Below are 57,671 nucleotides of genomic sequence, written 5' to 3'. Positions count from 1 at the left end.
AGGGCATCTCCACCTCGCGGATGTTCCTCGACCCGGCCCGTCCGGGCGTCGAGGACCTGATCGACTCGATCATCGCGGGTGTGCGTTCCTCGTGCACCTACGCCGGTGCGGGCTCCCTCGCCGAGTTCGAGGAGAAGGCCGTGGTCGGCGTCCAGTCGGCGGCGGGCTACGCCGAGGGCAAGCCGCTGCACGCCAGCTGGAGCTAGGTCCCCTTTTTGCCGGTGGCCCCGGGCCCGTCCCCACGGACGGGCCCGGGGCCACCGGCGTTCGCGGGGACGGGGCCCCTGGCAGCCGGGGACCGTTCGGCGTGCCGTTCGACCGGTCGGCGCAGGTGGCGGGCGGATACGCCAAGCGGCGGATAACTCCGGGCGCCGGGTCCGTCACGCTCAGGTCATCCGACCTGGAAGGGGCACCCCGTGGCCAGTACCCTCCGCCGCCGCACCGACGCGCACGCCCTCGCGCGACTGCACAGCGAACACGGCAAAGCCCTCTACGGGTTCCTCCTCGGCCTCACCTTCGGCGACCGGCACCGCGCCGAGGACCTCCTCCAGGAGACCCTGTTCCGTGCCTGGAAACACCCCGAGGCGCTGGAGAGCGACCACGCGTCCATGCGGCCCTGGCTCTACACCGTCGGCCGGCGCCTCGCCATCGACGCCCGGCGGGCCCGCCAGGTCCGGCCCGCCGAGGTCGGTCCGGACGCCCTGGACGCCCACATGCCCGTCGCCGACGACCGCACCGAGCAGGCCGTCGCCGTCCTCGACGTCCGCGACGCGCTGAGATTACTCAGCCCCGAGCACCGCGCCGTGCTCGTGCAGATCTACTTCCGCGGGGCGTCGGTGTGCGAGGCCGCCGAGGCGCTCGGGGTTCCCGCCGGGACCGTCAAGTCGCGTACCTACTACGCCCTGCGCGCCCTCAGGGAGGCCATGCCCGGCTACGGCCCGGGCCCCCGTACCGGCTCCGCTCCCGGCCCCCGTACCGGCTCCGGGGCCGACCGCCGCGCCGCCGCCTGAGCGGCCACCGCCGCCCGCGAGCGGACCTGCAGCTTCGCCAGGATGTGCGACACGTGCGTCTGCACCGTCCGCGTGGACAGGAAGAGGGCGCCCGCGATCTCCGGGTTCGACCGGCCCTGCGCGACGAGCTGGGCCACCTTCAGCTCCGCGGGTGTCAGCGCCTCCCACCCGCTGGCCGGCCGCCGCCGCGCCGAGCGGCTGCCGCGCCGGACGCCCAGGCTCCGCAGCCGGGCGTCGGCCCGGGCGGTGTCCCACCGGGCGCCCAGGTCCTCGTACGCGGCCACCGCGCGCGTCAGCGCCGCCCGCGCCGCCGCCAGGTCGCCGTGCCAGGCCCGGGCCACCGCGAGGTCCTCCCACGCATGGCCCAGCACCAGCGGCCAGCCGCCGCGCTCCGCCCGCTCAAGCGCCTGCGCCAGCAGCTGCGGGTCCTGCGCGAACAGCCCCCGGCAGCGCAGCAGCGCCAGCGCCGGGCCGGGATACTCGGGCAGGGCCGCCGCCGCCCGCCCGCAGGCCGCCGCCGCCGCCCGGGCCGTGGCCGTGTCCCCGCTGTCCAGGGCCACGCGGACGATCTCCGACAGCACCCAGGGGCGCTCGTACGCCCCCGCCTCGTCCGGGCTGTCCGCCAGCGCCGGCAGCAGCTCGCGCACCGCGTCGGCCGGGCGGCCCGCGCGCTCCGCCAGCAGGGCGCGGGCCAGGAGCACGTGCCCGCTGTAGCGGCGGGCCGCCGGGACCGCGAACGCATCCGGCGGGAGCAGCGCGAGCTCGGCCTGCGCCGCCTCGCGCTCGTCCCGGTGGCCGAGTACGAGGGCCCGCAGCCCGTGCACCACCACCGGAAGCCAGCCGTCCGAGACCGGCAGCCCCTGCGCGCGGGCGACCCCGGTGAGCGCCGCGTCCCAGTCGCCGAGCCGGTAGTGGAACTCGGCGAGCCGGGCCTCGGTGACCACGAGGCGCCCCGTCGAGCGGGTGGAGAGCGCCAGCTCCCGTGCCTCCTGCAGCGCCGCCGCGACGGTCTCCGGCTCGTCGAACCGCAGGTGGGCCTCGGCCTGGTTGGCGAGGAGCAGCAGCCGCATGTCGTTGGCCTCGGGGCTGCGCCGGGCGCAGGCGATCCCCTCGGCGACGTGCCGCAGCGACTCCCGGCCGCGGCCCAGGTGGAACAGCGCGAAGGCCATCGCATGGTGGGCCTCCGCCCCGCACAGCGGATCGCCCAGCCGGGCCGCCTCCGCCACCACCGGCACGGCCAGCGTGCGGGCCTGCGCCGGACAGTGCAGATCGGCCAGGGCCAGTACCCGGCAGGCCTCCAGCCGCAGCCGGAGCGTGGACGAGGGGACCTGCTCCGCCAGCGCGTCCTCGGTGACGGCCAGCGAACGGGCCATGTCCCCCTGGACCATCAGCGCCGACACCAGCTTGAAGGCCAGCGCCGCCCGGTGCCCGGGATCCGTGGCCCGCCCGTGCAGCGCGGTCAGGAGCTCCACCGACTCAGGCCGGCGCAGCATCAGGGCGGCGTCCGCGAGGCTGCCTTCCAGGGCGTCCCGGTCCCCGCAGTCGGCCTGCACGACGGCCCGCTCCAGCAGTTCGGCGGCCGCTCCGGGCGCCGCCGCGATCAAGGACTGCGCCGAGTCGGCCAGCCAGTGCACCGCCCAGCGGTCCAACGCCCCGCCGGCCAGCAGCTGTTCGGCGGTCCGCTCCGGATCGTGCCCGGCCTCGGCCAGGGCCCGGGCCGCGTCCTGGTGCAGGGCGGCCCGGGCGGCCCGGGGGAGCTCGGCGTACAGGGCCCGGCGCAGCGCCGGCTGCCGGAAGCGCAGCCGCTCGCCGGTGTCCTCCAGCAGCCCGGCGAGGAGCGGCTCCTCCAGCTCGGCCAGCACCTCCCGGGCGGGTCTGGCCTGTACGAGGGCCAGCTCGCGCGGGGTGAAGGCCGGGCCGAGCAGCGCTGCATGCCGCAGGGTGGTGTACGCGGGGCGGGAGAGATAGCCGATCCCCCGCGGGAGGGAGGCGGGCGGCTCCGGCAACTCCTGCTCGGGCAGGGTCAGTTCGGCGACCGCGGCGGCCTCCGCGGCGTCGCTGCCGCCGTCGTCCCCGGCCACGCCGGTGATCTCGATGAACCGGGACCACTGCGTGGTCAGGTCCCGCAGCAGCCGGGGATTGCCGCCCGCCTGCCCGGCGGCCTCCCGCAGCCGCGGCCCGGGCGCCGCCCCCAGCATTCCGCGGAGCAGCTCGGCCGACTCCGCCCCGGTCAGCGGCTCCAGTCGCAGGGTGCGCCCGCGCGGGGCCGCGCCCAGCTCGGCGCAGAGCTGCTCCACCTCGGGCCGCCGGGGCAGCGGTCTTCGGGTCGCCGCCAGCAGCAGAGGCAGCCGGTCCACCGCCCGGGCCAGGCGCTGCCACAGCAGCAGGCTGGCCGGGTCCGCCCAGTGCAGGTCGTCCAGCACCAGCAGCAGCGGGCGCCGGGGCGCGCACCACTCCTCGACCCCGCGCACCAGCAGGTCCATGGCCGCCAGCAGCGCCCCGCCGGGCTGCGCCGCCTCCCGGGCCTCCCGGAGCAGCGCGACCACGGCCGCCCGGCCGGGCCCCTCGGGGTGCAGGCAGTCCAGCGCGGCCCGCAGCGGCAGTTCTGCCGTGAAGGCGTCGGCGGCCCCGTAGCGCACCCGGCTGCCCAGGGCGGCCGCCTCGGCCAGCGCCTCGCGCACCAGGGCGGTCCGGCCCGAGCCGGGCTCGCCCTCCACGATCAGGTGGCCCCCGCTGCCCCGGGCACCGCCGCGCACCCAGTCCCGTAACTCTTCACGCTGTCGTTCACGCCCGACCCGCACGTCGGCGATCCTCCCCGGACGTCTCCCGGCTGCCGCCGGGGTACCCCCGCCGGCCGGTCCGCGCCTCTGCCAGGATGGCATGCCGACGGGGCGATCAGTAGCGGGGGAGCTGCTCACCCGGCGCTGAACTGTGCACGCCTGCACGGTACTTGGGGATCCGCAGGGTGATCTTCATGCCTGCGCCGACCCCCGTCTCGATCACCGGGCCGTACGCGTCCCCGTACACCTGCCGGATCCGCTCGTCCACGTTCGTCAGCCCGATGCCCGACGAGGAACCGCTCCGCTCCCCGGCCAGGATCCGGCGCAGCAGGGCCGGATCCATCCCGACCCCGTTGTCCTCGATGACGATCACGGCCTCCGCGCCCGCGTCCCGGGCGGCGATCGTGATCAGGCACTCCTCGGTGGAGTCCTCCAGCCCGTGCTTGACGGCGTTCTCCACCAGCGGCTGCAAGCACAGGAACGGCAGCGCCACCGGCAGCACCTCGGGCGCCACCTGGAGGGTCACCTTCAGCCGGTCCCCGAACCGGGCCCCGGCCAGGGCCAGGTACTGCTCGATGGAGCGCAGCTCCTCGGCGAGGGTGGTGAACTCGCCGTGCCGCCGGAAGGAGTAGCGCGTGAAGTCGGCGAACTCCAGCAGCAGGTCCCGGGCGCGCTCCGGATCGGTGCGCACGAACGAGGCGATCGCGGCGAGGGAGTTGAAGATGAAGTGCGGGGAGATCTGCGCCCGCAGCGCCTTGATCTCCGCCTCCATCAGCCGGGTCCGCGAGCGGTCCAGCTCCGAGAGCTCCAGCTGGACGGAGACCCAGCGCGCGACCTCCGTCGCGGCCCGCACCAGCACCGCCGACTCGCGCGAACCGTAGGCGACGAGCGCGCCGAGCATCCCGTCCTCGCCGGTGAGCGGGGCCACCACCGCCCACTTCAGCGGGCAGTCGGGGCGGGTGCACTCGGTCCGCACGCTCTGGCTGCGCCCCGAGTTCAGCATCACGGTGACCCGGGCCATCGCCCGCCGCTGGTGGTGGTCGGCGCCCGGGCCGTCCCAGGCCAGTACCGAATCCCGGTCGGTCAGGCACAGGGCTTCGGTGCCCAGCAGGGAGCGCAGCCGTTTGGCGGCCTTGCGGGCGGCGTCCTCGGTGAGCCCGGCGCGCAGCGGGGGAGCGGCGAGCGAGGCGGTGTGCAGGGTGTGGAAGGTGGCCCGCTCCACCGGGGTCCCGAGGTCCAGGCCGGTCGCCCGTTCGCCGCGCCGGGCGTGCCACCGGCCGGCGGCCCACCCCAGGCCCGGCAGCAGGGCCGCGCCCGCCGCGGCCATGACCGTGAGCACCGCTCCGGTCATGGAGCACCGCCCGCTCGGGCGCCGTTCGCGGATCCCGCCCCGGCCCCGGTCACGCTCTCCGGCAGGTGCAGCCGGGCCAGGATCGCCGCCGTCCCCGCCGGGACGCGCGACCGGGTGGCCAGCGACACGAGCACCATCGTCAGGAACCCCAGCGGTACCGACCACGCCGCCGGCCACGCCAGCAGCGTGTGCACCCAGCCTGCCGGGGGCAGCCCCGCCCGCGTCGCCAGCACCGCGCCCAGTGCCGCCCCGCCGCCGGTGACCAGCCCCGCCACCGCACCCGGCGGGGTCAGCCCGCGCCACCAGATGCCCAGCACCAGCAGCGGGCAGAACGACGAGGCCGACACCGCGAAGGCCAGCCCCACCGCGTCCGCCACCGGCACGTCGGTGAGCGCCACGCTCCCGGCCAGCGGCACCAGCATCGCCACCAGCACCGCGATCCGGAACGTCCGCACCCCGCGCGTCGGCAGCACGTCCTGGTGCAGCACCCCGGCCACCGCCATGGTCAGCCCCGAAGCCGTCGACAGGAACGCGGCGAACGCGCCCCCGGCCAGCAGCGCCCCCAGCAGGTCGCCGAGCACCCCGCCCAGCATCCGCTCCGGCAGCACCAGCACCGCCGCGTCCGCGTCCCCGGTGAGGGCGAGCTCCGGCGCGTACGTGCGGCCGAGCACCCCGTACACCGGCGGCAGCAGGTAGAAGCAGCCGAGCAGCCCGAGCACCACCAGCGTGGTGCGCCGCGCGTCGCGGCCGTTGGGGCTCGTGTAGAAGCGCACGGCGACGTGGGGCAGGCCCATGGTGCCGAGGAAGGTGGCCAGTACCAGCCCGTACGTCGCGTACAGGCCGAGCGCCGGCCGGTCCCCGTCCAGCGGCTCGGACCAGCGGGAGGCGTCCGGCCCGGACGTCGCCCGGGTCTGCGGGACCCGGGTGTCCGGGGCGAACTCCAGCCGCGCGCGGGCCCGTACGGAATGCTCCCCGGGCTCCAGTGTCAGCGGGGCCGCAGCGTACGTCCGCCCGTCCACCTGCCCGGTGACCTTCAGCGCCAGCGGCGCGTCCAGGGACAGCCGGACGTCCTCGGCGAGCGTGACGGCGGTGTGCTCGCGGAAGACCGCCGGGGCGTCGAACGAGGCCCGGGGCGCGCCGTCCCCGGCCCAGGCGGCGAGCAGGAAGAAGGCGGGCACCAGCAGCGCGGTGAGCTTGAGCCAGTACTGGAAGGCCTGCACGAAGGTGATGCTCCGCATCCCGCCGGCCGCGACGGCCGCGGTCACCACGAACGCGACGACCACCCCGCCCACCCAGTGCGGGGCCCCGGTCAGGATCTCCAGGGTCAGCCCGGCGCCCTGCAGCTGCGGCAGCAGGTACAGCCAGCCCACCCCGACCACGAACAGCACCGCGACGCGGCGCACCGCCTGCGACTCCAGCCGGGCCTCGGCGAAGTCGGGCAGCGTGTACGCCCCCGAGCGCCGCAGCGGGGCCGCCACCAGCGCGAGCAACACCAGGTATCCGGCGGTGTAGCCGACCGGGTACCAGAGCATCTCGGGCCCCTGGAGCAGCACCAGCCCGGCCACCCCGAGGAAGGAGGCCGCGGAGAGGTACTCCCCGCTGATCGCGGCCGCGTTGAGCCGGGGCCCCACCGTCCGCGAGGCGACGTAGAAGTCGGAGGTGGTCCGCGATATCCGCAGGCCCAGCGCGCCGACCAGCACCGTGACCAGGACGACGACGGTGACCGCGGTCAGCGCGTACGTCTGGTTCACCGGTCGGTCCTTCGGCACGGGGAGCAGGGGGGTACCGGAGTCTACGCACGCCCGCGGACCGGGCAACAGGCGTGATCCCGGCCGATCGGGACCGTTCCCACCGGCCGAAAAGGGGCGTCAGCGTGCGGGGTCGCGATGCTCCGCGCAGTCGCGCAGGGCGATCTCCAGCTCCACGTACGAGTCCTCGGCGCGCCGGAAGGCGAGGGTCAGGGCCGCCTCCGCGCGGGGCGGCAGCTGCTGCCGGACCCCCTCGTTGGCCTCGTACAGTACGTCGGCCCAGCGCGCGGCGGCGCTGCGCAGCCGGGCGAGCAGCACCTCGGCCTCGGCGGGGCCGGCGGGCGGGGTCCGGGGCAGTACGGCCAGCGCGTCGAGCAGCGCCTGGATCTCGGCCATCCGCACCCCCTGCTCGTTCCGGCCTGTTCCTTCCGGACCGGCCGCTCCACGATAGGTGCGGGCCGGGTCGGCTGCGGGCGCCGGAGCCCGCCCTGCGACCGACGGCAGCAGCGGGGCGCCGTACGCCCCTTGCGGTGCGACGAACGGCGCCCCGGCACGCCGGACGGTCGGCGCGCCGGGCGGTCGGCCGAGTGGCTGTGCGGACGGTGCGGCTATCCGGTCGCCTGGCGCATCAGCAGGTCCCGCAGCTGCCGGGCGTGGCGGCGGCTGACCTGGAGCTCGGCCGATCCGACGCGGACGCTGGTGGTGCCGGCGTCGAGGCGGAGCTCGTCGATCCGGCCGAGCGCCACCAGGTGGCGGCGGTGGATGCGGACGAACCCGCGGGCCGCCCAGCGCTCCTCCAGTGTGGAGAGCGGGATGCGGACCAGGTGGCTGCCCTCGTCGGTGTGCAGCCGGGCGTAGTCGCCCTGGGCTTCGACGTACGCGATGTCGGCGATCGCCACGAACCGGGTGACGCCGCCCAGTTCGACGGCGATCTGGTCCGCGGTGCGGTCGGCGACGGTGACCTCGGGGGCGGGGCGGCGCTGCACCGGGACGACCGGACCGGCCGGTTCCGCGGGCTCGGGCGGCTGCGCGGCGGCCCGGCCGAGCTGGGCGCAGGCCCGCCGGACGGCCTCGGCGAGCCGCTCCGGGCGGACGGGCTTGAGCACGTAGTCCACGGCCTTGAGGTCGAAGGCCTGTACGGCGAACCCCTCGTGGGCGGTGACGAACACGATCAGCGGCGGCTGTGCGAACCCGGCCAGCAGCCGGGCGATGTCGAGGCCGGTCAGCCCCGCCATGTGGATGTCGAGGAAGACCACGTCGATGCCGTCGGGCCCGTCCGGGCCGGTCTCCAGGGCCCGGGTGATCCGCCGCAGGGCCTCGGTGGCGTCCGAGGCGCCCTCGGCGCTCAGCACCCGGGGGTCGGAGCGCAGCAGGTAGAGCAGTTCCTCGAGGAGCGGTTTCTCGTCGTCGACGGCCAGTACGCGCAGCATGCGGTGGAGTCTATGGACGAGTGCGCCGGGGCGGAACGGTGCGCGGCCCGCCTGCCGGGGGGAGGGGGCAGGGGGCCGCGCGGTTCGAGAGGGGGAGGAGGAGGGGATCAGGAGGTGGTGATCAGGAGGTGGTGATCAGCTTGCCGTCGGGGGAGACCGCGTACCAGGTGCCGCCGACGCCCTGGCCGTTGATGTCTCCGGCCTTCTTGTCACCCGTGAAGGTGTAGACGGGCCAGCAGTCGATCGCCTGCTGCTTCATGCCGTCGGGGCGGTCCAGGACGGAGTAGCCCTTCTCCACGATGCCCTTGGCGTTCGCCTTGTCCACCGGGGGCACCACCGGCCACTTGGCCACGCAGTCGCCGGTGCAGTTGGAGGCCATCGGCCAGGCGGTGTCCTTCTTGAAGCGGTAGACCGTCATGCCGTTGCCGTCGACGATGTGCTCGCCGAGCTTGGGGTCCTTGGCCACGGTCAGCGCGCCAGAGGCCTGGCCCGCGCCGGCCGGGGCGGCCGGTGCGGCCGGTGCGGCCGGTGCGGCGGCCGCCTTCGCGGCCTTCTTGCCGTCGGGGGCGAGGGCGAACCAGGTCCCGCCGACGCCCTGCCCGTTGGTCTCGCCCGCCTTGGTGTCCTTGCTGTAGCGGTACACGGGCCAGCCGGCCACCGTCAGCTGCTTGCTGCCGTCGGTGCGGACGACCTCGCCGAGCACCGACGGGTCCATGCCCGCGGCGGCGGTGGCGTCGCCGGCCGCGACGACCGGCCAGGTCTTGGCGCAGTCCCCGTCGCAGTTGGACTTCGGCGGCTTGGCGGTGTCCTTGTCGAAGCGGTACAGGGTGAAGCCGGCGCTGTCGGCGAGGACCGAGCCGAGCTGCTCGTTCTGGGCGATCGCGAGCTGCCCTGCGGCCTTGGTGCCGGCGGCGTCTCCCGCGCCTGCGGCGGATCCCGCGCCGTAGTCGGAGCCGTAGTCGCCGGCTCCGGAGGCGGGAGCCTGGGACGCGGCCCCGGCCGGCTTCGCGTCGCCGGCCTTGGTGTCGTCTCCGCCGCAGGCGGTCGCCGTGAGGGCGACGACAACTGCCACGGCGGCGAGGGTGGTTCCGCGCTTGATGCCCATCTTGATCTCTCCCACGTGTGGTGTCTCCGTGTCCGCCGCCCGTCTCCGGTGCGTCGGCAACTCTGCGAAGGACACGCCCTGTCGGGGTCGATCTGTTCAAACGGATTCCTGTGGGCTGTTTCACTCACCCGGCATCGAACCCGGCCCGCCGCAGAGCCGTGACCACAGCGAGGCCGAGAACCTGGTGTCCGGTGTCATTGGGGTGCAGCCCGTCCGCCAGGTGCTCCGGACCGAGCAGGTCACGGCCCGGCAGCAGGGCGAGGCGGTCGTCCCCGGCGGCGATCCGGTCGCGGGCGGCCCGCTCCATCGCATCGCGCAGGGCGCCCAGGGTGGCGCCGAGCCGGTTCGGGGTGCGTTCGGCGTCGGGCCGCAGCACGGGGGAGACCAGCAGCAGCGGGGTCCGCGGGTGCCCCTGGCGGACCAGCTCGAGGAACGCGCGGGTGGTCTCGTACAGCAGTGGCGCCGAAAAGGGCACGCGGGACCAGCAGTTGGTGCCGAAGGCGAGGGTGAGGACATCGGCGGGGAGACCGGCGAGCTGCTCGGCGGTGGCGAGTTCCCCGCGGGCGGCGCCCGCGTACCCGAGGTTGACGGTGTCCCAGCCCAGCGCCCGGCCGGCGACCGCGGGCCAGCCGTGGGCGGGCCGGGTGGACCACCAGCCCTCGGTGATCGAGTCGCCGTGCACCACCCAACGCGGTGCGGGCGGCGCCGGGGCCACGGAGCCGCCGACCCCGCGCAGCCCGAGGATCAGCGGGGACTGTCCCTCGGGCGGGTACAGGGTGAACGGGCCGGGCCCGACCGGGAGTTCGACGCGTACGACGGCCTCCACGGCCGGTTCGGTCCACACCTCCCGGACCACCCCGTGGCGGTCCCACAGGGCGAAGCCGTGCGCGAGGTCGCGCAGCGCGTCGGTGGGGCCGGGGACGGTCGCCCGGTAGCGGATCTCCACCGCGTGCGCCGCCAGCGCCGTGAACTCCAGACGCACCCCTATCGGCAGGGTGGCCCGCTCGCCGGTGTCCCAGGGCAGCCGCATGCTGTCCGCCGGGTCGGCCCGTACCGGGCGCCCCTTGTCCAGCCAGGCGACTCCGCGCAGGAACGGCCCCGGGTCCAGCCAGTGCGTGGCGGTGCTCTCGGCGTTCACTGCGCGCCTCCGCTCGTCGGTGGGTGTCGGGGTCGGAGGGGTCCGCAGCCCCGGTGCCACCGCGTTCACCCGTACCCCGCACGGGCCCGGTTCACCGCGCCGGAGCGCACCCGCGCGATCAGGCCTGACCCGGCGGCATGCTGCGGTAGATCTGACGAGGTGTCAATAAAGGGGGTGAAGGTGCCGTGCGCATTGATCGATCATCCATGCGCAACAAAGGACCATCCAGGACAGATCCGCGCAACGATCGTGCGGCAATGTGCAAGGATGGTGCATTACGGGCGGTATCAATCAGCTCGTAGGCTCACTCGCTGTACGTGGAGTGGCGTGGACCGCCTGCTCGGCGGTCCTCCCCATGCCCAGGCTCATGTCTGTGTCCTGCTCCGGACCGCTGCGGTCGATGCCTCAGTCCCCATCCGCAGTGTCAAAGGAGTCCCCTCGTGCTCGAAACCGGCCAGGCGCCACCGCTCGCCACCGAGCCCCGCAAGCCTGTGAACCCTCTGCTGCGCCGCAAGCCGGTCGAGCAGATGGTCGCCGAGGGCGGCCAGGGTGAGGGCGGCGCCCTGCGCCGCTCGCTCACCATGTGGCAGCTGACCATGATCAGCATCGGCGCCACCCTGGGCACCGGCATCTTCGTCGTGCTCGGCGAGGCGGCTCCCAAGGCCGGCCCGGCCGTGACGATCTCCTTCATCATCGCGGGCCTGACCGCGCTGTTCTCGGCCCTCTCCTACGCGGAGCTGGCCGGATCGGTGCCGGTCTCCGGCTCCTCGTACTCGTACTCCTACGCCACCATGGGCGAGTTCATCGCCTGGATCTGCGGCTGGTGCCTGGTCCTGGAGTACGCCGTGTCCGTCGCGGCGGTCGCCGTCGGCTGGGGCCAGTACCTCAACGAGTTGCTCGACGGGACCATAGGCGTCACACTCCCCAAGGTCGTCTCCGCGCCGTACGGCGAGGGCGGCTACATCAACCTGCCGTCGCTGGTCGTCGTCCTGCTCGCCATGGTCTTCCTGATGCGCGGCGCCAAGGAGAGCGCCCGGATCAACTCGATCATGGTCGCGGTGAAGATCGTGACGCTGGTGCTCTTCATCGGCATCGGCGTCATGGGCATCAAGTCCGGCAACTACGCCCCGCTGGCCCCGCTAGGCATCACCGGCATCAGCGCCGCCGCCTCCACGCTGTTCTTCTCGTACATCGGTTTCGACGCCGCCTCCACCGCCGGTGAGGAAGCCAAGAACCCGAAGAAGGACCTGCCCCGCGCGATCATGCTGTCGCTCGGCATCGTCACCGTCCTGTACGTCCTCGTTGCCTTCGTCGCCGTCGGCGCCATGCCGTGGCAGGACTTCGAGGGCACCGAGGCCGCGCTCGCCCAGATCATGACCAACGTCACCGGCCACAGCTTCTGGGGCGTCGTCCTCGCCGCCGGCGCCGTGGTCGCCATCGCCTCCGTCGTCTTCGCCGTCCTCTACGGCCAGACCCGCATCCTCTTCGCGATGTCCCGCGACGGCCTCGTTCCGAAGGTCTTCGCCAAGGTCGACGAGAAGACCGGCGCCCCGCGCGCCAACGTGCTGATCGTCTCCCTGTTCTGCGGCGCCCTCGCTGCGTTCATCCCCCTGGGTGAGCTCGCGAACGCGACCAGCATCGGCACGCTCTTCGCCTTCGCCCTGGTCAACGTCGCCGTCGTCATCCTGCGCCGCACCAAGCCCGACATGCCGCGCACCTTCAAGGTGGCGCTGTTCCCGGTCACGCCGATCCTCGGCTTCATCGCCTGCGCCTACATGATGTACAGCCTGCCGGGCGCGACCTGGGTCGCTTTCGGTGGCTGGATGGCCGTCGGCCTCGTGGTCTACTTCCTGTACGGCATCCGCCGCTCCCGACTGGCCACGGCAGAAGTGGCCACAGCAGAAAAGTGATCCACCCGCAGTGCGACTGAACGATCTCGACGAACGCATCGTGCACGCCCTCGCCGAGGACGCCCGCCGCTCCTACGCGGACATCGGCTCCGAGGTCGGGCTCTCGGCCCCCGCCGTGAAGCGACGCGTGGACCGGCTGCGGGCCGAGGGAGCCATCACCGGCTTCACCGTCCGCGTCGACCCCGCCGCGATGGGCTGGGAGACCGAGGGCTTCATCGAGATCTACTGTCGCCACAACACCTCGCCGGACGACATCCGGCGGGGGTTGGAGCGGTACCCCGAGGTGGTGTCCGCGTCGACCGTCACCGGCGACGCGGACGCCCTCGTCCAGATCTTCGCCTCCGACATGAGGCACTTCGAGCGGGTGCTCGAGCGCATCGCGGGCGAGCCCTTCGTGGAGCGCACCAAGTCGGTGCTCGTCCTCTCCCCGCTGCTCCGCCGCTTCACCTCGGGCGCACCGACGTAACCGCGCCCGCCTCGCACAGCCCTGCGCCCCGGCACACCCGTGCCGGGGCGCAGCCGCGTCTGCGGGGGCCTGCACGGGGCAGGCCGGGTCCGCACGCAGTGCCGCACCGCAGGGGCGCCCGCGCGCCCGCTCAGCGGTGCCCGGCGCCCACGCGCGCCGCCCGGGGGCGCTCTGCCGGGTCGACCAGGGCCCGGCGTTCCTCCTCGGTCAGCCCGCCCCACACTCCGAAGGGCTCGCGCGTGCGCAGCGCGTGCTCCAGGCAGGCGGCGCGGACCGGGCAGACCGCGCAGACCCGCTTCGCGGCCTGGTCGCGGTCGTCCCGGTCCTCTCCCCGCTCACCGGCCGGATGGTAGAACCGGCCCGGCCCCAGATCCCGGCAGGCGGCCCGCAGCTGCCATTGCCAGTGATGGGACGCGGGGCCGGGCAGGCGAGAGACATCGGTCATGACAGTTCCCTTCTCTGTCTTCGGGGGACGCCCCGCATGTGACCGCTCAGAGCCCCGCCAAACGTCCCCCCGCCGCCTGGCCCCGGCCCCGCCCGCCCCCGGCACCGCAGCGGGCCCGTCCCGTTCCTGCACGACGCAGCGACTCCGGGCCGAGACCAGTGCCTGACGCCGCCGGTCACGTCGCTCGCCCGTGCCGTCGTTACCAGAGAAGCCCACCAGACGGAACCGGTGGGCTTCTCGGTCTGCTGCACCGGCTCGGCTGGTCCCCACAAGTCCCCGCGCACCGGCCGTCGAGCGGGACGAACCGTAGGGCTGTGGCGGACGGAGCAGTGGTCACGGGGAAGAGGACAGCCCAGCTCCTGGGCGCGTGGATAGTCTTCGAGGACGAGGCCGGGCAGGACATGAAACCCGGCAAGGGCCGGACCTGGTCGCGGCGGGGCAGGACTCCGCTGGTCAGAGTGACGGGCAAGGGTTCCGGCCGGGTCCTGATGGCCGGGATGATCTGCGTCAGACCGGGCCGCGAGACCAGGCTGATCCACCGGACCCAGACGTACCGGGGCCGTACCGGCGAGAAGAAGGGTTTCCGGGCCCCCGAGTTCGCGGACCTGCTGACCTCTGCCCGTCGGCAGCTTGGCAGTGCCCCGCTGATCGTGGTGTGGGACAACGCCAGCACCCACCACGCCAAGCCCTTGCGGGAGTTCCGCGAACGCAACAGCGACTGGCTGACCCTCGTCAAGCTCCCGCCCTACGCACCCGACCTCAACCCCGTCGAAGGCGTATGGGCCCACCTGAAGAAGTCCCTGGCCAACCTCGCACCCCGCACGATCGACGACCTCACCCCACTTGTGAAGAACCGCCTACGCGGCATCCAACGCGGACCCGAGATCCTCGACGGCTTCATAGCCGAGACCGGACTCGGGCTGGAGCCGCCGTAGCCCCGTCACCCCACCCTTTCAACCTCAGCGGCAACTATTGCCGTCACCCCATGCAGAAGCCCCGTCAGGATGCGCCTGACGGGGCTTCAGCTTTGCAGTTCGGAAGGGAGCGGGAAGGTCGACATCCCCCAGCGGAACGAGGCCCTCACGCCGCATGCGAGAAACCGGCGAGACCCCCCGAATAGAGCCTCGCCCGTTCCTGCGAGCGTCGAGAAGCTACTTGCCTTCTTCCCTCAGCAAGATCTGAACCTTTGACGGAAATTGCGAATCATCCACCATTACTGAACAGATCGTAGAGCCACGGAATCCCGCAAATTGCATGCGGACGTATTCGTTCGGGTCGTGCAATATGAGCCACCCGGACGGACATGGGAGTGATACTTCAAAGAGGTTCGCAGGAAGCGCCACGGGCGGAGCCGACTTCCATACCTCGCATTCGACAGGACCGTCAACACTGGGTTGAACGCCGAAGATGAGTGAACTGCCCTCTCGATACCAGCTGCTCGACACCGGATCCCAGTCACTGACGTCATCGTCACTTCCCGCATCTCTCAAGATCAGGCATCCGTGCTCGATTTTCGCCAGGAATGCAACCGCAGGGCTATTAGCTACCATTCCTTCTTGCTCTTTTCTTGTGAAAGTTGCGAGACGACCCCACCCTGTCTCCTGGCGCAGGGCAGGCAGTGAGGATAAGCCGTCTGAGGAGATCCGGGAGCGACGAGACTAGACGGCGGCTGGTGATCTGGGATCCAGTCCCCCTCCTTGGTGCCAGGGGTCGTGGCACTGCAGGTGTGGCAGCCGTGCGCATTTCCTGATTCATTGATCAGATCTCGAACGCCATCTGCCTCAATGTCACCGCTCTCCAGGGCTACCCCCTCTCGGGCATTCGGACCAGCACCTAGCGTCAGATCGCACTTCTGACCTGGCGTTGCATTGCGAACGAGTACCGGGGTCTCACCAGCCAGCACATAGTACGTGTGCGTGCTGAGGTGCTGTCATCTGCGTTTTCGCAGGTCAGCGGAATTCGGCCAGTCCGTGGGTGTACGTGGAAGTGCCGTGTTGTGCGCCCCTGTTGCCGTCGGCGTTGCCGTCAGACGGCTACGCGCGTGAGGTCGGCGGAGTGGGCTTTGGCCGGTGTCCTGTTCGGGTTGGGGTCGGGCATGGTCAGGGGGCCTACGCTGGCTGGCAACTCGGGCAGGCTTTGGGCCTGACCGCAATTTGAACGAGTGGCCCCCTGGCCTTGCCCGACGCGGGCCCCGAGCCGAACAGGTGGGTAAAGCCCACGGAGCCGACCGACCCCACCCACGAGCTACGCACCGGCCAACGCCCTGCCGCTGCCCTCGCCGTCAGCCTGACGCTCGTCGTGCGGGTGCGTCCGACTTCTTTGCGTTTCCGGTCGTCCGCTGCGCTGTTTCTGCGCGGCCCGGTCGCTGGCCGGCCCGCGGTGGCGGAGCCGAGAGCGGGCCGGGTGGGCGGCCCTGCCGCGCGCGACCCGCGCCAGCGGGTCGCCTTGAAGACGTAGAGAAACTTTGGACGCATCCCTCTTCGGCGGTACGCCGTGGCCATCGGTGGAGGCTCGTGCTGGGGATGTGGCCTCGGGCGTCGGCTCAGCCTGGCGTGGCTTCGGGTGGACTGCCGTAGCTGCGTCTACTCGGCTCGGGTCACCTTGGCGTGGTCGGTCACGAGGCGTCTGAAGAGGTCGTGACCGGTGCGTCCGGTGTGGCGAAGGGCCCAGTCTTGTGCGGCCTCTTGCTCATCGTGCGGGCCGGATTCGGCGTCGCAGCCTGCGGTGACGCAGAAGGCTTCGTAGGTGATGCCGCCGTCGGGGACATGTCGGATGGTGTGGGGTACGTGCCGGTACACGGAGCGGGCGGTCACTGGTGGCCCTCGGGGTGGCGTCGCATGTAGATGTTGCAGTCGGTCACTGTCGTCATGTCGCCGACCAAGCGTGCGCGGTCGCGTACGTTGGCCAGTTCGGTACAGCCTGCACAGCCCTCGACGGGTGCCGGGTCCGCATCCAGTCGCAGCGGCAGTTCAACAGGCGCAGTCGAATACCTGGTCGGCTCACTCATGATGCGTCGCCACCCTTCGAACGTCACATGGCTGACCTATTGACAGGTCGGTGCTCTAGTTCAGTATTCGAGTGGCCGAAGCACTCCCGCTACGGTTCGCAGTGCACTAGTGTGCCCTCACTGACAGCACGTCAACTCAATGGAGGGGCAAGCCTTATGCCCAGTCCCAAGACGTTCACGAAGATCGCTGATCACTTCCGGGAGCGCATCCTGTCGGGCGAGCTCGCGCCGGGCGCCAAGCTGCCGACCAACCGGGAGATCGCCGGACAGTGGCAGGCCGCAGCTGCCACCGTGTCCCGTGCTCTGCAAGCCCTCCAGGTCGAGAACTTCATCCGCACTACTCCCCGGGGTACGTTCGTCGCCGATGACCCGAGGTGGACCCTGTCGGCGCGTGACCGGCTGGCCAGGGTCCAGCGGGTGAAGTCGTTTTTGGCGGAGGGAGAGACGAGCCGGGTGACGGCTGCTGAGCTGATCGCCCCGCCGCTGTACGTGGCGGAGATCTTCGATCTGGAGACCGGGGACCAGGTGGTCCGGCGCGAGTGGCTGGCCGGCCGTGGCAAGACTCGGACCGTGTTCGCGGTGACCTGGTATCCGGCGCCGTTCGCCGCTTTGGTCCCCGATCTGCTGAACACCGCTCCGGGCCGCAATCACGGACTGTCCGCGCGGGTACTCGAAGCCACCGGGCGCACGATCACTCACGCCCGTGACGACATGCACGCCCGCCCGGCCGACGCGCGCGAGGCAAGCGCCCTGGGGCTACCCGTCGGCTCACCGGTCCTGGCAGGTGCCCACCGCTGGTCGGACTCGGAAGGGATCATCGAGTACGGGGAATGGTGCATGCCGCCCCGGTTCACCATCGGCTACGAGTACCAGCCCTGACCGGCGAAACGTGAAGTGTCCCCGGAGGCACGTGGCCTCCGGGGACACTCACTGTTTGTGCGCCGATCTCAGCCGGTGTCGCCGCGCTCCAGGCGCTCGACGCGCTCTTGCAGCTCCTCGATCTGCTCCAGAGCACGTTCAAGCTTGTAGGCCAGGTCCGCGAACCCGGCCGACGCGGGGAACTCCCGGTCCGGCACACCTGGTGCCTCGGGCGCGTCGTCTGCCGGTTCCACTCTCACCGGGAGTTCAGTGCCGAACTCGCCGCCGATGATGACGTACTCGAACTCCTGGCGTGACCCGTTCCTCTTTGCGTACTTCTTGATCCTGCCCTCCAGCGCAAGGAAGGTCAGCGCCTGATCCGCGGCCTCGGCGTCGCCGCCGAGCATGTCCACCACCTCGTCCACGGTCACTGTGGCCCCCTTGGCCAGTGAACCGTCTCTGATCTTGCCGACCAACCGGCCGTGGATGACCTGTGTGGCGAAGCCATGGTCATCCCAGTCCCGTACGTAGACCTCGTCGCCGGGTACCTCGCCGGGGTAGCGGAGGAAGAAGTTGCCGGCCAGCAGGGCGATGGCGTTGGTGACCACGTTGAGCGGCACCGAGTAGTGCTCCGCCAGGACCTCGCGGGCTGGGAGTCTGGCTCCCGGCGCCAGCGTGCCGGAGTAGATCTGCTGTGTGAGATCGCTGGCGACGTTCTCGAAGGCTTCCTCGAAGTCGGCCGACCGGGTCACGAACGTGCCGCGCCCCTGGCGGGCGATGACCCAGCCTTCGTTGCGCAGGAGCCGGATGGCCTTCTGCACGGTCAGGCTCGATGCCTTGTACTCCTGCATGAGCTGGCTCTGAGTCGGCAGTAGCTGGCCCGGTCGCAGCTTCTCCTCCCGGATCTGCTGCCGCAGGTCGTCCGCGATGCGTTCGAACGTCAAGCGCGCGTCGTCAGCAGGAGGCATGTCCATCCCTGGTCCAGGTCCGAGTCTCACAGGCTGCAGGCGGGCCGTCGCCTCTGTGTTTCACCAGCTCAGCCGCCCACGGTGTCAGGGTAGCCGCCCGATGGATGGACCACCGATGAACAGATGGAATTCAATAGGGATGGACTTTGGATGGAATGAATGTATGGTTGCGGCATGCGATCACCCACACGGGTGATTCACCCCCTCTCACCTGGAGGTTTGCCGTGAAGACCATGCCCATCGACCAGTCCCAGGCGCTGGAGATCCTGGCCTCCGAGCCCCGGCCCAAGTTCAAGGACCGGGAAGGCCGAGAGGCCGCGATCGACAGGGGCACCGGTGCCCAGCTGCACGAGGTGGACGTGATGTTCGCGTTCAACGGCCGCGCCGAAGTGATCACTGTCAAAGTGCCCGAGCCCGGTCTCGGCAAGGGCCTCAAGGTCGGCATGCCGGTCGTCTTCACCGGCCTGGTCGCCTCGGCCTGGGAGAACGAGATCAACGGCAAGGACCGGCACGGCATCTCGCTCCGCGCGGATGCCATCACCGTGAGGACGGCCGCCTGATGCCGGCGAACGCCCTCAGTACGGGGTCACTACTGGTCGCCTGTCTCTGCATGCTGGGCATGCTCGCCTGGGCCGGGTTCCGCTTCGCCCGCTGGTACCGAGCCGACGGCGAGACCCGTATCAGCCTCCGTCAGGCGCGGCGGATCCGATGGGGATGGAAGCGCCTGGCCCCGATGCTGGACCTGGCGGTCAAAGACGCCACGCCCACCGTGCTCCAGCAGCTCAGCCCGCAGGAGGCGCCCGCGAAGCCGAGGGTGCTGGCGCCGCGCCTGCACACCCAAGCCGACCCGTTCGGCGTCACCGTCACCGCGGATGCCCTCCCGCAGGTGGGGTTGAGCGCCTGGCAGGACGCGAACGAGGGCTTGTGCGACGCGTGGGGGATGCGGCGCATCCGGATCTCCCAGCCCAAGCCCGGAATAATCGTGGCGCGCGGCTTCCGGCGCGAGCCGCTGGAGGCGGTGATCCGCTCACCGCTGCTCGGCCCCGACGGGTCCCCGATCTGCCGTCCGGGACAGTTCGCCTCCACGGACGACGTGCTGCTGGGCTGGGACGAGGACGGCACCCCCATCGCGCTCAACCTCGCCCACTCCGCACACGCACTCGTCGCTGGCCTCACGCGCTCCGGCAACTCAATCACCGTCAACACCCTGCTCGCATACGCGTCCCTGATGCGGGATGTGCGTCTGATCGTGATCGACCCCAACCTCGGTGCGGTTGCGCCCTGGTGGCGTACTGCCTACAAGGTCTCCGACGCCATCCACCCCGACGAGCCGACCGAGATCCTGCGCTGGGCGCGCGAGGAGATGCAGCGCCGGGAGCGGCTGTTCTGGTCCGGCCGTACCGACCGCATCACCGAATTCAGCCCCGAGCTGCCGCTGCTGCTCGTGGTGATCGACGAGGTGGCGAACTACACCCGGCACCCGGACCGCAAGGCCCGCGAACGCTTCGAGGCCGAGCTGCTGGCCATCGCCAGCCAGGGCGCCAAGTTCGGTATCCGGCTGTGGCTGCTCACCCAGAAGCCCTCCGCCGACGTGCTCACCACCGCCGTCCGCACCAACCTGTCCGCCCGGATCTGCCACCGCGTCGACACCGTCGAGGACTTCCTGCACCTCTTCCCCGACGGCCGGGAACTGGACGTCACCGCCGCCGACCGCACCATGCCCCAGGGCGTGTCCATCGCCTCCGTCGGCGACATGCGCACCCCCGTCCGGCTGCGCTCGGTCTACCTGCCCACCGAAGCCTGCTGGCAGATCAACGACCTGATGTGCGCCGAAGGGCTCAAGGTCCGCGACCTGCCCGACCGCGTCGACCTGGACAAGGCCGCGTGACCGCCGCCTCCTGGTCCCGCTTCGCAGTGATCCCCGGCAAGGGCGTGTAGTCGCCAAACCCTCGCCCCTGCCGGGGCCTCCCTCCCTTACCCGTCCACGGCACACGAGTGTGCCGCAGCGCAGAGAGGTCCAGCCAGCATGCCACCGCACAACCCGACCACCACAATCCCCAGCCCCGAACCGGAGACGGCCGCGCTGCCCACGTTCACCGGATACCGCGACCTGCTCGGCCTGGTACGGCAGCTGTCCTCCCTCGGCGGCTGCGCCCAGCCGATCCGGCTCGAAGGCCACCGCACCGAGATCGACACCTTCACCGGCGAAATCCTGCGCGAACTGAAGTCCAAGGAACTGCCCACCGGGCACCTCCTGGTCCGCTGCGGCAACCGCCGCACCACCCGCTGCCCCTCCTGCGCCGAGCTCTACCGCCAGGACACCTACCACCTCATCGCCGCCGGCCTGCGCGGCGGCAAGAACATCCCCGACCAGGTCGCCACCCACCCCCGCGTCTTCGCCACCCTCACCGCACCCTCATGCGGCCCCGTGCACGGCCGACGTGTCAACGGCTCCGCCCGCTGCCGCTGCGGACGCACCCACACCAAAGGCGACCCGCTCCTCGGCACCCCGCTCGACCCCAAGCGGTACGACTACATCGGCGCCGTGCTCTGGAACGCCCACGCCCCCGCCCTGTGGGCCCGCTTCATGCTCCACCTGCGCCGCACCATCGCCGCCGCAGCCGGTATCCCACAGCGCCTGCTCCACAGGCTCGTTCGTGTCTCGTACGCCAAGGTCGCCGAGTACCAGCAGCGTGGACTGATCCACTTCCACGCCGTGATCCGCCTCGACGGTCCCGCAGGCCCCTATACGCCGCCGCCCGCCTGGGCCACCCCCGAACTCCTGACCGACGGCATCCGGATCGCAGCCACCCGCGCCCACGTCGACGGACCCAAGATCAACGGCCGCGCCCGCTCCTTCGGCTTCGGCGCACAGATCGACACCAGGATCATCCGGTCCACGGCTTTCCAGGCCGGGACCACGATCACCGAGGGCAAGGTCGCCGGGTACGTCGCCAAGTACGCCACCAAGGGCACCGAAGCCGCCACCGGCACCCTCGACCACCGCCTGAAGAAGATCAGCGAACTCTGGTCGGAATCCGTGCCCGAGCACGCCGCCCGCATGATCCGCACCGCCTGGGAACTTGGCAACCGTGACGACCTCAAGCACCTGAACCTTCGCAAGTGGGCCCACATGCTCGGCTTCCGCGGCCACTTCTCCACCAAGACCCGCGCCTACTCCACCACCCTCGGCGCCCTCCGAGCCGCCCGCGTCGCCTGGCACCACCGTCACACCGCTCCGCCCTCGCCGACCACCCTCGTCCTCGCCCACTGGGCCTACGACGGCACCGGCCTCACCCCGGATCTCGAACGCCTCGCCGCCCTCATCGGCGGCGGCCCGACGCAAGCAGAGGCGGTGACAGTCGGTGCGTGACGACGAACTCCTCACCGTCCCCGAGACCATGGCTCGCCTCAAGATCGGCCGCTCCGCCCTATACGACCTCCTGCGTACCCGCCGCCTGGCCTCGCTGACCATCGGCCGCGCCCGTCGCATCCCCGCCCACGCCCTCGCCGACTACGTCCAGCACCACCTGGAAGAGGCCACCCGATGACCGCCCCCAAGCGCAAGAAGGCCCGCGCCAACGGCGAAGGCACCATCTACCAGCGCAAGGATGGCCGCTGGGAAGCCGCCGGCTACGTCCTCGCCGCCAACGGCACCCGCAAACGCGTCCGCGTCTACGGCAGCACGCGGAGGGAAGCCGCCGACAAACTCGCCGGGAAGATCGCCGACAGCAACCGCGGCCTCCCCGTCGCCACCGCCGACAGCACCGTCGGCAACTACCTCACCTACTGGCTGAACAGCGTCGCCGTCCACCGGCTCCGCGAGAACACCCACACCCGCTACGCCACCTGCATCCGCCTCCACCTCATCCCCAGCCTCGGCACCAAGAAGGTCGCGCGCCTCACCGCCAAGGACGTCCGCACCTTCCTCGACCGGCTCCGCACCACCTGCCAATGCTGCGCCCAGAGGCTGGACACCGAACGGAAGCAGTGCTGTGCTATCGGCGAGTGCTGCCAGAAGCGGCTCTCCAGCTCGACCGTGACCTACGTGCACTCGGTCCTCAAGTCCGCGCTGGAACATGCCGTCCGCGAGGACGAGCTGCCCCGCAACGTCGCTCGGAACGTCAAAGCCGCCACGCCCCGGCCCAGGCGCTTCCGGCCCCTCACCGCGGTCGAGGCCCGTCGGTTCCTCGACGCAGCTCGGGCCGACCGGCTGCACGCGCTGTACGAACTCGCCCTCCGGTCCGGACTCCGCAAGGGCGAACTCCTCGGCCTCCACTGGGAAGACCTATGCTTCGACAGCGGTACGGCCAGCATCCGCCGCTCACTCCAACGCACCCAGAGCGGCGGCCTGACTACCCTGCCCACCAAGACCCGTGCGTCCGAACGCCGCATCGCCCTTCCGACCGAGTGTGTCCACTCGCTGAAGAGCCACCGGGAACGTCAGGAAGTAGAACGCAACGTGGCCGGGGTGAGCTGGAAAGACAGCGGTCTCGTCTTCACTACGCCGTTCGGCGGTGCGATCGACCCGGCCAACATGACCCGGCGCTTCGGCCGATTCCTCGACCGGGCCGGGCTCCGCCGCATCCGCTTCCATGACCTCCGGCACTCGACCGCGACCCTGCTCCTAGAGCAAGGCGTAGACCTCGTCGTCATCAAGGAACTCCTCGGCCACGCCCACATCGGCGTCACGGCCGGCGTCTACGCGCACGTCCGACTCCGCCTACAACGCCAAGCCATCGACACCCTCAACGATGCACTCAGCACGGGCAACGACGACCCCGACGACCCACTCGCCCCGGCAGCCGTCCACTGACGTTGCCGTCACCGTTGCCGTCAAACGATCGCGGAGGCCCCGCAGGAATTCTCCTGCGGGGCCTCCGCGATCGTTATCTATTCCGTCTCGAAAAGTGGTCGACCCACTCGGAGAGCGCCACAAGCATTTCCGCAGCGGAGTAAGTCGACCACCTTTCACGCGAGAGTTGATTTCATTTACAGTGGGAAATCGTTCTTCCAGGGGGCATCGAGAGTTTCGGGATCGACGCCGAGCTCCCGCATCACAGTGTCGATTTCCTCGACAGTCTCGACGGTAGCCACGTGGACGCGCTCAATATCCTCCTCTCCGAAGCAAGTATCTTCATCCACGAAAGGCTTAGGGATTTCAACCGTTGAGACCCTGAAATTGCCATCCCTGAGGGGGAAGGCCCATACCCAGGCGTAAGAATTTGGAGTGCTGGGCTGGCGGCGTGCCGACACCAGGGCCTTTGTCATTACGAGGCGGTTTGCAACCTCGGTGCGCATGTAACCTACCCCTTCCAGAAGATTCGAATAATTGAGCCGCCGTACTTCGAATCCTCGAATGTGTGAATCTGGAGATGGGGAAGGTCGCCGTCCCTATTGCCGGCACCATGCCCTAGCACTCGGCCGTCCGCGCCGAGCTGATCATCCCAGTGATATGTTCCGCTCTTCGATCCGAAATACTGTCGCGTTCCCTTGCCATCGAATCCGGCAGCATTGCGATAGCCGTCGCCCTGGAACTTCCCCAGGAGGATTTCCTCCGCTTCGGAGCGCGAGCCAACCGTGATGCTAGTTCGACCTTGATCAATTGCTCGAACGCTGGCCGAGACCCGACCGCTCGACCACGGGAACTCACAAGGACCGGAATTGTGGACGAGTACCGGAGTCTGGCCCGCCAGCACATAGTACGTGTGGAAGTCGCCGACGGTCAGGTTGTACGTGGTGGCGCGCTCGGTGTACGCCTCGTTCGCCACGACGACGACCGTGTTTCCGGAGCTGGTCCGCAGGGACATCCCCGCAGCGAGGTCCGCGGCGGCGACCCATGCATTCTGTGAAGGAGACCAGAATGGGTGCTCGTAGGTCGCGGTCAGCTCTTCGATGCCGTCGGACGTCGCGATGTTGAGCTTGTTAAAGTGCTTGTCGTCGTTGGTCGCGATCAGGCGGGTGACCGGGCGCTTGGTGGTTTCACCGGAGCGGGGGTCGGTGGCCAGGACTTCGTCACCGAGAGCTATGTCCTCGATGTTCTTGGCCGCGCCGCCGGCGAGTAGAACCTTGGTCCCGGCTAGGAAGCACTGGCAGCCTGTCGGCTTGCTCGTGGGTATCTTGCGGGCATTGGCGTGACCGATCGGCGTCGAGCGGACATTGACGTTGCGTCCCTCGGCGATGCCGTAGACGGCCGCAACAGCCATTCCGTGCTGAATAATGTAGAACTCGATCTCATCGCAGCCGATGGCTGCGCAGGCGGTTATCATCGCCTGCGACTTGTTGATCCAGTCGTCTTGCGCGGAGAAACCGAGGCCGTAATCGCTCGTCTGCTTGATGTACTGCTGGGCGTAGAGCTTGATGAAGACTTCTTGCTTCTTCTTCGGAAGCCGAATCGTCAGACCGTAGTCATCCTCCAGAAGAGTCGGAGCGCGGTATTCGTTGTAGCTGTCGTAGCCGCCGGTTATAGCCTTCTTGCGGGTCGGGTCGTTGACGTCCTTCTTGTCGTCGCGGGGGTTGTAGTGGCCGTCGCAGTGGCCGTGGTAGCAGTCCGCCTCGATGAGGCCCGACGGGTCGGTGAGGCTGACCGGGTTGTTGCTCGAGTAGACGTATCCGTGCAGCTGCTGCGAGCTGGACAGGTCCATGATCGGGTCGACCGATATGAAGCGGCCGATCACCGGGTCGTACTCGCGGGCGCCCAGGTGGGTGAGGCCGGTGTCGGCGTCCTTGGTGCCGCCGACGAATCCCTTGTCCCCGGCCCAGGCCGTCGGCTGGGAGCCTCGGTCGTCGCCGAAGATGCCGGTCTTGCGGCGGGTCACCGTCTGGGCGGCGTCCGCGGTGACCTGGGTGGTGCCGGTGCCGTGGTGGTCGGCGAGGAGGAAGGTGAGCTTTCCGCCCTCGCGCATGGCCACGTCGCCGTAGTAGCGGGTGCCGGTGACCTTTCCGGCCTTGTCCAGGTGCAGCTCGTTGCCGCCGGGCAGGTAGAGCGTGGTGCTCTTCGTGTCCTTGCGGAGCAGGCGCTGACCTGCGGTGTCGTAGAGGAAGGAGTCACTGGAGGTGCCCTGGTTGAGGGTCTTCAGGTGTCCTTCGACGTCCCAGCCCAAGTACTGGGTCTCCGCGCTCGCGCTGGTCTTGCGGGTCTTGGTGTTGCCGCTCTCGTCGTAGGAGAAGGTTTCGTCGTGCAGGTCGGTGCCGGTCTGGGTGACCTTGGTCAGGTCGTGCTTGCCGGCGGTCGGCGCCGCGTACGTGCGGACGGTGTCGGCGGTCGGTCCCGAGGCCGTGGTGTGCTTGGTCTCGGTCTTGCGGTTGCCGACCGCGTCGTAGGTGTACGTGGTCCAGTACGGGTCCTCGCCGCCGATGACGGTGGCCGACGGGGCGCTCGCGCAGGTCTCGCCCTTGTTGGTCCAGGCCTGGCCGATGCGGTTCAGGGCGTCGAGCTTGACGCACTGGGTGTCGGTCGTACGCAGGGTGTCCTGGCCGTAGGCGGTGGCGATCGACGTGATGGCGCCGGCCGGGTTGTAGGCGTACTGGGCGTCCTCGATCCGCTGGGGGGCGAGGTCGCGGTCGGTGTAGCCGCGGGTGACGGCGCCGGTGTGCTCGTCGTACTCGGCCGAGCGGTACAGGCGCTGGCCGAGGGCTCCGAATTCCTGGCGGGTGCTGCGGCCGTAGTGGTCGTAGGTCATGGCCGAGACGAGGCGGCTGCTGCCGGCGCCCATGTTGTTGAGGAGGCCGGAGACGCTCTTGTAGGTGCTGCCGACCGTCTCGGCGGGCAGGTCGCCCATGGCCGGGTGCTTGGTCGTCAGGAGCTGACCGGTGATGTTGTAGGTGTTCGTCCACTGGTAGGTGCCGGCCAGCGCCCCGGTGTCGGGGGTGGACGGGATGGTCACCTTCGTGGTGAGCGGCTGGTAGAGGTTGTTGTAGAAGAGGACCTCGGACTCGTACGCCTTGCCGTCGACGAAGCGCGTGGACTTCGTCACCTGGCCCTTGGCGACGGTGTCGAAGACCTGCGCGGTCAGGGTCGTTGCGCCCTGCTTGGTCGCGACGGGACGACCGAGGTCGTCGTAGTCGGTGTGCAGGGTGATGCCGCGGGCGTCGGTGACGTCGGTGACCCGGTCGCCGGCGTCGTAGACGGTCTTGGAGATGCCCTTGTCGGGGTCGTTCGCTTCGGTCTGGCGGCCGCGGACGTCGTAGGTGTACGTCCATTTCGCGTTGCCCGGGTCCGTGACCTGGCTCAGCTGGCCCAGCTTGTTGTACGCGTAGAAGGTCGACTGCGAGGTCGTACGCCCCGCATCGGTGTACTGCCTGCGCTCCACCGTGCGGCCGAGTATGTCGGCGACGTCGGTGGTGGTGACACCGCCCTTCGGCGGTACGACGGTCTTCGTGTCGCCGGTGTAGCTGGTCGTGGTCCGCTTGGTCTCGGTGCCGAACTTCTTCGCGATCACCGCGGTGGGGCGTCCCGCGCCGTCGTAGACGGTGTCGGTGGAGGCCGGGTAGGTGGTTTCGGCGCCCGTCACCAGATCCGGGGACGGCGCGCCGTCGGCGTAGTACGTGCCGGAGTTGCGCCAGGCCAGGCCGCGGGTGTCGTAGAACGTCTCGCTGATCAGACGCCCGGCCAGGTCGGGTGACTGCGTCTGCGTCTGGCGATCGCGCAGCAGGCCGTCCTGGATGGAGTAGACGGTGGAGTACTTGTAGTCGTGGGTCAGGGTCTTCGAGGTGGTGACGTTCGGGCCGTCGTTGCGGACCGTGTAGTCGAAGACCCGGCTCGGCGTGTTCGGGTTGTCGACGGCCGCCCAGTTCGGGAGCCAGACCTTCGTCATCCGGCCGAGGGCGTCGTACGCCGTGGTGGTGACCTTGCCGTTCGGGTCGGTGACCTTGGTCGGCTGAGAGCGCACCGGGTCGACTTCCGAGGCGATGACGTGCCCGAGCGGGTTCGTCACCGTCATGGCGGTCGGGGCTTCGCCCGTGGCAGGGGTGTACGCGGTCGTGGTGACCTTGCCGTACGCATCGGCCGCGGTGAGCTGCCGGCCGTAGACGTCGTAGCAGAGCTGGTTCTTCGCCGCACCACAGGTGCTCGGGACGCTGGAGACGACGTCGTAGCCGTCGCCCTTGCCGTTGATCTTCTCGGTCTTCGTCATCAGGCCGATGCCCGGGACGGCTCCGAGCGGAGCGTCGTCGAAGTAGTTGCGGACGTCGCTGATGACGTCGGCGGGCTCGTTCGCCGTGGTCCCGCAGGGGACCGCGACCGCCTTGATACGGCTGACCTTGTTGAGGATCCAGCTGCCGGTGTTCCGGGCGTAGGTGCTGGTCGTGCACTTCTCGTCGCCGGTCTTGGCCGTGTCACCGGATTCGGAGACCGAGTCGACCATGCCGTAGTCGTCGAAGTGGCTCGTCGACTCGACCGTACGGGTGCCGCCGGTGACGGTCGTACGGGTCGACTGCTTCTCCGTGGCCGTCTTGACCGCCGTGAGGTCGGGCAGGTCGGTGCGCTTCCTGGTCGCGGCAGCAGCCGAGCGCCAGGGAGTGTAGGAGGAGGCCGTCAGGGGCTTGGCCGTGTCGTCCCCCTCGTAGAGCACCGTCTCGCGCGGGACGCCGGCGAACTGCTCCCGGTCGGTGACGGCAGCGCCGGTGGAGTCCTTGACGTCCTTGCCGTCGAGGCCGCGGAAGTAGCGGGTCTCGGAGAGCGTCTTGGGGTCGGACGCGGCGCCCGTACGGGTCTGGACGAGTTCATAGCCGCGCGCGACGGAGTGGACGCGGTCCTCAGGCTTGGCGAGTTCGTCTGTGCCCTTGGCCCAGGCCGCCCCGCCCGCGTACGCGTACGAGGTCACCTTGTCCGGCGTGGAGGCGATGTTGTCGCCCTCCACGATCTGGGTGGCGACGTAGCTGTTGAACCAGTCGACCTTCGAGGTCTCGCCCTCCCACGCCCACTTGACCGGGTAGCAGCGCGTCGTGTTCGTCTCGTCCGGCTTGGGCAGCGTGGTGGCGGTGCAGTCGGGCTGGGAGTAGGTGACACCGATGGTGCCACCGCTCTCGGTGTTCACCTGGGACATCCGCAGCCGGATGTACGGCGCGAGGCCGTCACCGAGGGCATCCACACGGTTCGGGCGCTGCTCCCCGGTGAAGGTGACCGGCGGAAGGGGCACGTCGGCGCCGGCGCCGGACTTGCCGGTGCGGGTGATCGACTTGAGCCACAGGGCGCGCGAGATGCCGTCGCCGGAGGGCGGGAAGTCCTGGTCGAGCTTCCACGAGTCGACGTCCTGGTAGGCACCGCCGGTGAGGATCTTGGTGTTGATGCCGGTCAGGCGCTTGCGCGACCAGAATGTGGGCGACCACTGGTCCTTGCACTCGGTGGACCCGTCCTTGCAGAACAGGTCGTACGGGGAGTCGGGCCAGTTCTTGGCGTTGGTCTCGTCGAACGTGCCGCAGCCGGTCAGGCAGCGCTCGTCGACGTCGAAGGTGACCTGGCCCATCGCCTTGCCGGTGTACACCGTGTCGGAGCGCAGACCGTAGTCGATGTGGTCGAGCCAGCCGCCGCGGATGTACGGGGTGACCGTGGCCTTGCCGGTGGTCTCCGAGACGTTGCGGCCATAGTTGTTGGTCTCGGTCTTCCAGTAGTACGCCATTGCGCTGCCGCCGGGGGCGACGACGTAGTCGAGCTGCCAGCGCCAGGCCTGCTGGCACCAGGCGCTCGCGAACGAGGCGTTGTAGCAGGGCTCGCCCGCCTGGTTGCCGAACACCGGGACGGTCCAAGCGGAGTTCGTCGTCGGCGTAGACGCGTCCTTCCAGCCCGGCAGCCGGTTCAGACCGAAGAAGTACTGCGTTCCGTCGGTCGTGGTGATCTTCCAGTGCTCACCGTCGTTGTCGCCGTTGGAGGCGCCGGTGAGCTTCTCGACCTTCTCACCCGAGTCCGACGCCGGGTGCCAGCCCTTGCCCTGCTCGAAGACGAGTTCCGTCGACTTGCCGCCCAGCGACATCGTGGCGTTGTCGTTGAACCAGCACTGGTCGCCGACCTTGGTGGTGTTGGTGCTGTCGGTCTTGTCGTCGTTGCACGCCTTGTACTTGCGCTCGATGAAACCGGGCTCCCAGTTCCAGCCGTCACCGATCCACGAGGCCTGGCTGTTCGAGGCGGCCATGCGGCCGTCGACCGACTGCGAGCTGTAGCCCAGGCGGATCTCCGGGTCGAGTCCGCCCGGAGCCGTCGGCACCTCGACGTTGTACGACCACGAGAACGCGCCGGTCGAGCCACCGGAACTCCATGAGCCCGAGGGCTGCAGCGGGGTCGCCTTGTAGTCACCGGTCGCACCGGATGCATCGGCGGTCGCAGCGAGGACGGCCGCGCCGGACGGCCCGGCCGCGGTGGCGGACATAGCCGACTGCCCGGACTTCGCCGAAGGCGCCGTGGCGCCCGGCGTCGTGACCTGTGCGGACAGTTTGCCCGCACGTGTGTCGTTGCGCGTCTGCAGCGGCTTCTGCGTGCGGCACTCCGCGCGCTGCGGGGTCGTCAGTGCACACGCCGGGAGCTCAACGAGGTGGAGGCGGGAGGCGTAGTCGCCGCCGTAGGCGCCGCGGAAGGCGTTGTAGTCCACCTCGACCTTGGCCGCCGCGGACTGCGCGGAGCCGTCGGAGCGGCCCACCGACAGTAGTACGCCGTCGATGCCCGCCTTGCGCGCCGCGTCCTTGCCGGCGACGGAGACCTTCACCTTCGACGGCGCCTCGGCCGCCTTGCCCGGAGCCACGTACACGGCGACCGGGAGCTTGCCCGCCTGCTGCGTACCCGACCCGACGGCCGGAGCCTGCGCCGCGCCGGAGAGGAACGACTTCGAGACCGGGCCCGGCGCCGGAGCCAGGTCGACCTCAGCCGAACCGGCCGTCGGCCAGGAGACCTTCGGAGCCTTCCACGGCGTCGCCGCGTCATCGGCCTTCTTCGTACCGCCCGCGCGGACCGGCTTGACCGGTACCGCCTTCGGCTGCTTCAGCTCCGGCAGCGAAGACCTCGGTTTGCTGTCTGCTACGGCAACAGCGCCGGGCAGCATGCCTGAGAGGACTACTGCGGCCAATGCCGCAGAAAGCCCTCGCATGCGAAATTTTCTCACACCCCACCCCATGCTTCTCACAAGAATTTACCGAGGCAGGCTAACAGTCGCAATTCGCCAATCTCGCACCGCATAAAGGCTCGAAGAGGGGCAAATTGATTTAGTGGATCAAATGGGATGTCGCATCTAAGATCCACTTAAAAAGCGCAGCTCAGGGCCGTCTGATGCTGGCAATCGAAGTAGAGTCAGCACAGATATCGGACAGATGGAGTCTGCGTGAGAAGAAAAGGGGCCCTCTCCGGCGCGCCGGGTGGGCGGGGGATTTCACGGGCCATTTCCGTGGCCCTGGTAAGCGGAATAACTGCTACCGCATTGGGGGTGATAAACCCTGCGGCGACCGCAGTCGCCGCTGCGGATCCGGTTGCCGAGGGTTCCATGAGTGCGGCCGACTTCGCGCTCGCCAAGGCCAAGGAATCGGGCCAGCCCTACGAGCTGACCGCTGCCAGGACGGAGACCTCGGACACCTGGGCGCTCCCGACGGGCAAGTGGTCGGTCAAGCGGTACGGGACGACGGTGCGGGTACGGCGCGCCGGCGGATGGGTGGCGACCGACCCGACGCTGCAGTTCGCGGCGGACGGTACGGTCACCCCCAAGGCGTCGGCCGTGTCGATCGCCTTCTCCGGTGGCGGCACCGGTCCGCTGCTGACCGGGGTCAAGGACGGCCGGACGCTGTCGATGACGTGGCCGAAGGCGTTGCCGAAGCCGACGCTCGCCGCGAACGTGGCGACGTACGCGAACGTGCTGCCGGACGTGGACCTGCAGCTGAAGGCCGATGTCGAGGGTTTCTCGGAGCTCCTGGTCGTCAAGACGCCCGCGGCCGCCCAGCACCCCGACCTGGCCACCCTGAAGTTCAAGCTCGACACCGTGGGCCTGAACGTCACGAGTGACGTGACGACGGGCATGCTGAGCGCGGTCAACCCCGCCGGGCAGAGCGTGTTCACCGCGTCCACCCCCATGATGTGGGACTCCACCACCACCGGGGCCGCCGCCGTTCCCGCGGCCAAGGCCAAGGCCGCGGCCCGGGCGCTCTCCGCGGCCGACGGGACCGAGCCCGCCGCCCCCTCGGACGCCTTCGTGGCGCCGTCCGGGGCCAAGGACGCGAAGATGCCCATCGCCGTCGCGGCCGGCACCCTGGAGATCAAGCCCGACCAGGCGCTGCTGACCGGTGCGGCGACGAAGTACCCGGTCTTCATCGACCCCTCCGTGGCGTGGGGCGAGCGCCAGAACTGGGCCTGGGCGTATCGGAGCTGGCCGAACAACTCGTACTGGAACACCAAGCAGGACGTCCGCGTCGGCTATGAGTCCGAGACGAACGGCCTCTCCCGGTCCTTCTTCCAGCTGGACACGTCCAACATCAAGGGTGCCCAGGTCACCAAGTCGACCTTCCGCGTCAAGGAGACCTGGGCCTGGTCGTGCACGCCCACACCCGTGGAGCTGTGGAGCACCGGGCCCATCTCGCCCGCGACGACCTGGAACAACCAGCCCGGCAGGACCGGCGGCAAGCCGCTCGCCACCGTCTCGGCCGCCAAGGGCCGCTCCGACTGCGGCGCCGGCAACCTCGAGTTCGACGCCACCGCGGCCGCCAGGGAATCCGCCTCCAAGGGCTGGTCCAGCGTGACACTGGGCCTCTACGCGTCCAACGAGGGCGACGAGTACCAGTGGAAGCGGTTCGACCCCAAGACGATCACGCTGGAGACGGAGTACAACAATCCGCCCCGCACGCCCGCCAATCCGGGCACCTCGCCCTGGGTCCCCTGCACCGAAGGCGGGACGATCGGCAACACCACCGTCAGCCTCTACTCGACGGTCTCCGACCCCGACGCCGGGAACCTGAGCGCCGAGTACCAGATCTTCAAGGCCGGCCAGAGCACCCCCGCGCTCACGCAGACGATCCCCGCCAACAACGGCAAGGTCGCCACCTGGAGCGTTCCCGACGCGAGCCTGCCCGACGGCAGCTACACCTGGAAGGTCCGCGCCACCGACCAGGACAACGCCACCTCCGCCTGGTCCCAGACCTGCAAGTTTTCCGTCGACCGCAAGCGGCCGGCGAAGGCCCCGAAGATCACCTCGACCGTCTTCCCCGACGGCAAGGCAGGCTGGCCGTCCGGCACGGGCAAGGCCCGTACCCCCGGCCCGTTCACGATCACCGCCAACGGCGTGAAGGACGTGACCTGGTTCGGTTACTACACCGACTGGGACCCCGAGCTCAAGAGCGCCACGGTGCCGCCGGGCGGTTCCCTCGACGTCAAGCTCACGCCGCCGGGAGCGGGCCCGCACTTCCTCTACGCGCTGAGCCAGGACGCGGCCGGCAACCGGTCCGACACCACGGCCTACCTCTTCTACGCCGCCCGCTCGGCCGCCAGGGACGTCCCCGGCGACCTCAACGGCGACGGCAACCACGACGTCTGGAGCAACGACGTCTTCGGCAATCTCCTGACCTACGCCGGCCAGGGCAACGGCAAGTTCACCGCGGCGACCCGAGCGGGCAAGGACTTCAACGGCGCCGTGGTCGACACCCTCGGCGACTGGAACGACGACGGGTACAACGACCTCGTCGCCCTCCAGAAGCCTGCTTCCGGTGTGAGCCGCAAGCAGCTTTCGGTCTACGCCAACAACGGCCAGGGCACCGCGGTCACCAACCCCATCGGGCTGACAGTGGTCTGCCCCGACACGGTTCCCGACTGCGAGCAGCGCCCCGAGGGCAACGCCAACGACCACTGGTACGACGCCGATCAGGTCATCGCTCCGGGCGACCTCAACGACGACGGCATGCCGGAGATCCTGGTCAAGCAGGGCAAGCAGCTCTGGGCCTACTCGACGAGTGTCTTCGGTGCCATGACCGACCCGGTGCTCGTGGGCAACGGCGACTGGGACAAGTACACCGTCGTCACTCCGGGCGACCTCAACGGCGACAACGTCCCCGACCTCTGGCTCCGCGACAACGCCACCGGTGACGTCCTGCGCAGCTACGGAAAGAAGGGCACCGACGGCCAGAAGGTGGACCTGGCCACCTGGGGCACCCAGACCCGCACCAAGATCGGCAGCGGCGTGACGCAGGCCGCCTTCCCGCAGATCGGCTCGGCAGGAGACCTCTCCGGTGACGGCGTGAGCGACCTGTGGGGCCGCCAGGCCGACAATACGGTGCTCGGCTGGAACGGTGTCGTCGGGGGAGGCACCGTCACCGGCTTCTCCGCCGGCTACCAGATCGACGGCGTGCCCGGCGCGAAGATCCCCGCGGGGACCACCCTGGCCTCCGGCGAGGAATTCGCCTCCGGCAACGCCAAGCTGGTCATGCAGACCGACGGCAACCTCGTCCTGTACACCAAGGACAACAAGCCGGTCTGGTCCACGCACACCAACGGCAAGCCGGGTGCCGTGGCCCGGATGCAGAACGACGGAAACCTCGTCGTCTACGCGGCTGACGGCAAGACCGCCCTGTGGAGCAGCAAGACCAGCACCCCCTACTCGTACGCCGTGCTGCACAGTCGGGGCGTCCTGGTGTTCTACAACGCCTCGGGCCAGAGCCTGTGGACCAGCGGCTCGCAGAGCCGCTCCGACTACAACGGCGACGGCTACACCGACGTACTCACGCGTGACACCAACGGCGAGGTCTGGGTCTACCCCGGAACCGGGGGCACCGGCACCGCCACGCTCGGCGGCCGCTACTACATCGGCAACGGCTCGTGGCGGGACTACTGGGTCAATGTCTACACCGCCGACCTCAACAACGACGGCTACACGGACATCGTCGCGCGCGACCGGAACGGCAACCTGTACCTCTACCCGGGCACCGGGAGGACCGGCACGAACACCGTCGCCGATCCGGTTCTCATCGGCACCGGCTGGATGACGTACAACACGCTGGCGTTCGGTGACGTCAACGGCGACGGCCGCACGGACGTCATCGGCAGGGACGGCAACGGCGACCTGTGGATGTACCCGCACGCCGGAGGTACCGGCACCCAGACGCTCGGCGGCCGCGTCCTGCTTGGCAGCGGCTGGAGGACCTACGGCATCCTCGGGTTCGGTGACGTCAACGGTGACGGCCGCGTGGACGTCATCGGCCGGGACGGCGGGGAGCTCTGGACCTATCCGAACACCGGCGACACGGGCACCCAGACGTTCGGCAGCCGCGTGCTGATCGGTGAAGGCTGGCTGACGTACAACAGCCTGAGCTTCAGCGACCTCAACAGCGACGGACGCACCGACATCGTCGGCCGGGACGCCACCGGCGGTCAGTACGTCTACACCAACAGCAGCAGCGGCGCCACGATCAGCTTCGGCGGCCGCGACTACATCGGTGACGGCTGGAACGGCAACCTCGACGTCGTCCTCTGACGCCGGGCCGGTCCGATGAGGGGTGGAGTCCCGTACGGGACTCCACCTCTCGTCCTCGTCCGGGGCAGCCGGAGCCCGTCAGGCCCCGGTGTCCGGGGTGCGCAGCCCGATGAAGAGCGGCCGGCGCCGCAGTGTGAACCCCATCGACTCGTAGAGCGCGATCGCCCCGGTGTTGTCCGCCGCCGCGTGCAGGAACGGACGCTCGCCGCGCTCCCGGATCCCGGCGGCCACCGCCCGGATCAGCCGGCCCGCGAGCCCCTTGCCCCGGTGGTCCGGGTGCGTGCACACCGCGCTGATCTCCGACCAGCCCGGCGGCCGCATCCGTTCCCCCGCCATCGCGACGAGCCGGCCCTCGTGCCGGATCCCGAGGTACGTGCCCAGCTCGACGGTGCGCGACAGGAACGGCCCCGGCTTCGTCAGGTCGACCAGCTCCCGCATCTCCGGTACGTCGGCGGGCCCCAGCAGGAGCGCTTCGGGCGCGGTCTCGGCCCGTACCGCCCCGCCGTCCAGCTGCACGCCCGGTATCGAGGCCACCGTCGTCCATCCCGCGGGCGGGCTCGGCAGCCCGGTGACCCAGACCGGGGCCCCGGGCCCGGCCAGCGCGGCCAGATCGGCCCAGGCCCGCGGGTCGTCCGGGTCCGCGAGCGCGGCGAACGGCGAGGCCTCGACGAGGTACCGGGCCGCGAGGCCACCGGGCCCGGTCTCGGCGAAGGCACGGCTCGGGCCGGTCAGCGCGGCCCAGACCGGATTGTCGAGTACGTCGAATGCACGGACGGGCGTGGCCGTGTCGGTGTCGGACGACATGGGGTGGCGAGCTCCTTCCCTCGGCAGCGGCCGCAGGCCCGTGCACCACGTGCTTGACGGCCCCGCGCACCGCCACGAGACTGCTGGTGACGACGGTCACCCCAGTCAGCGTCCGTCGCAGGCGGGTTTATGCCCCAAGGGCGGGACGGAGCCGGTGGAGATGGCCAGGACGGCGGTCGCGGGGGTACGGATCCTGCGCCGCTGGTGGCTGACCCGGCGCCTGCACATCGACCTCCTGCGCGTGTGCAGCGCATTCCGCCCGGGCATCTGACACCCGGCCCTCCCGTACGCCGCGCACGGCCTCCCCGCCGCCGCGGGCCCGGTTCCACGGACCGCCCGCCGCGCACACCGACGACGCGCACACCGCCGCCGCACCGGGTGCGCCGCCCGCGCCCGGGCCCACGCCGCGTACGCGTCCCCGCACGGCCCCCTGTGACCCGGCGCGCGCCCCGCCGCCGGGACGTCCGCCACGCCTTCGTGCCTGCCCCAGGAGAGTCATGCTCCACACGGTCCTGCCCCGTACCGGTCCGGCCCCCGTCCTGCGCGGCCGCATCGGCGCCGGCTTCTCGCCGGTGCCGCACCGCTACCGCCTCTACCTGTCCGCCGGCTGTCCCCGCTCCGTGCGCGTCTCGGCCGCCCTCGCCCGGCTGGGCCTGGAGGGCTCCGTGGCCACCACCGTGCTCGGCCCGCCCGCCGCGTACACCGCGCTGCGCCGGGCCTACGAGGCCGCCGGACACTACGACGGCACGCTCGCCGTCCCCGCCCTGTGCGACACCTGGAGCGGTCGCATCGTCGGCAACGACACGGACGATATCCTCGATGACCTGCGGCGACTGCGCGCCCACCCGGCCTTCCGCAGCGTCACGTAACCCCCGGCAACGGGGAACCACGGGACCCCTGCGCAACGAATCTCCGCCCCCGCCGCAAAACGCGCAACGAATCGATGCGCGGAGCGCAACAGTCATGGCTTGTCGGCGTCGAACGGGTGAACGTACCTTCAATAGGACCCCCACCCCTCCTGCCACAGAGGTACGCCCATGCCCCCGCTGCGCACCGCCCTCCTCCAGAGCTCCGGACGGCTCGGCGACACCGCCGAGAACCTCAAGGCGCTCGACGAGGCCGTGGAGCGCGCCGCACAGGCGGGTGCCGGACTCCTCGTGACCTCGGAGATGTTCCTGACCGGCTACGCGCTGGAGGTCCAGGAGGTCGCCGCCCTCGCCGAGGCGGCCGACGGCATGTCGGCCCGCGCCATCGGCGAGATCGCCCGCCGCCACGGGGTCGCCGTCCTGTACGGCTACCCGGAGCGCGAGGGCGACACCGTGTACAACGCGGCCCAGCTCGTCGGCCCGGACGGGGTCCGGCTGGCGAACTACCGCAAGACCCACCTGTTCGGCTGCTTCGAACAGGACGCCTTCACGCCCGGCGACACCCCCGTCGTCCAGGCGGAGCTGAACGGCCTCCGCATCGGCATCATGATCTGCTACGACGTGGAGTTCCCGGAGAACGTCCGGTCCCACGCACTGGCCGGCACCGACCTCCTCCTGGTGCCGACCGCGCAGATGCACCCGTTCCAGTTCGTCGCCGAACAGCTGGTGCCGGTAAGGGCCTTCGAGAACCAGATGTACATCGCGTACGTCAACCGCACCGGTCCGGAAGGCGAGTTCGAGTTCGTCGGACTCAGCTGCCTGGCGAGCCCCGACGGGGTCACCCGGACCCGGGCCGGCCGCGGCGAGGAGCTGGTGATCGGCGAGGCCGACCCCGAGCTGCTGGCCGCCTCGCGCGAGAACAACCCGTACCTGCGCGACCGCCGCCCCGGGCTCTACGCCTCCCTCGTCTGAGTCCCGCCAGCGCCCTCCCCCCTGCCCCACCCCCGCAAGGAGCCGTACCCCATGACGTCCACGGTGCCCACCACCGCCGTCCCGCACAGCGACGGACAGCCGCCGATCACCATGTTCGGCCCGGACTTCCCGTACGCGTACGACGACTTCCTGGCCCACCCGGCGGGCCTGGGCCAGATACCGGCGACGGAGCACGGCACCGAGGTCGCGGTCATCGGCGGTGGCCTGTCCGGCATCATCTCCGCGTACGAGCTGATGAAGATGGGCCTCAAGCCCGTCGTCTACGAGGCCGACCAGATCGGCGGCCGGCTGCGCACCGTCGGCTTCGAGGGCGCCGGCACCGAGGGGCTGACCGCGGAGATGGGCGCCATGCGCTTCCCGCCGTCCTCCACCGCGCTCCAGCACTACATCGACCTCGTCGGCCTGGTCACCGAGCCCTTCCCGAACCCGCTCGCCGAGGCCACCCCCTCGACGGTCGTGGACCTCAAGGGCGAGACCCACTACGCCGAGACGATCGCCGACCTCCCGCAGATCTACCGCGACGTGTCCGCCGCGTGGAACGCCTGCCTCGACGAGGGCGCCGACTTCTCCGACATGAACACCGCGATGCGCGAGCGGGACGTCCCGCGCATCCGCGAGATCTGGGCCAAGCTCGTCGAGAAGCTCGACGACGAGACCTTCTACGGCTTCCTCTGCAAGTCCGAGGCCTTCAAGTCCTTCCGCAAGCGCGAGATCTTCGGCCAGGTCGGCTTCGGCACGGGCGGCTGGGACACCGACTTCCCGAACTCCATCCTGGAGATCCTCCGCGTCGTCTACACCGAGGCGGACGACCACCACCGCGGCATCGTCGGCGGCTCGCAGCAGCTGCCGGTGCGCCTGTGGGAGCGCGAGCCCGAGAAGATCCTCCACTGGGCCCAGGGCACCTCGCTGTCCTCCCTGCACGAGGGCACCCCGCGCCCGGCGGTGACCCGCCTGCACCGCACGGCCGGCAACCGCATCACGGTGACCGACGCCGACGGCGACATCCGTACGTACCGCGCCGCGATCTTCACGGCCCAGTCCTGGATGCTGCTGTCGAAGATCGCGTGCGACGACACGCTCTTCCCGATCGACCACTGGACGGCGATCGAGCGCACCCACTACATGGAATCGTCCAAGCTCTTCATCCCCGTCGACCGGCCGTTCTGGCTGGACAAGGACGAGGAGACCGGCCGCGACGTCATGTCGATGACCCTCACGGACCGCATGACCCGCGGTACGTACCTCCTGGACAACGGCCCGGACGCGCCGGCCGTCATCTGCCTCTCGTACACCTGGTGCGACGACAGCCTGAAGTGGCTGCCGCTGTCCGCGAACGAGCGGATGGAGGTCATGCTGAAGTCCCTCGGCGAGATCTACCCCAAGGTCGACATCCGCCGCCACATCATCGGCAACCCGGTGACCGTGTCGTGGGAGAACGAGCCCTACTTCATGGGCGCGTTCAAGGCCAACCTGCCGGGCCACTACCGCTACCAGCGGCGCCTGTTCACCCACTTCATGCAGGACCGCCTCCCCGAGGACAAGCGCGGCATCTTCCTCGCGGGCGATGACATCTCCTGGACGGCGGGCTGGGCCGAGGGCGCGGTCCAGACGGCGCTGAACGCGGTCTGGGGCGTCATGCACCACCTCGGCGGCTCCACGGACACCACCAACCCCGGCCCGGGCGACGTCTACGACGAGATCGCCCCGGTCGAACTCCCGGAGGACTGACCCACCCGGCCCCTCCGGCCCCGTGACCACGGGCCGCCCCCGCGCACGCAGCGCGGCGGCGGCCCGTTTTCATGCCCACGGCGCAGCGCAGTGCGGCGTACGCGTGCTCAGGGCGCCGGGGCTTCAGGACGTCGGGGCTTCAGGGCGCCGGGGCTTCAGGACGTCGGGGTGAGGAGGCAGCGGCCGACCAGGCCGACGCCTGCGTCCAGCGAGTCCGTGAACTCCTCCGCCAGATCGGGGGAGCGGCGCAGGGTCCACAACAGGCGGGCCGCCGACCAGGCGGCGCCCCGGGCCCGGTCCAGGCTCCACGAGCCGAGCAGGTGCGTCAGCGGGTCGGCGACCTCCAGCAGGTCCGGGCCCGGCATCAGGTCCTCCCGGATGTGCTCCTCCAGGGAGACCAGGGTGTCGCCGACGCGGTCGAAGTCCGCCTCCAGGGCCCGCGGTTCGCAGTCCAGCGCCCGGCAGGTGGCCACCACCGCCAGCGCGAGGTCGTGCCCGATGTGCGCGTTGATCCCGGCCAGCGCGTGCTGCAGCGGGCGGATCCCGGGGTGGCGGCGGTACTGCAGCAGCGGCCGCCAGCACGCCGGGGCCCGGTCGGCCTCCACCGCCGTCAGGTACCGCTCCGCGAACCGTACGCTGAGCGCCTCCGCCCGCCGCGGCGCCGGGAACTCCCCGTGGGAGATGCGCGCGTGCAGCGTCTCCGTCACCGTCAGGTACACCCGGTTGAAGACGGCGACACCGTCCTGCGCGGGGAGCCGCTCGTCCAGGGCGCGCATCCGCGCGAGCACCGCTTCCATGGGAGGCAGGTTCCCAGCCGGCGGCGCGGATCCGGGGAACTTGGCCGTGTGCTTCCCCGGTTCGGGCGAACCCGGCTCAGGAACGCGTGTCCCGCGCGGCCGGTTCCCCGCCTGCACCGCCCTCGCCCGCGTCGCCTGCATCTCCCGCGTCGTACGCCGAGGTGCCCGAGTCGAGCAGCGGCTGCTGCGTCTTCAGGTGCGCGGGCGCGAAGTACCGCAGCGTGTGGTATCCGGTGATCACCACGATCGTGCCGAGCGCGATACACGCGACGTGCTGGGCCCCGAGCCCGGCGGTACGCGGCCACGACAGCCGCTCGTCCGGCCGCACCACCGCGCCGGGGGCGGGGGTCCGCCCGTCTCCGTGCAGGGTCCAGCGCACGCCGAGGCCCATGTTCCACCACTTCCGTCGAACCGATCGATCAAGCATCCGGGCCGCAGAGCAGCGCCTGCGCAATATTACGGGCGGATACCTGCTGGTTCGTCCCGGTCTGCGGATGCGGAGCCCGCGGCCAACGGCTTCTGCCGCAGTACGGCGGCACCCGCGACCAGCGCGAACGCGAGCAGGGTGACCAGCCCGAAGGACACCACGAGCGAGGTCGCGTCCGCCACCGCACCGATCGCCGACGGCGCGATCAGCCCCGAGGTGTACGTGATCGTCGCGACGCCCGCGATGGCCTGCGCCGGAGCCGGCCCGCTGCGCGCGGCCGCCGCGAACGCCAGCGGGACCACCACTGCGATGCCGAGTCCGATCAGGGCGAAGCCCGCCAGGGCCGCGCCCGGGTGGCGGACCGTCACCACGAGCAGCCCGCCCGCGGTGGCCAGTACCCCGCCCGCCCGGACCGTGCGCACCGGCCCGAACCGGTCCACCACCCGGTCCCCGGCGAGCCGGGCGACGGCCATGGTGAGCGCGAACGCGGTGGTGGAGGCGGCTGCGAGACCGGCGTCCGTGTCCAGGACGTCCCGCAGGTAGACCGCGGACCAGTCCAGGCTCGCGCCCTCCGCGAAGACCGCGCAGAACCCGATCGCGCCGATCAGCAGCGCCGACCGCGGGGGCAGCGCGAAGTGCGGCGGCGCCTCCGCATCCGCGGCGCTGCGCAGATCCAGCACCCCCCCTGCAGCGACCAGCCCGGCCGCGGTCAGGGCGAGTGCGGCGACGAGGTGGTGCAGCCGGGCGTCCGCCCCGGCGTGGGCGGCGACCGCGCCCGCCGCCGAGCCGAGCAGCGCGCCCACGCTCCACATGCCGTGCAGCGAGGACATGATCGAGCGGCCGAGCCGGTTCTCGGTCTCCACGCCCAGCGCGTTCATCGCCACGTCCGACATCCCGGAGGTGGCGCCGTAGACGAAGAGGGCGCAGCACAGCGTGGGCAGGTTCGGCGCGAGGCTCGGCAGGATCAGGGACAGGGTCCACAGCGCCAGCAACCCGCGCAGCGCGGCGCGGGCCCCGAAGCGGTGGTTGATCCGGCCGGCCAGCGGCATCGCGAGCGCCGCGCCCAGGGCGGGGAAGGCCAGGGCGAGGCCCAGGGTGCCCGCGCTGAGCTGTGCATGGTCCTGGATCCAGGGGATGCGGGTGGCGAAGGAGCCGGTGACGGCCCCGTGGGCGCAGAAGACGGCGGCGATGGCGAAGCGGGCACGGCGCAGGCGCGCCGGGCCGAGGTCTGTTTCCCCTGTCATGGCATTAAACTATCAGGGAACCTGCCTGATAGTTTAATGCGTGGAGCTACCTAGGATGGGCGCCGTGACTCCTGCCGAAGCCCTGGCCCCCGCCGCTCCGTCGCCCGCGTCGCCGAGCACGGCCCGGGCCATCAACGACCGTCTCGCCCTGCGACTCCTCCAGGAGGAAGGGCCGCTGACCGCCACTCAGCTCAAGACGATGACCGGCCTCTCCCGCCCCTCGGTCGCCGATCTCGTCGAGCGGCTGACCGGGGCCGGGCTGATCGAGGTCGTCGGGGAGTCGGGCGAACAGCGCCGCGGCCCCAATGCCCGGGTGTACGGGATCGTCGCCCGCCGCGCGTACCTGGCGGCCCTGGACGTACGCACGGACAGCGCGACCGCGGTGGTAGCGGACCTGCTCGGCCGCCCGCTCGCCCAGGCCGAGCTCCCGGTGGACGCGGTCGACGAGGCCGTGGACCTGCTCGAGGCGCTCGCGCGGGAGGCCGGCGCGGACCGGCTGCACACCGTGGTGGTCGGCGCCCCGGGCCTGGTGGCCCCGTCCGACGGGGTGCTGCGCAGCACCGTCGGCCTGCCGTCCTGGCACCAGGACTTGGTGGCGGCCCTGCGGCGGCGGCTGCCGGCCACGGTGGTCGTGGAGAACGAGACCAACCTTGCGGCCCTCGCCGAACAGCGGGTCGGCGCCGCGCAGGACCTGGACTCCTTCGTGCTGCTGTGGCTCGGCGCGGGCGTCGGCGCGGCGGTGGTCCTGGACGGGCGGCTGCGGCGGGGCGCGTCGGGCGGGGCAGGAGAGATCGGCTTCCTGCCGGTGCCGGGCACGGGCCGGCTGCCCTCCGCCGCGGACTGCGAGGGCGGGTTCCATGCGCTGGCCGGCCGGGGGGCGGTGGCCGCGCTCGCGGCGGAGCACGGCTGGGACGGGCCGGTGCAGGAGGCGGTGGCGGGCGCCGCGGGCGAGGCCTTCCTCGAGGCCCTGGCGGAACGGCTCGCCCTGGGCGCGGCGGCCGTCGCGGCGGTCCTGGACCCGGGGTGCCTGGTCCTGGCGGGCGAACTCGGCCACGCGGGCGGCGCCGGCCTGGCGGCCGCGGTCGGCCGCAGGCTGACCATGCTGACGCCGGTGCCGATGGAGGTCCGCGCCACTGCCCTCGGCGATCCGGCGGTCCTCACGGGAGCGCGCCTGGCCGCCCGCGAAGCTGCGCAGGCGGACCTCTTCGCCCCCTGAGCCCCTGACCGCACCGGGCAGCGCCGGCCCGGACCGGCCCGGACGGCTTACTCGTCGTCGATGGCTTCGTCGTCGCGGAGCCTGCGCCAGATGCGGGTGCGGTGCAGTACGTACAGCGCGCCGGCCAGGAAGACCACCTGGAGGCCCACGGCGAGCACCCAGAAGATGGCCCTGCTTTCCAGCTCGTCCGCCAGGTAGGCGAAGTTCATGCCGAAGAACCCGGTCACGAAGGTCAGCGGCAGGAAGATCGTCGAAACGATCGCCAGTCGGTTGATCACGCCGTTCTGCTCGCCCGACACAAGGGAGGAGTAGGTTCCGAAGCCCCGCCGGGCGGCCTCCTGGAGCGCCTCGATCTCCGTGAGCACCAGCCTTGACGTGCGCTGGTACTCACGGGCGATCCGTTGGCGCTCCTGCGGGAAATTGCGGTTCAGTACCCGGCGCGTGATCAACTCCTCCGCCGCCTGGTGGTAGGGGAGGAGCGAGTGGTGCAGCAGCGCCGCGGTCCGGCGCAGCCGCGCCAGGCGGTACAGCTGCTCGGGATCCCGCTGCCGGAACATCTCGTCCTCCAGGTCCTCCACCTCCAGAAGGGCCTGGACGGCGGAGCGCCGGTAGGACTCCAGGGCCTCGCCCAGCAGCAGGAACATCGTGGCCACGGCGTCGGGGGGCCTTTCGTGCGGGAAGCGGGCGATGCACCTCTCCACCAGCCCGGCCGGTCCCCGGTGCACCGTCACGAGGTACCGCTCGGTGGCCACGACGTGGAGGTGGATGACCTGGCCCGCCTCGATCGCAGGGACGACGAACGTGGCGCTGTCACCGAGGAACTCGGCGCGGGGGGTTTCCCTCTCCCCGCCGAGCCACTGCAGGTCGTCGGCCTCCAGGCCGAGCAGGCGGGCGACCGGCTGCTCACCGGGCGGTGCCTCCTCGGGCAGCTCCGCGTCCACGAACAGGAAACGGGATTCCGCGAGGCGCTCACGGGCCTCGGACACCGGGGTGCGCCGCGAGATGCCCTCCGGCATGGACACCACCGAAACGATCATCGCCCCTCACCGTGGATCATGCCGTGGGACATCTATGGCGGTAACTCACACATTGTCTCTTATCGTCTCCGGGTGAGGGCACCGGAGACTCCGCGTGACCGCCTCATCCCCCGGCCTCCGCCGCCTTCGCGGGCCCGGGCCGTCAGGAATTCGGCGAACGTGCCCTTGCCGACGGCGTGGGACGGGGTCAGATTGCCGCCGCGGCAGAAGGCCGCGTACGCCTTCCCCGCCAGGGGCAGCGGGAACACCTTGCGCCGCCGCCCCGTCGCCGCCAGGTACGACCGGCCCAGCTCCAGCAGCGTGTGGATCTCCGGACCGCCCATGTCCGTGACCCGGCCCGCCGGGGTGGGGACGGCGAGTTCCGCCATCCGGTCGGCGACCTCCTCCACGGCGACCGGCTGCACCCTGACCCCCTTCGGCAGCGGCAGCGGCACCAGGGGGACCTTCGCCAGCGCGTCCACCGCCATCGCCACCAGGTCGTGGAACTGGGTGGTCCGCAGGATCGTCACGCCCAGCCCGGACGCCTCCAGCATCCGCTCGACCTTGTACTTCACCTTGTAGTAGCCGAACGGGACCACATCCACCCCGACGATCGAGATGTAGACGATGTTCGTGACCGTCCCGGCCCGCCGGGCCGCCTCGATCAGGTGCCCGGCGGCCACGTCGTCGCCGCCCCGCGGGGTGCTCGCGCAGTGCACGACCACCTCCGCGCCCGCCATCGCCGCGTCCAGCCCGCTGCCGTCCCGCAGGTCGACCGGGTGGTCCTTCGCGCGCCGGCTCAGGACCCGTACGTCGTGGCCCGCCGCCCGCAGCCGGGTGACGACCAGCGCGCCGAGGTTTCCGGTGCCTCCGGTGACGAGGATCGTGCTCATGGTGTCCGTTTCCTTCCCTGAAGGGTGCGTTCACCAGCCGAGACCGGACAGCCCTCAGGAATGTGACAGCTGCCGCCGAAGGAATTCCAGCTTCTCCGGATTCACCACGCTCCGCACCCCGCGGACCAGCCCGTCCTCGATCTCCACCTGCAGGACCGTCCCGCCCACGATCAGCGCGGGCTCCCCGTTGACCTCCGCGAACGAGATCGGCAGGCCGGCCGCGTACTTGCGCAGCGCGCCCACCAGGAAGCGCGCCACCTTGTCCGGACCCAGGATCGGCCGCCGGGCGGCGCCCACGATCCCGCCGCCGTCCGCCACGTACTGCACGTCGGCGGTCAGCATGCCCTCCAGCCGGGCCAGGTCGCCGTCGTGCGCCGCGGTCAGGAAGGCCTCCACCAGGCTCTGCCACTGCGACGGATCCGGCTGGAAGCGGGGGCGTGGCCCGGCCGCACGGCCCGCGGCCACTCGGCCCGCGGCCCGCCGGTAGAGCTGCCGGCAGTTGGCCTCGGTCAGGTCCAGGAGCCCCGCGATCTCCCGGTGGCCGTACGCGAACGCCTCGCGCAGCACGTACACCGCCCGCTCCACCGGCGTCAGCTGCTCCAGCAGCAACAGCAGGGCCATGGAGACGCTGTCCCGCTGCTCCGCCGACTCCAGCGGGCCGAGCACCCCGTCCCCGGTGAGGACCGGCTCCGGGAGCCAGGGGCCGACGTACTCCTCGCGCCGGGCCCGCGCCGAGGTGAGGCGGTTCAGGCACAGGCGGGTGACGGCCTTGGCGAGCCAGGCCCCGGGGTGCTCGATGTCCCCGCGGTCGGCGGAGCTCCAGCGCAGCCAGGCGTCCTGGACGGTGTCCTCGGCCTCGGCGGCGGAGCCGAGCATGCGGTAGGCGATACCGAACATCCGGGGCCGGTGCTCCTCGAAGTCCGCGCCGGGCGCGGCGTCCTGTGTGATCACCGCAGCAGCCTACGAGGGGGCCGCGGCGCACGTGCGAGGACCCGGTGGCCGCCGGGCCACCGGGTCCTCACGTTCGTTCACCTACGGGCACCGGCGCGGGGTCAGCAGGCGCCCTGGTCCTTCCAGACGCCCCACTCACCGGTGGTGCCGGGCTCCTCGTTCTGCGTCCACCACTGCGCCTTCCAGTTGTGGCCCTTGTGCGAGACGACGGTCCCGCCGTTGTAGACCGTGCCCGCGACGTACGCCGGGCTCGTGCAGGTCCCGCCCGGCGGCGTGGTCGGGGGCGTGGTCGGCGGCGTCGTCGGGGGAGTGGTCGGCGGGGTGGTCGGCGGCTGGGTGGTGCCCGGCTCCGTCACCGTCGTGCCGCGTGCCAGGTCGCCGGCGAGGGCGTAGGTGGTGCCGGAGATGTTCACCGTCCAGTTGGAGGGCGTGGACACCGGCAGGTAATAGTTGAACGCGAGGTCCACCGAGGCGCCGGGAGCCAGCGTCTGCCACGCCGGGAGCTTCAGTGAGACCCGCTGAAAGTCGCCCTTCAGGCCGCCGACGTTGGTGCCGCTGTGGCCGGTGCTGATCACCGTGGTGCCGAAGCCGGACTGGTCCGAGGCGTTGGCCGGGGCCGAGGTCCCGTAGTCGAACTGGAACTCGGTGCCGCCGGGCAGCGTGGTCTTCGTGTTGTTGGTGATCTTCAGCTTGGGGGTGATCGGGTAGTTGGAGTCGCCCAGCTTGAACTCGGTGAACTCCGTCTTGATGTCCACGGCCTGGGCCGGCAGCGCGCTGCCCGCCGTCTTCGCGCCGTACGGCGCGGCCGCCTTGAACTTGTCGTACATCAGGGAGGTGAGCGTGTCGCCCATCTCGTACTGACCCTTGGCGGAGTTGTACGCGTAGTCGCCCGCCAGCTCCCAGACCATCGTGCCGCCGATGCCCTTGTTCACCACGTAGTCGGCCTTGGCTGCGACGGACTGCTCGTCCTCCGTCGACAGGAAGACCTTCTTCTGGGCGTTCCACAGCCACGGCGCCACCAGGGTGGAGTCGTACTTGCGGGCGTAGGTGCCGGTCAGCGTGGTGTTCGCCGGGAAGCCGTACTTGGTGACGTAGTCGCCGACGACCCCCTTCTCCAGGTTCTTGGCGTGCCACATCGGGTTGGAGCCCGCCGGGGACTCGACCCCGTTGGTGTCCAGGTCGTGCCACAGGTTGTCGATGCCGACCGCGCCGTCACCGCACTTGGTCAGACCCGCGCCGGCCGGGCAGGTGGTCGCCGGAGCCTTGCCCCACAGGCCGTCCGTGCCGCCCTGCACGTTCTTGAAGCCGCGGGTGTAGTACGGCAGGCCCATGTTGATGCGGCCCGCCGGCATCGAGCCGCGGAAGTAGTGGTAGGCCCAGTCGGAGTTCAGGTAGCCGATGCCGCCGTACTGGGACGTGGAGTAGACGCCGGCGGCGGCCAGTTCGCCGTCCTTGCCGTCGTCGAAGAGCGAGGCGTTCGGGCCGACGTACTCGTTCCAGGCGCCGTGCAGGTCGTAGGACATGATGTTGACGTAGTCCAGGTACTTCTGCATCTGGAACGTCTCCATGCCCCGCAGCAGGTAGCCGGAGGAGGGGGCGGCGACGGAGAGCAGGTAGTGCTTGCCGTCGGCGGCGCCCGCGCGGTCGAGCCTCTCGCGCAGCGACTTCATCAGCGCGGCGTAGCCCTGGACGAGCCCGGCCCGGCGGGCGTTGGAGAGCTGCCAGTCCAGCGGGTTGCCCGCGTCCTTCATGGTGGTCGGGTACTCGTAGTCGATGTCGACGCCGTTGAACCCGTACTTCCGGACGAACTCGACCGAGGAGTCCGCGAACGTGTCGATGCCGGCCTGGTTGACCGAGCCGTCGGCGTTGGTGGCCATCGAGTAGAAGCCGCCGGAGGCGACGCGGTTGCCGTCGTCGCCGAAGTAGCCGCCGGTCTCGGCCCAGCCGCCGACCGAGATCAGCGTCTTCACGTTCGGGTACTGCTTCTTGAATTTGTTCAGCAGGTTGAAGTGGCCCTTGTACGGCAGGGCCGGGTCCATCTCGGCGCCCCCGACACCCGGCCAGGTCATCCCGATGGCGGCGTTGTTCGCGTTGTCCGCGCCGACCGAGATCCTGTTGCCGGCGCCCACGTGGGCGAAGGCGTAATTCAGATGGGTGACCTTGGACCACGGGACGTTGTTGGCGAGGTAGGCGGGGGTGCCGTCCTTGCCGGTACGCCACCCGGTGAAATAACCGATGACGCGGCGCTGGTGGTCGGCGCCCATCTTCTCGCGGCCTTCGGAGTCGTAGACCGAGCAGTACGGGACGTCGACACCGGCCGTCTTGTAGAGCCCGTCCGGGCGACAGCCCTCGTTGTCGGCGGCGTGTGAGACGCCGGTCGAGAGCCCGCCCACCAGCAGTCCGGCGATTGCGGCGCCGGATGCCAGGAGCATCGCTCTCGTACGTGTGGGGGACGGCATGGTGCCTCCTGGGGAGGGGAGGATGGCAGGACACGAAAGGGCACAACAGGCGGAAAAGTGGTGCGTGTTGGCCCGTGACGTGCGCACATCTGACGGGCTGTCTCCCGGGGAGGATGAAGGGAACGTTAAGAGGACTAGACCACCTCGTCAATAGGTCTGTACCAATCGCAGGCGTACTTGACAGACTCCCGCGGAACACCCTCTCTGTGACCCAGGCCACAGCCCCTCTCTCGCATGGCCTCGGATCACCCGTGGCAAACTGGCAGCAGTACCAGTAAGCAGCGCACTCCGGGGTCGGTGTAATTCCGAACCGGCGGTATAGTCCGCGACCCGTCCGCAGCCAGCGGCCGGTTGACCAGGTGAAATTCCTGGACCGACGGTGAAAGTCCGGATGGGAGGCAGTGCGCGGCGGGCCAGTCACCGGTACGCCGCCGTCGGCGGTTCATCGGCGTATCCCCTGCGGATGCGTCCGGGCGGACCGTTTTTTCGGCCTCGGCGTCCCTGTGTGTGCTGAACCGCTTCATCTGTCGTATCCCGACAGGCCCCGGAGTCCGTGCCCGATCGAGGCAGGAGGACCCGGTGGCGAACCACGCCGCGAACGCACCGCACGACGTCGTCGGCGCTGCCGATGCCGACGCGCAGGCCATGCGCCGCGCCATCGAGCTCGCCGCCCGCGGCCTCGGCTCCACCAGCCCCAACCCGGTCGTCGGCTGCGTCATCACGGACGCCGCGGGCACCGTCGTCGGCGAGGGCTGGCACGAGCGGGCCGGCGGCCCGCACGCCGAGGTCCACGCCCTGCACGCGGCAGGCGAAGCTGCCCGCGGCGCCGCCGCCTACGTCACCCTCGAACCCTGCAACCACACCGGTCGTACGGGGCCCTGCGCCCAGGCGCTCGTCGAGGCCGGCGTCACCCGCGTGGTCTACGCCGTCGCAGACCCGAACCCGCAGGCCAGCGGCGGTTCCGACACGCTGCGCGCCGCCGGGATCAAGGCTGAGGGCGGGCTCCTGGAGGCCGAGGCCGCGGCCGGCAACGCCGCCTGGCTCACCTCCGTACGCCTCGGCCGCCCGCACGTGACCTGGAAGTACGCGGCCACCCTCGACGGCCGCAGCGCCGCCGCGGACGGCAGCAGTCGCTGGATCACCGGCCCGGAGTCCCGCGCCGACGTCCACCGGCTGCGCGCCGAGGCCGACGCCGTCCTCGTGGGCGGCGGCACCCTGCGCGAGGACGACCCGCACCTGGCCGTACGCGGCATCGCGGGAGCCACCCAGCCGCTGCGCGTCGCCCTCGACACCCGCGCCGGCCTGCCGGCGACCGCCCGCATCCTCGACGACGCCGCACCCACGCTGCTCGTCACCGGCGAGGACGCCGACACCCGGCACCTGCCGGGCGTCGAGCTGCTCCGGCTGCCCCTGCACGGCGGCCGCATCGCCGTCCACGACCTGCTCGCCCGGCTGTACGCCCGCGGCGTGCGCTCCGTCCTCCTCGAAGGCGGCCCCACCCTGGCCGGAGCCTTCCTGGAGGCCGGAGCCGTCGACCGCGTCATCGGCTACCTCGCCCCGGCCCTCCTCGGCTCCGGCCCCGCCGCCCTCGCCGACGCCGGCATCACGAACATCGCCCACGCGGTACGCCTCGACATCACCGAGGCCGTCCGCGTCGGCACCGATCTCCGCATCACCGCAGTACCCGAAGCCGCCCCCACCACCGCCCCCAAGGAGCACTGAGTGTTCACCGGAATCGTCGAAGAACTGGGCGAGGTCACCGCCGTCGAGCAGCTCGCCGAGGCGTCCCGCTTCCGCCTGCGCGGCCCCGTCGTCACCGACGGCGCCAAGCACGGCGACTCCATCGCCGTCAACGGCGTCTGCCTGACCGTCGTGGAGACCGCCGACGGCGAGTTCACCGCCGACGTCATGCAGGAGACCCTGAACCGCTCCAGCCTCGGCGCCCTAGAGAAGGGCTCCCGGGTCAACCTGGAGCGCCCGATGGCCCTCGGCGGACGGCTCGGCGGACACCTGGTCCAGGGGCACGTGGACGGCACCGGCGAGATCCTCTCCCGGACGCCCTCCGAGCACTGGGAGATCGTCAAGGTCGCGCTCCCCGCGCACCTGTCCCGGTACGTCGTCGAGAAGGGCTCCATCACCGTCGACGGCGTCAGCCTCACCGTGGTCGAAGCCGCCGCCGACTACTTCACCATCAGCCTCATCCCCACCACCCTCGCGCTGACCACGCTCGGCATCAAGCAGCCCGGCGACCCGGTCAACCTCGAGGTCGACGTCCTCGCGAAGTACGTCGAACGCCTGCTGGCCGCCGGTGTGAACCCCCTGACCGCGACCTCCGACGAAGACAAGGAGGCCGACCGGTGAGCGCCCTGACCTGGCTCAACGCGGAGGCCTTCACGGTCTTCGGCCAGAAGGTCATCTGGTCCGACATGATCGGCAACCTGATGGGCCTGGCCGCCCTCGCCCTCGGCTGGCGCCGCTCCATATGGACCTGGCCCGCCCAGCTCCTGTCCGGCCTGATCCTCATAGCCGCCTACGCCTCCGCCCATCTCGCCGGCGGCGTCGGCAAGCAGCTCCTCGTCATCGGCGTGGCCGCATGGGGCTGGCGCGCCTGGCAGCTCGGCAGGAAGCAGGCCCAGGACGGCACCCTCGCCGTGCGCACCGCGACCTGGACCGAGCGCGGACTGCTCCTCGCCGGGGCGGCCCTGGGCACCCTCGCCGTCGGCGGCCTGTTCACGCTCTTCCCGGACCTGTCCTGGAGCCCGTGGGCCGACGCCTACATCTTCGTCGGCACGATCGTCGCGATGGTCGCCCAGGCCCGCGGCCTGGTCGAGTTCTGGTTCGCCTGGCTCCTCGTCGACCTGGTCGGCGTCCCGCTCGCCTTCACCAACGGACTGGCCTTCTCCGGCCTCGTCTACGTCGTCTACTTCGCGCTCGTCCTCTGGGGCGCCCACGACTGGTACCAGCGTTCGCGCACCACCCCCGCCCCGGCCCTGGAAGGAGCAACGGCATGACCTCCCTCAAGCCCGTGCCCGACATCGACGCCGTCCTCGAAGCCGTCTTCCGGCTCGACCCCGTCGAGCAGGCCATCCGCGACATCGCGGCCGGACGCCCGGTCGTCGTCGTCGACGACGAGGACCGCGAGAACGAGGGCGACCTCGTCATCGCCGCGGAGAAGGCCACCCCCGAGATCGTCGCCTTCATGATGAGCGAGTGCCGCGGCCTGATCTGCGCCCCCATGGAAGGCCCCGAGCTGGAGCGGCTCGAGCTGCCCCAGATGGTCCAGAACAACACCGAGTCGATGAAGACCGCCTTCACCGTCTCGGTCGACGCCAGTGCTGCCCACGGCGTCACCACCGGCATCTCGGCCGCCGACCGCTCCACCACCCTGCGGATGCTCGCCGACGGCGTCTGCGGGCCCACCGACTTCGTGCGCCCCGGCCACGTCTTCCCGCTGCGCGCCAAGCCCGGCGGCGTCCTGGTCCGCAACGGCCACACCGAGGCCGCCGTCGACCTCGCCCGCCTCGCGGGCCTGCGCCCCGTCGGCGCGATCGTGGAGATCGCCGGCGAGGACGGCGTCATGCTGCGCCTGCCCGAGCTGATCCCGTTCGCCCGCAAGCACGGCCTGACGATCATCTCCATCGAGGACCTGATCGCCTACCGCCGCTCCGCCGAGCCGACCGTGCGCCGCGAGGCCGAGGTCACCCTGCCGACCGCCCACGGCGACTTCACGGCGTACGGCTACCGCTCCACCGTCGACGGCGTCGAGCACGTCGCCCTCGTCCACGGCGAGATCGGCGACGGCGAGGACGTCGTGGTCCGGGTCCACTCCGAGTGCCTGACCGGCGACATCTTCCACTCGCTGCGCTGCGACTGCGGCCCCCAGCTGCACGCCTCCATGGCCCGTATCAAGGAGGCGGGCCGCGGCGTGGTCGTCTACCTGCGCGGCCACGAGGGCCGCGGCATCGGACTGGTGTCCAAGCTGCGCGCGTACGAGCTCCAGGAGCGCGGCCGCGACACCCTGGACGCCAACCTGGAGCTCGGCCTGCCGGCCGACGCCCGCGACTACGCCGCCGGCGCGCAGATCCTCGCCGACCTCGGCGTCCAGAGCGTCCGGCTGCTGACCAACAACCCCGACAAGTCCGCCGCCCTCGTACGGCACGGCATCGCGGTCAACGACCGGGTGGCCATGCCCACGGAGGCCGGGGAGCACAATCTGCGGTACCTGCGCACGAAGCGCGACCGGATGGGCCACGACCTGCCCTGGCTGGACCGGGCCGTGACCACCTCCACCTGCGGCAACCAGTAAGCACGTACGAACCACCACCAGCACACACCACGAACCACGAACCACGAAGAACCGAGGAGCACAGCTGTGAGCGGCAAGGGCGCACCCGAACTGAGTGTCAGGAACTGCGGAGACCTCCGGGTCGCCGTCATCGCGGCCCAGTGGCACGAGAAGGTCATGGACGGCCTCGTCGACGGCGCCCTGCGCGCCCTGCACGAGCTGGGCATCGACGAGCCCACCGTGCTCCGCGTCCCCGGCAGCTTCGAGCTCCCGGTCGTGGCGAAGGTACTCGCCGGTCGCGGTTACGATGCCATCGTCGCCCTCGGAGTCGTCATCCGCGGCGGCACCCCGCACTTCGACTACGTCTGCCAGGGCGTCACCCAAGGCCTGGTACAGGTGTCGATCGACACCGGAGTCCCCATCGGCTTCGGCGTTCTGACGTGCGACGACGACGCGCAGGCGCTGGACCGCGCCGGGCTCGAGGGGTCGAACGAGGACAAGGGACACGAAGCGGTCATCGCCGCCGTCTCGACTGCTGCGACCCTGCGGTCCGTCAGCGAACCCTGGCGCTGAGTGGCGGCGGGGGAACCCGTATTCTGAGGACCATCATGGCGAACACACCCTCCAAGAGTTTCGAAGAGCTCTTCACCGAGCTTCAGCTCAAGGCCGCCAACGGCGACCCCAGCACCTCCCGGACCGCCGAGCTCGTCGGCAAGGGCGTCCATGCCATTGGCAAGAAGATCGTCGAGGAGGCCGCCGAGGTCTGGATGGCCGCCGAGCACGAGGGCAAGGAAGCCGCCGCCGAGGAGATCTCCCAGCTGCTGTACCACGTCCAGGTGATGATGGTCGCGCGCGGGATCTCCCTCGACGACGTCTACGCGCACCTCTAGGCCGGAGCCCGTCCCGCGGGTCGTCCCCCGCCCGCCGCTCACCCCACACCGTTCGCACTCCACGCACTGAAGGAAGCCCCATGCTGCGCATCGCCGTCCCCAACAAGGGTTCACTCTCCGGAGCGGCGTCGGCGATGCTCCATGAGGCCGGCTACCGCCAGCGCAAGGAGTCCAAGGAGCTCGTGGTCCTCGACCCCGAGAACGGTGTGGAGTTCTTCTACCTGCGCCCCAAGGACATCGCGATCTACGTCGCCTCGGGCAAGCTCGACATCGGCATCACCGGCCGTGACCTGCTGCTCGACTCCGGCGCCAGCGCCGAGGAGATCCTCCCGCTGAACTTCGGCCGCTCCACCTTCCGCTACGCCACCAAGCCCGGCACCGCGAAGGGCCCCGAGGACTTCACCGGGATGACGATCGCCACCTCGTACGAGGGAATCGTCGCCAAGCACCTCGCCGAGCAGGGCATCGACGCCTCCGTCGTGCACCTCGACGGCGCGGTCGAGACCGCCATCCAGCTCGGCGTCGCCCAGATCATCGCGGACGTCGTCGAGACCGGCACCAGCCTGCGCAACGCCGGCCTCGAGGTCATCGGCGAGCCGATCCTCACCTCCGAGGCCGTGGTCATCCGCGGCAACGGCGCCGACGCCGACAACGCGCAGGCCCAGCAGTTCCTGCGCCGCCTCCAGGGCGTCCTGGTGGCCCGCAGCTACGTGATGATGGACTACGACTGCCGCGCCGAGCACCTCGAGCGCGCCGTCGCCCTCACCCCGGGCCTGGAGTCGCCGACCATCTCCCCGCTGCACAACGAGGGATGGGTCGCCGTCCGCGCGATGGTCCCGGCCAAGGAGGCGCAGCGGATCATGGACGACCTGTACGAGCTCGGTGCGCGTGCGATCCTCACCACCTCGATCCACGCCTGCCGCCTCTGACCCGTACGTCCTTCCGATCCGTACGCCCCCTGCAGAAGGCATCACCAGCATCATGGCCGAGTCCGCCGCCCAGCCCGCACTGCCCGCCCTGCCGGTCACCTTCCGGCCGACCCGCACCCGGGCCGTCCTGCTGGGCGTCGGGCTCGCCATGTTCGCCACCATCACGGCGATCGCCCTCCTGCTGGAGAACCTCGGGCCGGGGGAGCGGATGAGCTTCATCTTCACCGCCGTCCTGCTGACCTCCGTACTCGTCCTGCTCAGCCGCCCCAAGGTGGTCGCGGACGAGGCGGGCGTCACCGTCGTCAACCTGACCAGCACCCGCCGCCTGGAGTGGGCGCAGATCCTGCGCGTGAACCTCCGCCCGGGCGACCCGTGGGTGTTCCTGGACCTCAGCGACGGCACGAGCCTGCCCGCCCTCGGCATCCAGCCAGGAGTGGCCAAGCAGCAGGCGATCGGTGACGCCCGCGCCCTGCGCGCGCTCGCCGAGGCCCGGGGAACCGGGCCGCACGAACACTGAGCCGCCGTCGCGCGGACCTGGAACGGATGTCGAACATCCATCGAACGGCCCCTGAACGGGCCTTGAGCGCCTCCCGTACGAAGCACCGGAGCCGCAGCCGACCGCTGCGTCCCATTGCGGCGGCGATCTCAGTGACTACCCTGGTGGCGGGGCGCACCTGTGCGCCCTCCCACCGGCCCCGGGACCCCGAGGTCCGGGGGCACCTGCGACTTGAGGAGTGACTCCCTCCAGCAATGGACGGATCGTCCGGTAGTACCCGCGCCGCCCTCCCCACGGAGGCGGCGGCATGACCATCCCGCTACTCCAGCTCGTGGCGGCATTCGCCCTGATCCTCGCCAACGGCTTCTTCGTGGCGGCCGAGTTCGGCCTCGTCACCGTGGAACGGCCCGAGGCCGAACGCGCCGCAGCCGACGGCGACCGCCGTGCCCGCACGGTGGTCGAGGCCCTGCGGGAGCTGTCCTTCCAGCTCTCCGGCACCCAGCTCGGCATCACCATCACCTCCCTCGTGGTCGGCATGCTCGCCGAACCGGCCCTCGCCGGACTGCTGACCGGGCCGCTCGCGGCCACCGGCCTGCCCGCGGGAGCCGTCTCCGGCGTCGCCGTCTTCATAGGCATGCTGCTCGCCTCCGCCGTCCAGATGGTCGTCGGCGAGCTCGTCCCGAAGAACTGGGCGGTCTCCCGGCCGCTGCAGGTGGCCCGGGTCGTCGCCGGCCCGCAGCAGGTCTTCTCGCGCGCCTTCCGGCCGGTCATCGCCGGCCTCAACGCCGTCGCCAACCGCCTCGTGCGGGCGCTCGGCGTGGAACCGGCCGAGGAGATGGCCTCCGCCCGCACCCCCGGCGAGCTGGTCTCCCTGGTCCGCCATTCGGCCCAGGCCGGCGCCCTGGAACAGGACACCGCCGACCTCTTCGTACGGACCCTCTCGCTGGGCGAGCTCACGGCCCAGCACGTCATGACCCCCCGGGTGAAGGTCAGCGCCCTCCAGCACACGGCCACCGCGGCCGACGTGCTCAACCTGACCCGCGCCACCGGGCTGTCCCGGTTCCCGGTCTACCGGGAGCGCATCGACGAGGTCACCGGTGTCGTCCACCTCAAGGACGCCCTCGCCGTGCCCGAGTCCGAGCGCGCCCGCACCACCGTGAGCCGGATCTGCGTCGCCCCGCTGCTGGTGCCCGGCTCGCTGCCGGTGCAGCCGCTGCTGGAGCGGCTGCGCAGCGAGCAGCCGATGGCCGTGGTCGTCGACGAGTACGGCGGCACCGCCGGGGTCGTCACCCTGGAGGACATCGTGGAGGAGCTCGTCGGCGAGGTCCGCGACGAGCACGACCTCGCCGAGGACGAAGGTCCCGAACTGGCCGCCGTGCCCGCCGAGGACGGCCGCCCCTCCTGGGAGGCCGACGGCAGCTGCCGCGTGCAGACCCTGCGCCGGATAGGCCTGGAGGTGCCCGAAGGCCCGTACGAGACCGTCGCCGGTCTCGTCGCCGACCTGCTCGGCCGGATCCCCGCCCCCGGGGACCGCGCCGAACTGCCCGGCTGGAGGCTGTCCGTCCGCCAGGTCGGCCGCAACCGCGCCGAACGCGTCCGGCTGGTCCGGCTGGGTACCGTCCCCGCCGCCCACGGGACCGGCCACGAGGCTGCCCGCGCCACCGTCCGGATCGACGCGGACGACTCCGTACGCACCGGGCCCGGCCGGCAGGCCTCCCCGGACGCGCGGTCGCCGCAGCCGGCCCAGCTGGAAGGCGCCGGCCGATGAACGCCCTCCAACTGCTCTTCGCCCTGCTCCTGGTCCTGGCCAATGGTTTCTTCGTCGGCGCCGAGTTCGCGCTCGTCTCCGTACGGCGCAGCCAGATCGAGCCGCTGGCCAAGGAGTCCAAGCGGGCCCGCCAGGTGCTGTACGGCCTGGAGAACCTGCCGCGGATGATGGCGGCGGCCCAGTTCGGCATCACCGTCTGCTCCCTGACCCTCGGTGCGGTCGCCGAGCCGACGATGGCCCGCCTGCTGGAGCCGCTCTTCCACGCGGCGCACATCCCGCAGGGCATGATCCACCCGCTCGGCTACGCGGTGGCGCTCGCCGCCGTCGTCTTCCTGCACCTGGTGATCGGCGAGATGGTGCCCAAGAACCTCGCCATGGCCGCGCCCGAGAAGACCGCCCTCTGGTTCAGCCCGGGCCTGGTGGCCTTCGCCCGGCTGTGCGGCCCCGTCACCAGCGCGCTGGGCTCCTGCGCGCACCTGGTGCTCCGCCTCTTCAAGGTGGAGCCCAAGGACGAGGTCGAGGCCGTCTACACCAGCGCCCAGCTCGGCCGGCTCGTCGAGGACTCCCGGCAGGCCGGGCTCCTGGAGCCGGGCGAGCAGGAGCGCCTGGAGGACGCCCTGGAACTGGGCAGCCGCCCGGTCACCGACGTCCTGCTCTCCCGGGAGCGGCTCGTCACGGTCGGCCCCTCGGCGACCCCGCGGCAGATCGAGCAGCTGACGGTCCGCACCGGGTACTCCCGCTTCCCCGTCCGCTCCGAGAACGGCGCCTTCATGGGCTACCTGCACGTCAAGGACGTGCTCGACCTCGAGGACCGGGAGCGGGCCGTGCCCCAGCGGGTCTGGCGCCGCATGCCCACGCTGTCCGCCACCCTCCCGCTGGACGACGCGCTCAGCGTCATGCGCCGGGACGCCACCCATCTGGCCCAGGTCGCCGACCCGGCCGGGCGGGTGCTCGGCCTGGTCGCCCTGGAGGACGTACTGGAGATGCTCGTGGGCGAGGTACGCGACCCCGCGCACCGCATCCCGGCCCGCCGGGCCGGCCCGCCGGCAACCAGCCCCGCCGGCGTGTGAGCCGTGGGGGTGCCGGGGCTCCGGCCCCGGCACCCCCGCTACAGCGGCGGCGGCTCCGGGCGGTCGCGGGGGGGGGGGGGCCGGGCCCCCCCGGCCCCCCCCCCCGCCGCCCCGGCGCGGGGGGGGCGCGGGGGCGGCCGGGGGGGGGGGGGGGGGGCGGCGGGGGAGCCCCGCACGCGCCGGTGCGGCGGAGCGG

The 57,671-nt window shown here is 71.0% G+C and carries 47 protein-coding genes and 1 riboswitch (1 of these 48 running past the window's edge); of the genes, 26 read left to right on the top strand and 21 right to left on the bottom strand.

Features of this window, described 5'->3' with window-relative positions:
* Positions 1-206, top strand: the final stretch of a protein-coding gene (locus AB0M76_RS23280) for a GuaB1 family IMP dehydrogenase-related protein (RefSeq protein WP_365954713.1). Its footprint begins 1,237 nt before the window's first position; 206 of the gene's 1,443 nt are visible here — the last part of the coding sequence; the start codon falls outside the window, past its left edge; the stop codon is at positions 204-206.
* Between the two features lie 210 nt (positions 207-416).
* On the top strand, positions 417-1,010 hold the full coding sequence (locus AB0M76_RS23275; RefSeq protein WP_365954712.1) for a sigma-70 family RNA polymerase sigma factor: 594 nt from the start codon (positions 417-419) through the stop codon (positions 1,008-1,010).
* Here the strand turns inward: AB0M76_RS23275 and AB0M76_RS23270 are convergent.
* From AB0M76_RS23270 to AB0M76_RS23240, 7 genes are all read right to left on the bottom strand, one after another.
* A complete protein-coding gene (locus tag AB0M76_RS23270) occupies positions 932-3,811 on the bottom strand; it encodes an AAA family ATPase (protein WP_365954711.1) in 2,880 nt (959 codons plus the stop codon). The two genes, AB0M76_RS23275 and AB0M76_RS23270, sit on opposite strands and share 79 nt — an antisense overlap.
* Before the next feature lie 94 nt (positions 3,812-3,905).
* Positions 3,906-5,141 carry a histidine kinase gene (locus AB0M76_RS23265; protein ID WP_365954709.1) on the bottom strand — a complete coding sequence of 412 codons (1,236 nt, stop codon included), beginning with the start codon at positions 5,139-5,141 and terminating at the stop codon, positions 3,906-3,908.
* Complete coding sequence (locus AB0M76_RS23260) at positions 5,138-6,892, bottom strand: cation acetate symporter (RefSeq protein ID WP_365954708.1); 1,755 nt, start codon at positions 6,890-6,892, stop codon at positions 5,138-5,140. The genes AB0M76_RS23265 and AB0M76_RS23260 overlap by 4 nt, the downstream gene beginning before the upstream one ends.
* A 117-nt stretch (positions 6,893-7,009) precedes the next feature.
* Positions 7,010-7,285, bottom strand: coding sequence for a hypothetical protein (locus tag AB0M76_RS23255; RefSeq protein ID WP_266631181.1), 276 nt, complete (start codon positions 7,283-7,285; stop codon positions 7,010-7,012).
* 212 nt (positions 7,286-7,497) lie between these two features.
* A complete protein-coding gene (locus AB0M76_RS23250) occupies positions 7,498-8,319 on the bottom strand; it encodes a LytTR family DNA-binding domain-containing protein (protein WP_328621993.1) in 822 nt (273 codons plus the stop codon).
* A 121-nt stretch (positions 8,320-8,440) separates the two neighbouring features.
* Complete coding sequence (locus AB0M76_RS23245) at positions 8,441-9,439, bottom strand: SCO0930 family lipoprotein (protein ID WP_365954707.1); 999 nt, start codon at positions 9,437-9,439, stop codon at positions 8,441-8,443.
* A 109-nt stretch (positions 9,440-9,548) separates the two neighbouring features.
* A complete protein-coding gene (locus AB0M76_RS23240; RefSeq protein WP_365954706.1) occupies positions 9,549-10,562 on the bottom strand; it encodes a GDSL-type esterase/lipase family protein in 1,014 nt (337 codons plus the stop codon).
* 440 nt (positions 10,563-11,002) lie between these two features.
* Between AB0M76_RS23240 and AB0M76_RS23235 the strand changes: the two genes are divergently transcribed.
* Together AB0M76_RS23235 and AB0M76_RS23230 are read left to right on the top strand one after the other, a co-directional pair.
* Positions 11,003-12,472: an amino acid transporter gene (locus AB0M76_RS23235; protein ID WP_365954705.1), complete on the top strand. Its 1,470-nt coding sequence runs from the start codon at positions 11,003-11,005 to the stop codon at positions 12,470-12,472.
* A 10-nt stretch (positions 12,473-12,482) separates the two neighbouring features.
* Positions 12,483-12,938, top strand: a complete 456-nt coding sequence (locus AB0M76_RS23230) for an Lrp/AsnC family transcriptional regulator (protein WP_150210868.1) — start codon at positions 12,483-12,485, stop codon at positions 12,936-12,938.
* A 130-nt stretch (positions 12,939-13,068) separates the two neighbouring features.
* Here AB0M76_RS23230 and AB0M76_RS23225 read toward each other — a convergent pair whose 3' ends face one another.
* Positions 13,069-13,383, bottom strand: coding sequence for a WhiB family transcriptional regulator (locus AB0M76_RS23225; RefSeq protein ID WP_365954703.1), 315 nt, complete (start codon positions 13,381-13,383; stop codon positions 13,069-13,071).
* A gap of 38 nt (positions 13,384-13,421) precedes the next feature.
* On the opposite strand from AB0M76_RS23225, the gene AB0M76_RS23220 reads away from it, so the two are divergent.
* A complete protein-coding gene (locus AB0M76_RS23220) occupies positions 13,422-14,318 on the top strand; it encodes an IS630 family transposase (protein WP_365954702.1) in 897 nt (298 codons plus the stop codon).
* Between the two features lie 1,647 nt (positions 14,319-15,965).
* Here AB0M76_RS23220 and AB0M76_RS23215 read toward each other — a convergent pair.
* Both AB0M76_RS23215 and AB0M76_RS23210 read right to left on the bottom strand, forming a co-directional pair.
* Positions 15,966-16,196 carry a hypothetical protein gene (locus AB0M76_RS23215; protein ID WP_365954701.1) on the bottom strand — a complete coding sequence of 77 codons (231 nt, stop codon included), beginning with the start codon at positions 16,194-16,196 and terminating at the stop codon, positions 15,966-15,968.
* On the bottom strand, positions 16,193-16,390 hold the full coding sequence (locus AB0M76_RS23210) for a hypothetical protein (RefSeq protein ID WP_365353652.1): 198 nt from the start codon (positions 16,388-16,390) through the stop codon (positions 16,193-16,195). Before AB0M76_RS23210 ends, AB0M76_RS23215 begins: the two co-directional genes overlap by 4 nt.
* Positions 16,391-16,546: 156 nt before the next feature.
* Between AB0M76_RS23210 and AB0M76_RS23205 the strand changes: the two genes are divergently transcribed.
* Positions 16,547-17,269, top strand: coding sequence for a GntR family transcriptional regulator (locus AB0M76_RS23205; RefSeq protein WP_365954700.1), 723 nt, complete (start codon positions 16,547-16,549; stop codon positions 17,267-17,269).
* Positions 17,270-17,337: 68 nt separating this feature from the next.
* Here AB0M76_RS23205 and AB0M76_RS23200 read toward each other — a convergent pair whose 3' ends face one another.
* Positions 17,338-18,192: a GntR family transcriptional regulator gene (locus AB0M76_RS23200; RefSeq protein ID WP_365954699.1), complete on the bottom strand. Its 855-nt coding sequence runs from the start codon at positions 18,190-18,192 to the stop codon at positions 17,338-17,340.
* Positions 18,193-18,440: 248 nt separating this feature from the next.
* On the opposite strand from AB0M76_RS23200, the gene AB0M76_RS23195 reads away from it, so the two are divergent.
* The 5 genes from AB0M76_RS23195 (at position 18,441) to AB0M76_RS23175 (ending at position 23,032) form a co-directional block, all read left to right on the top strand.
* On the top strand, positions 18,441-18,776 hold the full coding sequence (locus AB0M76_RS23195) for a hypothetical protein (RefSeq protein ID WP_030036830.1): 336 nt from the start codon (positions 18,441-18,443) through the stop codon (positions 18,774-18,776).
* Positions 18,776-20,104 (top strand): FtsK/SpoIIIE domain-containing protein, encoded by a 1,329-nt coding sequence (locus tag AB0M76_RS23190; protein WP_365954698.1) that lies wholly within the window; start codon positions 18,776-18,778, stop codon positions 20,102-20,104. Before AB0M76_RS23195 ends, AB0M76_RS23190 begins: the two co-directional genes overlap by 1 nt.
* A 138-nt stretch (positions 20,105-20,242) precedes the next feature.
* Positions 20,243-21,589, top strand: a complete 1,347-nt coding sequence (locus AB0M76_RS23185; RefSeq protein WP_365954697.1) for a replication initiator — start codon at positions 20,243-20,245, stop codon at positions 21,587-21,589.
* A complete protein-coding gene (locus AB0M76_RS23180; RefSeq protein ID WP_365954696.1) occupies positions 21,582-21,767 on the top strand; it encodes a helix-turn-helix domain-containing protein in 186 nt (61 codons plus the stop codon). The genes AB0M76_RS23185 and AB0M76_RS23180 overlap by 8 nt, the downstream gene beginning before the upstream one ends.
* Entirely contained in the window at positions 21,764-23,032 is a 1,269-nt protein-coding gene (locus AB0M76_RS23175; protein ID WP_365954695.1) for a tyrosine-type recombinase/integrase, read from the top strand. Before AB0M76_RS23180 ends, AB0M76_RS23175 begins: the two co-directional genes overlap by 4 nt.
* A 176-nt stretch (positions 23,033-23,208) precedes the next feature.
* Here AB0M76_RS23175 and AB0M76_RS23170 read toward each other — a convergent pair whose 3' ends face one another.
* On the bottom strand, positions 23,209-23,517 hold the full coding sequence (locus tag AB0M76_RS23170) for a hypothetical protein (RefSeq protein ID WP_365954693.1): 309 nt from the start codon (positions 23,515-23,517) through the stop codon (positions 23,209-23,211).
* Between the two features lie 5 nt (positions 23,518-23,522).
* Positions 23,523-30,245: a polymorphic toxin-type HINT domain-containing protein gene (locus AB0M76_RS23165; RefSeq protein WP_365954692.1), complete on the bottom strand. Its 6,723-nt coding sequence runs from the start codon at positions 30,243-30,245 to the stop codon at positions 23,523-23,525.
* Between the two features lie 435 nt (positions 30,246-30,680).
* Between AB0M76_RS23165 and AB0M76_RS23160 the strand changes: the two genes are divergently transcribed.
* Positions 30,681-34,643 carry an FG-GAP-like repeat-containing protein gene (locus AB0M76_RS23160; RefSeq protein WP_365954691.1) on the top strand — a complete coding sequence of 1,321 codons (3,963 nt, stop codon included), beginning with the start codon at positions 30,681-30,683 and terminating at the stop codon, positions 34,641-34,643.
* Between the two features lie 78 nt (positions 34,644-34,721).
* Here the strand turns inward: AB0M76_RS23160 and AB0M76_RS23155 are convergent, their stop codons facing one another.
* Positions 34,722-35,447 carry a GNAT family N-acetyltransferase gene (locus AB0M76_RS23155; RefSeq protein ID WP_365954690.1) on the bottom strand — a complete coding sequence of 242 codons (726 nt, stop codon included), beginning with the start codon at positions 35,445-35,447 and terminating at the stop codon, positions 34,722-34,724.
* A gap of 497 nt (positions 35,448-35,944) precedes the next feature.
* On the opposite strand from AB0M76_RS23155, the gene AB0M76_RS23150 reads away from it, so the two are divergent.
* The 3 genes from AB0M76_RS23150 (at position 35,945) to AB0M76_RS23140 (ending at position 39,034) form a co-directional block, all read left to right on the top strand.
* Positions 35,945-36,316, top strand: coding sequence for a hypothetical protein (locus tag AB0M76_RS23150; RefSeq protein WP_365954688.1), 372 nt, complete (start codon positions 35,945-35,947; stop codon positions 36,314-36,316).
* A gap of 168 nt (positions 36,317-36,484) precedes the next feature.
* Positions 36,485-37,285 (top strand): carbon-nitrogen hydrolase family protein, encoded by an 801-nt coding sequence (locus AB0M76_RS23145; RefSeq protein ID WP_266668990.1) that lies wholly within the window; start codon positions 36,485-36,487, stop codon positions 37,283-37,285.
* A 51-nt stretch (positions 37,286-37,336) separates the two neighbouring features.
* Positions 37,337-39,034 (top strand): NAD(P)/FAD-dependent oxidoreductase, encoded by a 1,698-nt coding sequence (locus AB0M76_RS23140; protein ID WP_365954687.1) that lies wholly within the window; start codon positions 37,337-37,339, stop codon positions 39,032-39,034.
* Positions 39,035-39,189: 155 nt separating this feature from the next.
* Here the strand turns inward: AB0M76_RS23140 and AB0M76_RS23135 are convergent, their stop codons facing one another.
* From AB0M76_RS23135 to AB0M76_RS23125, 3 genes are all read right to left on the bottom strand, one after another.
* The gene (locus AB0M76_RS23135; protein ID WP_030298852.1) at positions 39,190-39,831 is read right to left on the bottom strand and encodes a DUF5995 family protein; all 642 of its coding nucleotides are present in this window, start codon (positions 39,829-39,831) and stop codon (positions 39,190-39,192) included.
* Between the two features lie 76 nt (positions 39,832-39,907).
* Positions 39,908-40,222, bottom strand: a complete 315-nt coding sequence (locus AB0M76_RS23130) for a hypothetical protein (protein WP_365954859.1) — start codon at positions 40,220-40,222, stop codon at positions 39,908-39,910.
* Positions 40,223-40,287: 65 nt separating this feature from the next.
* On the bottom strand, positions 40,288-41,502 hold the full coding sequence (locus tag AB0M76_RS23125) for an MFS transporter (RefSeq protein WP_365954686.1): 1,215 nt from the start codon (positions 41,500-41,502) through the stop codon (positions 40,288-40,290).
* 55 nt (positions 41,503-41,557) lie between these two features.
* Here AB0M76_RS23125 and AB0M76_RS23120 point away from each other — a divergent pair, with 55 nt between their 5' ends.
* A complete protein-coding gene (locus AB0M76_RS23120; RefSeq protein WP_365954685.1) occupies positions 41,558-42,718 on the top strand; it encodes an ROK family transcriptional regulator in 1,161 nt (386 codons plus the stop codon).
* Positions 42,719-42,765: 47 nt separating this feature from the next.
* On the opposite strand, the gene AB0M76_RS23115 is transcribed toward AB0M76_RS23120, so the two are convergent.
* From AB0M76_RS23115 to AB0M76_RS23100, 4 genes are all read right to left on the bottom strand, one after another.
* Positions 42,766-43,755 (bottom strand): CorA family divalent cation transporter, encoded by a 990-nt coding sequence (locus tag AB0M76_RS23115; RefSeq protein ID WP_365954684.1) that lies wholly within the window; start codon positions 43,753-43,755, stop codon positions 42,766-42,768.
* Positions 43,756-43,814: 59 nt separating this feature from the next.
* A complete protein-coding gene (locus AB0M76_RS23110) occupies positions 43,815-44,627 on the bottom strand; it encodes an NAD(P)H-binding protein (protein WP_365954682.1) in 813 nt (270 codons plus the stop codon).
* A 54-nt stretch (positions 44,628-44,681) separates the two neighbouring features.
* Positions 44,682-45,578 (bottom strand): RNA polymerase sigma-70 factor, encoded by an 897-nt coding sequence (locus tag AB0M76_RS23105; RefSeq protein ID WP_365954681.1) that lies wholly within the window; start codon positions 45,576-45,578, stop codon positions 44,682-44,684.
* Between the two features lie 101 nt (positions 45,579-45,679).
* Complete coding sequence (locus AB0M76_RS23100) at positions 45,680-48,037, bottom strand: chitinase C-terminal domain-containing protein (RefSeq protein WP_365954680.1); 2,358 nt, start codon at positions 48,035-48,037, stop codon at positions 45,680-45,682.
* A 279-nt stretch (positions 48,038-48,316) separates the two neighbouring features.
* A riboswitch (FMN riboswitch) is annotated at positions 48,317-48,446 on the top strand.
* Between the two features lie 236 nt (positions 48,447-48,682).
* On the opposite strand from AB0M76_RS23100, the gene ribD reads away from it, so the two are divergent.
* The 10 genes from ribD (at position 48,683) to AB0M76_RS23050 (ending at position 57,475) form a co-directional block, all read left to right on the top strand.
* Positions 48,683-49,759, top strand: coding sequence for a bifunctional diaminohydroxyphosphoribosylaminopyrimidine deaminase/5-amino-6-(5-phosphoribosylamino)uracil reductase RibD (gene ribD, locus AB0M76_RS23095; RefSeq protein WP_365954842.1), 1,077 nt, complete (start codon positions 48,683-48,685; stop codon positions 49,757-49,759).
* Complete coding sequence (locus AB0M76_RS23090) at positions 49,760-50,398, top strand: riboflavin synthase (protein WP_365954679.1); 639 nt, start codon at positions 49,760-49,762, stop codon at positions 50,396-50,398.
* Positions 50,395-51,048: a nicotinamide mononucleotide transporter family protein gene (locus AB0M76_RS23085; RefSeq protein WP_266669010.1), complete on the top strand. Its 654-nt coding sequence runs from the start codon at positions 50,395-50,397 to the stop codon at positions 51,046-51,048. The genes AB0M76_RS23090 and AB0M76_RS23085 overlap by 4 nt, the downstream gene beginning before the upstream one ends.
* Positions 51,045-52,343 (top strand): bifunctional 3,4-dihydroxy-2-butanone-4-phosphate synthase/GTP cyclohydrolase II, encoded by a 1,299-nt coding sequence (locus AB0M76_RS23080; RefSeq protein WP_365954678.1) that lies wholly within the window; start codon positions 51,045-51,047, stop codon positions 52,341-52,343. The genes AB0M76_RS23085 and AB0M76_RS23080 overlap by 4 nt, the downstream gene beginning before the upstream one ends.
* A 66-nt stretch (positions 52,344-52,409) precedes the next feature.
* Complete coding sequence (ribH, locus tag AB0M76_RS23075; RefSeq protein ID WP_365954677.1) at positions 52,410-52,895, top strand: 6,7-dimethyl-8-ribityllumazine synthase; 486 nt, start codon at positions 52,410-52,412, stop codon at positions 52,893-52,895.
* 35 nt (positions 52,896-52,930) lie between these two features.
* The gene (locus tag AB0M76_RS23070; protein WP_266631220.1) at positions 52,931-53,212 is read left to right on the top strand and encodes a phosphoribosyl-ATP diphosphatase; all 282 of its coding nucleotides are present in this window, start codon (positions 52,931-52,933) and stop codon (positions 53,210-53,212) included.
* 80 nt (positions 53,213-53,292) lie between these two features.
* A complete protein-coding gene (gene hisG / locus AB0M76_RS23065; RefSeq protein ID WP_365954676.1) occupies positions 53,293-54,141 on the top strand; it encodes an ATP phosphoribosyltransferase in 849 nt (282 codons plus the stop codon).
* Between the two features lie 52 nt (positions 54,142-54,193).
* Positions 54,194-54,658 (top strand): PH domain-containing protein, encoded by a 465-nt coding sequence (locus AB0M76_RS23060; RefSeq protein WP_266669018.1) that lies wholly within the window; start codon positions 54,194-54,196, stop codon positions 54,656-54,658.
* A gap of 286 nt (positions 54,659-54,944) precedes the next feature.
* On the top strand, positions 54,945-56,405 hold the full coding sequence (locus tag AB0M76_RS23055) for a hemolysin family protein (RefSeq protein WP_365954675.1): 1,461 nt from the start codon (positions 54,945-54,947) through the stop codon (positions 56,403-56,405).
* Entirely contained in the window at positions 56,402-57,475 is a 1,074-nt protein-coding gene (locus tag AB0M76_RS23050; protein ID WP_365954674.1) for a hemolysin family protein, read from the top strand. Before AB0M76_RS23055 ends, AB0M76_RS23050 begins: the two co-directional genes overlap by 4 nt.
* Positions 57,476-57,671: the final 196 nt, after the last annotated feature.

It is taken from the genome of Streptomyces sp. NPDC051364, from assembly GCF_040682115.1.
In the GTDB taxonomy this organism is placed as follows: Bacteria; Actinomycetota; Actinomycetes; order Streptomycetales; family Streptomycetaceae; genus Streptomyces.
This window is presented reverse-complemented; position numbering and strand designations above follow the sequence as displayed.

Coding starts and splice junctions, on each gene's coding strand:
- AB0M76_RS23205 (WP_365954700.1), top strand. CDS start 16,547: ATGCCCAGTCCCAAGACGTTCACGAAGATCGCTGATCACTTCCGGGAG.
- AB0M76_RS23135 (WP_030298852.1), bottom strand. CDS start 39,831: ATGGAAGCGGTGCTCGCGCGGATGCGCGCCCTGGACGAGCGGCTCCCC.
- AB0M76_RS23170 (WP_365954693.1), bottom strand. CDS start 23,517: ATGCGCACCGAGGTTGCAAACCGCCTCGTAATGACAAAGGCCCTGGTG.
- AB0M76_RS23055 (WP_365954675.1), top strand. CDS start 54,945: ATGACCATCCCGCTACTCCAGCTCGTGGCGGCATTCGCCCTGATCCTC.
- AB0M76_RS23160 (WP_365954691.1), top strand. CDS start 30,681: ATGAGTGCGGCCGACTTCGCGCTCGCCAAGGCCAAGGAATCGGGCCAG.
- AB0M76_RS23265 (WP_365954709.1), bottom strand. CDS start 5,141: ATGACCGGAGCGGTGCTCACGGTCATGGCCGCGGCGGGCGCGGCCCTG.
- AB0M76_RS23255 (WP_266631181.1), bottom strand. CDS start 7,285: ATGGCCGAGATCCAGGCGCTGCTCGACGCGCTGGCCGTACTGCCCCGG.
- AB0M76_RS23150 (WP_365954688.1), top strand. CDS start 35,945: ATGCTCCACACGGTCCTGCCCCGTACCGGTCCGGCCCCCGTCCTGCGC.
- AB0M76_RS23165 (WP_365954692.1), bottom strand. CDS start 30,245: ATGCTGCCCGGCGCTGTTGCCGTAGCAGACAGCAAACCGAGGTCTTCG.
- AB0M76_RS23070 (WP_266631220.1), top strand. CDS start 52,931: ATGGCGAACACACCCTCCAAGAGTTTCGAAGAGCTCTTCACCGAGCTT.
- AB0M76_RS23225 (WP_365954703.1), bottom strand. CDS start 13,383: ATGACCGATGTCTCTCGCCTGCCCGGCCCCGCGTCCCATCACTGGCAA.
- AB0M76_RS23125 (WP_365954686.1), bottom strand. CDS start 41,502: ATGACAGGGGAAACAGACCTCGGCCCGGCGCGCCTGCGCCGTGCCCGC.
- hisG (WP_365954676.1), top strand. CDS start 53,293: ATGCTGCGCATCGCCGTCCCCAACAAGGGTTCACTCTCCGGAGCGGCG.
- AB0M76_RS23140 (WP_365954687.1), top strand. CDS start 37,337: ATGACGTCCACGGTGCCCACCACCGCCGTCCCGCACAGCGACGGACAG.
- AB0M76_RS23100 (WP_365954680.1), bottom strand. CDS start 48,037: ATGCCGTCCCCCACACGTACGAGAGCGATGCTCCTGGCATCCGGCGCC.
- AB0M76_RS23185 (WP_365954697.1), top strand. CDS start 20,243: ATGCCACCGCACAACCCGACCACCACAATCCCCAGCCCCGAACCGGAG.
- AB0M76_RS23145 (WP_266668990.1), top strand. CDS start 36,485: ATGCCCCCGCTGCGCACCGCCCTCCTCCAGAGCTCCGGACGGCTCGGC.
- AB0M76_RS23115 (WP_365954684.1), bottom strand. CDS start 43,755: ATGATCGTTTCGGTGGTGTCCATGCCGGAGGGCATCTCGCGGCGCACC.
- AB0M76_RS23190 (WP_365954698.1), top strand. CDS start 18,776: ATGCCGGCGAACGCCCTCAGTACGGGGTCACTACTGGTCGCCTGTCTC.
- AB0M76_RS23120 (WP_365954685.1), top strand. CDS start 41,558: ATGGGCGCCGTGACTCCTGCCGAAGCCCTGGCCCCCGCCGCTCCGTCG.
- AB0M76_RS23130 (WP_365954859.1), bottom strand. CDS start 40,222: ATGGGCCTCGGCGTGCGCTGGACCCTGCACGGAGACGGGCGGACCCCC.
- AB0M76_RS23080 (WP_365954678.1), top strand. CDS start 51,045: ATGACCTCCCTCAAGCCCGTGCCCGACATCGACGCCGTCCTCGAAGCC.
- AB0M76_RS23155 (WP_365954690.1), bottom strand. CDS start 35,447: ATGTCGTCCGACACCGACACGGCCACGCCCGTCCGTGCATTCGACGTA.
- AB0M76_RS23250 (WP_328621993.1), bottom strand. CDS start 8,319: ATGCTGCGCGTACTGGCCGTCGACGACGAGAAACCGCTCCTCGAGGAA.
- AB0M76_RS23060 (WP_266669018.1), top strand. CDS start 54,194: ATGGCCGAGTCCGCCGCCCAGCCCGCACTGCCCGCCCTGCCGGTCACC.
- AB0M76_RS23050 (WP_365954674.1), top strand. CDS start 56,402: ATGAACGCCCTCCAACTGCTCTTCGCCCTGCTCCTGGTCCTGGCCAAT.
- AB0M76_RS23210 (WP_365353652.1), bottom strand. CDS start 16,390: ATGAGTGAGCCGACCAGGTATTCGACTGCGCCTGTTGAACTGCCGCTG.
- AB0M76_RS23110 (WP_365954682.1), bottom strand. CDS start 44,627: ATGAGCACGATCCTCGTCACCGGAGGCACCGGAAACCTCGGCGCGCTG.
- ribD (WP_365954842.1), top strand. CDS start 48,683: ATGCGCCGCGCCATCGAGCTCGCCGCCCGCGGCCTCGGCTCCACCAGC.
- AB0M76_RS23175 (WP_365954695.1), top strand. CDS start 21,764: ATGACCGCCCCCAAGCGCAAGAAGGCCCGCGCCAACGGCGAAGGCACC.